This is a genomic window from Shewanella colwelliana ATCC 39565, from assembly GCF_000518705.1.
GTDB lineage: Bacteria > Pseudomonadota > Gammaproteobacteria > Enterobacterales > Shewanellaceae > Shewanella > Shewanella colwelliana.
Map to the genome: position 1 here is coordinate 1 of NZ_JAEC01000026.1, position 57,671 is coordinate 57,671.

At 46.3% G+C, this 57,671-nt stretch carries 41 protein-coding genes, 1 rRNA gene and 2 pseudogenes (1 of these 44 running past the window's edge); 24 read left to right on the top strand and 20 right to left on the bottom strand.

Going from position 1 to position 57,671, the window contains the following annotated elements; translation table 11 throughout:
- Positions 1 to 120 precede the first annotated feature (120 nt).
- Positions 121 to 236, top strand: a 5S ribosomal RNA gene (rrf, locus tag L876_RS0112275).
- A 669-nt stretch (positions 237 to 905) separates the two neighbouring features.
- Here rrf and mutT read toward each other — a convergent pair.
- From mutT to nadC, 9 genes are all read right to left on the bottom strand, one after another.
- Entirely contained in the window at positions 906 to 1,295 is a 390-nt protein-coding gene (gene mutT, locus L876_RS0112280) for an 8-oxo-dGTP diphosphatase MutT (protein WP_028764080.1), read from the bottom strand.
- Between the two features lie 3 nt (positions 1,296 to 1,298).
- The gene (gene yacG, locus L876_RS0112285) at positions 1,299 to 1,511 is read right to left on the bottom strand and encodes a DNA gyrase inhibitor YacG (RefSeq protein WP_028764081.1); all 213 of its coding nucleotides are present in this window, start codon (positions 1,509 to 1,511) and stop codon (positions 1,299 to 1,301) included.
- A gap of 46 nt (positions 1,512 to 1,557) precedes the next feature.
- Positions 1,558 to 2,292, bottom strand: coding sequence for a cell division protein ZapD (gene zapD, locus L876_RS0112290; RefSeq protein ID WP_028764082.1), 735 nt, complete (start codon positions 2,290 to 2,292; stop codon positions 1,558 to 1,560).
- Between the two features lie 7 nt (positions 2,293 to 2,299).
- Complete coding sequence (gene coaE / locus L876_RS0112295) at positions 2,300 to 2,905, bottom strand: dephospho-CoA kinase (protein WP_028764083.1); 606 nt, start codon at positions 2,903 to 2,905, stop codon at positions 2,300 to 2,302.
- Between the two features lie 44 nt (positions 2,906 to 2,949).
- On the bottom strand, positions 2,950 to 3,861 hold the full coding sequence (locus L876_RS0112300; protein ID WP_028764084.1) for a prepilin peptidase: 912 nt from the start codon (positions 3,859 to 3,861) through the stop codon (positions 2,950 to 2,952).
- Positions 3,862 to 4,097: 236 nt separating this feature from the next.
- Positions 4,098 to 5,369 (bottom strand): type II secretion system F family protein, encoded by a 1,272-nt coding sequence (locus L876_RS0112305; RefSeq protein WP_028764085.1) that lies wholly within the window; start codon positions 5,367 to 5,369, stop codon positions 4,098 to 4,100.
- Between the two features lie 63 nt (positions 5,370 to 5,432).
- Positions 5,433 to 7,142 carry a type IV-A pilus assembly ATPase PilB gene (pilB, locus tag L876_RS0112310; RefSeq protein WP_028764086.1) on the bottom strand — a complete coding sequence of 570 codons (1,710 nt, stop codon included), beginning with the start codon at positions 7,140 to 7,142 and terminating at the stop codon, positions 5,433 to 5,435.
- Positions 7,143 to 7,199: 57 nt separating this feature from the next.
- Positions 7,200 to 7,628: a pilin gene (locus L876_RS0112315; protein ID WP_028764087.1), complete on the bottom strand. Its 429-nt coding sequence runs from the start codon at positions 7,626 to 7,628 to the stop codon at positions 7,200 to 7,202.
- Positions 7,629 to 8,661: 1,033 nt separating this feature from the next.
- Positions 8,662 to 9,561: a carboxylating nicotinate-nucleotide diphosphorylase gene (gene nadC, locus L876_RS0112320; protein ID WP_028764088.1), complete on the bottom strand. Its 900-nt coding sequence runs from the start codon at positions 9,559 to 9,561 to the stop codon at positions 8,662 to 8,664.
- Between the two features lie 48 nt (positions 9,562 to 9,609).
- On the opposite strand from nadC, the gene L876_RS0112325 reads away from it, so the two are divergent.
- The 10 genes and pseudogenes from L876_RS0112325 to L876_RS0112375 all read left to right on the top strand — a co-directional run bounded on the left by L876_RS0112325 (position 9,610) and on the right by L876_RS0112375 (position 27,848).
- A complete protein-coding gene (locus L876_RS0112325; RefSeq protein ID WP_028764089.1) occupies positions 9,610 to 9,813 on the top strand; it encodes a hypothetical protein in 204 nt (67 codons plus the stop codon).
- Positions 9,814 to 9,871: 58 nt separating this feature from the next.
- On the top strand, positions 9,872 to 10,432 hold the full coding sequence (gene ampD / locus L876_RS0112330) for a 1,6-anhydro-N-acetylmuramyl-L-alanine amidase AmpD (protein WP_028764090.1): 561 nt from the start codon (positions 9,872 to 9,874) through the stop codon (positions 10,430 to 10,432).
- A gap of 49 nt (positions 10,433 to 10,481) precedes the next feature.
- The gene (ampE, locus tag L876_RS0112335) at positions 10,482 to 11,333 is read left to right on the top strand and encodes a beta-lactamase regulator AmpE (RefSeq protein WP_028764091.1); all 852 of its coding nucleotides are present in this window, start codon (positions 10,482 to 10,484) and stop codon (positions 11,331 to 11,333) included.
- A gap of 190 nt (positions 11,334 to 11,523) precedes the next feature.
- The gene (gene pdhR / locus L876_RS0112340) at positions 11,524 to 12,276 is read left to right on the top strand and encodes a pyruvate dehydrogenase complex transcriptional repressor PdhR (protein ID WP_028764092.1); all 753 of its coding nucleotides are present in this window, start codon (positions 11,524 to 11,526) and stop codon (positions 12,274 to 12,276) included.
- Between the two features lie 69 nt (positions 12,277 to 12,345).
- The gene (aceE, locus tag L876_RS0112345; RefSeq protein ID WP_028764093.1) at positions 12,346 to 15,012 is read left to right on the top strand and encodes a pyruvate dehydrogenase (acetyl-transferring), homodimeric type; all 2,667 of its coding nucleotides are present in this window, start codon (positions 12,346 to 12,348) and stop codon (positions 15,010 to 15,012) included.
- Positions 15,013 to 15,024: 12 nt separating this feature from the next.
- Positions 15,025 to 16,965: a pyruvate dehydrogenase complex dihydrolipoyllysine-residue acetyltransferase gene (gene aceF / locus L876_RS0112350; RefSeq protein ID WP_028764094.1), complete on the top strand. Its 1,941-nt coding sequence runs from the start codon at positions 15,025 to 15,027 to the stop codon at positions 16,963 to 16,965.
- A gap of 153 nt (positions 16,966 to 17,118) precedes the next feature.
- Positions 17,119 to 18,546 (top strand): dihydrolipoyl dehydrogenase, encoded by a 1,428-nt coding sequence (gene lpdA, locus L876_RS0112355; protein ID WP_028764095.1) that lies wholly within the window; start codon positions 17,119 to 17,121, stop codon positions 18,544 to 18,546.
- A gap of 126 nt (positions 18,547 to 18,672) precedes the next feature.
- On the top strand, positions 18,673 to 23,121 hold the full coding sequence (locus L876_RS0112360; RefSeq protein ID WP_028764096.1) for an EAL domain-containing protein: 4,449 nt from the start codon (positions 18,673 to 18,675) through the stop codon (positions 23,119 to 23,121).
- Between the two features lie 342 nt (positions 23,122 to 23,463).
- Positions 23,464 to 25,676 (top strand): annotated as a pseudogene (locus tag L876_RS21685) (patatin-like phospholipase family protein).
- Positions 25,677 to 25,793: 117 nt separating this feature from the next.
- The gene (locus L876_RS0112375; RefSeq protein WP_028764097.1) at positions 25,794 to 27,848 is read left to right on the top strand and encodes a M13 family metallopeptidase; all 2,055 of its coding nucleotides are present in this window, start codon (positions 25,794 to 25,796) and stop codon (positions 27,846 to 27,848) included.
- A 56-nt stretch (positions 27,849 to 27,904) separates the two neighbouring features.
- Here the strand turns inward: L876_RS0112375 and hxpB are convergent, their stop codons facing one another.
- Positions 27,905 to 28,573, bottom strand: a complete 669-nt coding sequence (hxpB, locus tag L876_RS0112380) for a hexitol phosphatase HxpB (protein WP_028764098.1) — start codon at positions 28,571 to 28,573, stop codon at positions 27,905 to 27,907.
- 413 nt (positions 28,574 to 28,986) lie between these two features.
- Between hxpB and acnB the strand changes: the two genes are divergently transcribed.
- The gene (gene acnB / locus L876_RS0112385; RefSeq protein ID WP_028764099.1) at positions 28,987 to 31,584 is read left to right on the top strand and encodes a bifunctional aconitate hydratase 2/2-methylisocitrate dehydratase; all 2,598 of its coding nucleotides are present in this window, start codon (positions 28,987 to 28,989) and stop codon (positions 31,582 to 31,584) included.
- A 112-nt stretch (positions 31,585 to 31,696) separates the two neighbouring features.
- Here the strand turns inward: acnB and L876_RS0112390 are convergent, their stop codons facing one another.
- Positions 31,697 to 32,164: an Rsd/AlgQ family anti-sigma factor gene (locus L876_RS0112390; protein WP_028764100.1), complete on the bottom strand. Its 468-nt coding sequence runs from the start codon at positions 32,162 to 32,164 to the stop codon at positions 31,697 to 31,699.
- A gap of 480 nt (positions 32,165 to 32,644) precedes the next feature.
- Between L876_RS0112390 and hemE the strand changes: the two genes are divergently transcribed.
- The gene (gene hemE, locus L876_RS0112395) at positions 32,645 to 33,709 is read left to right on the top strand and encodes a uroporphyrinogen decarboxylase (protein WP_028764101.1); all 1,065 of its coding nucleotides are present in this window, start codon (positions 32,645 to 32,647) and stop codon (positions 33,707 to 33,709) included.
- 66 nt (positions 33,710 to 33,775) lie between these two features.
- Here the strand turns inward: hemE and L876_RS0112400 are convergent, their stop codons facing one another.
- From L876_RS0112400 to L876_RS0112415, 4 genes are all read right to left on the bottom strand, one after another.
- Complete coding sequence (locus tag L876_RS0112400; RefSeq protein WP_028764102.1) at positions 33,776 to 35,254, bottom strand: sensor histidine kinase; 1,479 nt, start codon at positions 35,252 to 35,254, stop codon at positions 33,776 to 33,778.
- Positions 35,255 to 35,261: 7 nt separating this feature from the next.
- Positions 35,262 to 35,975 (bottom strand): response regulator transcription factor, encoded by a 714-nt coding sequence (locus tag L876_RS0112405; RefSeq protein ID WP_028764103.1) that lies wholly within the window; start codon positions 35,973 to 35,975, stop codon positions 35,262 to 35,264.
- An 87-nt stretch (positions 35,976 to 36,062) separates the two neighbouring features.
- Positions 36,063 to 36,791 (bottom strand): spondin domain-containing protein, encoded by a 729-nt coding sequence (locus L876_RS0112410; protein ID WP_028764104.1) that lies wholly within the window; start codon positions 36,789 to 36,791, stop codon positions 36,063 to 36,065.
- A 10-nt stretch (positions 36,792 to 36,801) separates the two neighbouring features.
- Positions 36,802 to 37,503, bottom strand: a complete 702-nt coding sequence (locus L876_RS0112415; RefSeq protein WP_028764105.1) for a spondin domain-containing protein — start codon at positions 37,501 to 37,503, stop codon at positions 36,802 to 36,804.
- A 326-nt stretch (positions 37,504 to 37,829) separates the two neighbouring features.
- On the opposite strand from L876_RS0112415, the gene L876_RS0112420 reads away from it, so the two are divergent.
- Both L876_RS0112420 and L876_RS0112425 read left to right on the top strand, forming a co-directional pair.
- Entirely contained in the window at positions 37,830 to 40,415 is a 2,586-nt protein-coding gene (locus L876_RS0112420) for a putative bifunctional diguanylate cyclase/phosphodiesterase (RefSeq protein WP_028764106.1), read from the top strand.
- Positions 40,416 to 40,485: 70 nt separating this feature from the next.
- Positions 40,486 to 41,292: an SDR family oxidoreductase gene (locus L876_RS0112425; protein WP_028764107.1), complete on the top strand. Its 807-nt coding sequence runs from the start codon at positions 40,486 to 40,488 to the stop codon at positions 41,290 to 41,292.
- 28 nt (positions 41,293 to 41,320) lie between these two features.
- Here L876_RS0112425 and L876_RS0112430 read toward each other — a convergent pair whose 3' ends face one another.
- The 3 genes from L876_RS0112430 to purH all read right to left on the bottom strand — a co-directional run bounded on the left by L876_RS0112430 (position 41,321) and on the right by purH (position 44,657).
- Entirely contained in the window at positions 41,321 to 41,545 is a 225-nt protein-coding gene (locus tag L876_RS0112430; RefSeq protein WP_028764108.1) for a hypothetical protein, read from the bottom strand.
- 175 nt (positions 41,546 to 41,720) lie between these two features.
- Positions 41,721 to 43,013 carry a phosphoribosylamine--glycine ligase gene (gene purD / locus L876_RS0112435; protein ID WP_028764109.1) on the bottom strand — a complete coding sequence of 431 codons (1,293 nt, stop codon included), beginning with the start codon at positions 43,011 to 43,013 and terminating at the stop codon, positions 41,721 to 41,723.
- A 54-nt stretch (positions 43,014 to 43,067) separates the two neighbouring features.
- Positions 43,068 to 44,657 (bottom strand): bifunctional phosphoribosylaminoimidazolecarboxamide formyltransferase/IMP cyclohydrolase, encoded by a 1,590-nt coding sequence (purH, locus tag L876_RS0112440; protein ID WP_028764110.1) that lies wholly within the window; start codon positions 44,655 to 44,657, stop codon positions 43,068 to 43,070.
- A 300-nt stretch (positions 44,658 to 44,957) separates the two neighbouring features.
- Here purH and zntR point away from each other — a divergent pair, with 300 nt between their 5' ends.
- Together zntR and L876_RS0112450 are read left to right on the top strand one after the other, a co-directional pair.
- On the top strand, positions 44,958 to 45,437 hold the full coding sequence (zntR, locus tag L876_RS0112445) for a Zn(2+)-responsive transcriptional regulator (RefSeq protein WP_028764111.1): 480 nt from the start codon (positions 44,958 to 44,960) through the stop codon (positions 45,435 to 45,437).
- Between the two features lie 2 nt (positions 45,438 to 45,439).
- The gene (locus L876_RS0112450) at positions 45,440 to 46,789 is read left to right on the top strand and encodes an SO_0444 family Cu/Zn efflux transporter (protein ID WP_028764112.1); all 1,350 of its coding nucleotides are present in this window, start codon (positions 45,440 to 45,442) and stop codon (positions 46,787 to 46,789) included.
- A 55-nt stretch (positions 46,790 to 46,844) separates the two neighbouring features.
- Here the strand turns inward: L876_RS0112450 and L876_RS0112455 are convergent, their stop codons facing one another.
- On the bottom strand, positions 46,845 to 47,897 hold the full coding sequence (locus L876_RS0112455) for a DUF4382 domain-containing protein (protein ID WP_028764113.1): 1,053 nt from the start codon (positions 47,895 to 47,897) through the stop codon (positions 46,845 to 46,847).
- A 332-nt stretch (positions 47,898 to 48,229) separates the two neighbouring features.
- Positions 48,230 to 48,959: pseudogene (locus L876_RS21690) on the bottom strand (YebC/PmpR family DNA-binding transcriptional regulator).
- A gap of 335 nt (positions 48,960 to 49,294) precedes the next feature.
- On the opposite strand from L876_RS21690, the gene L876_RS0112465 reads away from it, so the two are divergent.
- From L876_RS0112465 to mreC, 7 genes are all read left to right on the top strand, one after another.
- Positions 49,295 to 49,750: a pilus assembly FimT family protein gene (locus L876_RS0112465; protein WP_028764114.1), complete on the top strand. Its 456-nt coding sequence runs from the start codon at positions 49,295 to 49,297 to the stop codon at positions 49,748 to 49,750.
- Positions 49,740 to 50,279: a type IV pilus modification PilV family protein gene (locus L876_RS0112470; protein ID WP_037428629.1), complete on the top strand. Its 540-nt coding sequence runs from the start codon at positions 49,740 to 49,742 to the stop codon at positions 50,277 to 50,279. The genes L876_RS0112465 and L876_RS0112470 overlap by 11 nt, the downstream gene beginning before the upstream one ends.
- Complete coding sequence (locus tag L876_RS0112475; RefSeq protein ID WP_028764116.1) at positions 50,276 to 51,091, top strand: prepilin-type N-terminal cleavage/methylation domain-containing protein; 816 nt, start codon at positions 50,276 to 50,278, stop codon at positions 51,089 to 51,091. Before L876_RS0112470 ends, L876_RS0112475 begins: the two co-directional genes overlap by 4 nt.
- 28 nt (positions 51,092 to 51,119) lie before the next feature.
- On the top strand, positions 51,120 to 51,548 hold the full coding sequence (locus tag L876_RS0112480; RefSeq protein ID WP_248674592.1) for an MSHA biogenesis protein MshP: 429 nt from the start codon (positions 51,120 to 51,122) through the stop codon (positions 51,546 to 51,548).
- The gene (locus L876_RS0112485) at positions 51,541 to 55,983 is read left to right on the top strand and encodes a DUF6701 domain-containing protein (protein ID WP_248674594.1); all 4,443 of its coding nucleotides are present in this window, start codon (positions 51,541 to 51,543) and stop codon (positions 55,981 to 55,983) included. The genes L876_RS0112480 and L876_RS0112485 overlap by 8 nt, the downstream gene beginning before the upstream one ends.
- Before the next feature lie 211 nt (positions 55,984 to 56,194).
- The gene (locus L876_RS0112490) at positions 56,195 to 57,244 is read left to right on the top strand and encodes a rod shape-determining protein (protein WP_011864209.1); all 1,050 of its coding nucleotides are present in this window, start codon (positions 56,195 to 56,197) and stop codon (positions 57,242 to 57,244) included.
- Between the two features lie 135 nt (positions 57,245 to 57,379).
- Positions 57,380 to 57,671: the 5' end (the start) of a rod shape-determining protein MreC gene (mreC, locus tag L876_RS0112495; protein ID WP_028764119.1), read on the top strand. Its footprint extends 599 nt past the window's final position; 292 of the gene's 891 nt are visible here — the first part of the coding sequence; its start codon is at positions 57,380 to 57,382; the stop codon falls past the right edge of the window.

A 57,671-nucleotide genomic window follows, 5' to 3' on the forward strand; every position in this document is an offset into this window, starting at 1 on the left:
CAGTTAATGGTTAACTTTAGCGAAAGAATACAGACACTTGATTTAGTGTGATTCAATTTTAATATCTCTTGCTTCTTGAAATACAGAATTGAGAGCAGCTTTTCAAATTTACCAAATTTGTCTGGAAACCATAGCATTGTGGCACCACCTGATCCCATCCCGAACTCAGAAGTGAAACGCAATCGCGCCGATGGTAGTGTGGGGTCTCCCCATGTGAGAGTAGGTCATTTCCAGGCGCCTAATTAAGTAGAGAAGCCACCTTATTAAGGTGGCTTTTTTGCGTTTGGGCCTTTTAGAAAGTTACGAGCTAAAAGATTGCAATGTACTTCGTACATTTAGCACAACCTCTTCGCCCGCCATGTGTCCACTGCGTGGACTACGAGAGTAGGGCAAATATCGCATTAGCGATGTGCTTATGGCAGATAGTTACTCCAGATACTATCTGCATTCCACACATCCATGTGGGTCAGCGCGAAACTTTAGGGGAGCTGACCATGACTTGCGCCTTCGCTCTTTGTTACAAACAAGTTTGCTTTGCTTTTGTTAACGCTCCTTAATTATTTACCTTCGTTGGCTGAAGCATGCTGTTACATGGTCGATAGCATTGTTTGATTTGTGTAGGATCGGTTTTAGCTATTTCGTTGTACATGCTTCAAAGCTGATTATGGTAAGTGTCTGTTGATTTATCCTGGACTAATATCGACTAACTCACTTGCTTCATCTTGGTTATTTTATGAGATAACCCAAGTCCATTAACAAGCTTAAGCTCTATTATTTGTTATTAATTTAACTGGTTAATAAAATCTATCTTTGGATTTGAATGGTTTCGGATTGGCAATTGATAATTTGAGGTAGGTTGCTGCATGTAAGAGCCTAAGTCAGTTTAACATTCGGCTCTCAAGGGGTTATAGGGATAGTAGTCTATCGATAATTGGTGTGTTGGCCGCAGGGAAGTTATATCGTTTCAGATTGCTTAACTCTACCCACAATATTTCCTGTCCTTCCAGCCCCTCAGCATCTCCTGAAAAGCAGTTTACAGTATGGATACCTAAGAGGACTTCTTTATCCGGATAATCGTGGGAGATTGTCATTAGTGGCGTTGTATCACTAACAATGAGGTTTACTTCCTCTTTAAGCTCTCTGATTAACGCCTGTGAAGTGGTCTCATCTTGCTCGACCTTGCCACCAGGGAACTCCCATTTGCCACCTTGATGAAGGTTATCAGGCCTCTTGGCGAGCAGGACTTGGTTACTGGCGTTAAGTATTACACCAACGGCCACATGGACTCGTTTCATTGGTTAATTATCCTTAAAGAAGTCAGCTTCATCATAGCCGAGTGCATCTAATGATTCGGCATCGAATTCCGGCTTTACTGGAATAGCATGTTTCTCTGAGGCCCAATCACCTAAATCAATAAGTTTACAACGTTCACTGCAGAAGGGTTTGAATTTTGAATCGGCTGACCATTCTACTTGAGTTTGGCAGGTTGGGCAGTTTACTACTGTAGGCATATGCTATTCCGTGACGCTTTAATTCTAAAGCATTATGGTAATCAGTTTAGCCGCAGGTTGCCAACATAAAGTCGATGGTTTGGTCAGAATGTTTTTGCTGGTCAAATAGGACAAAATGGATGGCGTAACGATTACGGTTGCCACTAATTGTGGGGTAGCAACCTTGCTTTGCATCGAGTTTTACTCTGATGAGCGACAAGGCTTGGTTACTGCTACCTTGGTAGAAACCGGCAACTGCAGTAGCTGGATTGTAACTGGTGGTTTTGCGAGTAAGCTCTAGGAGAAGTTTGATTGGTGTCAGTAGGCACTGAAAGTTGGCTATCCAAGATTGATATTCTTGTTGGCGAATGGCCCAAGGTTTTGCTAGCCAGTAGTGCAACTGAGGTAGATCAAAATTACAACAAGCTCCTGGCATGCCGAACCGTTGACGCAGAGCTGATAAGAAGCGGTCTTGTTTCAGTTTTTGACCGGGTCGCTCGCAACCTACCAGTTGAGTCCTTGCCTGTTGTAGTCGCTCGATATACTCATTTACCTGGGCTTCATCAATGTGGGGAAGATCTTGCCACTTTTTTAAAGTGATCAGTTGCTTGTCTATATCTTTAATGATTTCGGTGCGGTAGTCGCAACGTTCGGTGAGTTCACACAGAGAAAACAGCGGGTAGAAACATCGATGTTGATGATCTTGATCTAGATTGCTCTGGAGTTGGTTAGCGAGATACTCAAGGCGCAGGTAACTGCGAGTCTTCTCGTTAAGTGGCTGTTCATAGATCAATTCATTCATGACATTATCAAGTGTGATCGGCTAATTTTAAGTATTTATTATGTAGTAAAGCTACCTTGCTCTGTAATGCTGATACCGTTCCATGATTGTCGATGACATCATCAGCTTTTGACAGTTTCTCAGCTCTGCTTGCCTGACTGCCTATTATATTTAGTACTTGCTTAGCGCTCACAGAGTCTCTCTCCATGGTACGCTGGGTTTGCAGCTCTGGCGAAATATCAACCACTAAGGTGCAATTGACTAACCTATCTAAACCGTTCTCAAATAGCAAGGGAACAACCAAAATAGCGTAGGGTGAGGTCGCTTTTTTCAGTTGCGCTAACATCTCTTGTCTAATCATGGGGTGAAGTAGATTGTTGAGCCACTCTCGCTCAGGCGGCGTGCTGAATATGCGCTCTCTTAATGCGGCGCGATTAAGCTCCCCATTTTCATGCAATATGCTTTGGCCGAAGTGCTCAGCTATGCGCGTCAGCCCAATAGTACCTGGAGCGACAACCTCACGGCTTACTATGTCAGCATCTACAAGGGTGATACCCAAGTCGGCAAAAAGATTGGCGACTGTGGTTTTACCACTGCCAATGCCACCAGTGAGGCCAACGATAAAATTAGACATAAATGTACTCTTGTGGCATTGCCCATGATTCAGCGGTATTGGCATTACAGCGTCGAAAGATACCAGTTAACTATTTGCTCGCCCCAGATCATAGCAATCCAGCCAGCAAGGGCAATATAGGGGCCAAAGGGGATTGGGTTGCCGGAGTTGATGCGTTTATTCACAATCAGCAATACGCCAACTACTGCGCCGACGACAGAAGAGAGCAGTATGATGAGTGGTAACAGCTGCCAGCCAAACCAAGCGCCAAATACAGCCAGTAGCTTAAAGTCACCATAACCCATGCCTTCCTTACCTGTGAGGAGTTTAAAGCCCCAAAAGACGCTCCATAAGCTCATATAGCCTGCAGCGGCACCTATAATCGCCTCAGTGGGTGAGGTAAATGTGCCATTAAGATTAATGAGTAACCCCAGCCAAAGTAGTGGCAGCGTCATTTGATCCGGCAGCAGCATCTCATCGAGGTCTATACCAGTAAGGGCTATTAAGCCAAAGGTTAACGCCGTGGCGAAGACGAACTGCCAAGTAGGGCCAAAATGGTAGGCTAAATAACCTACGGCTATGCCCGTTAGAGCCTCTACGATTGGATAGCGTGCTGAGATTGCAGTTTTACAGTTGGCACATTTCCCGCCGAGCATTAACCAACCTAATACAGGTAAATTATGCCAAGGCTTGATGTAGGCTTTACATTTGGGGCAGGCAGAGCCCGGCACCACAAGGTTATATTTTTCAGGGTAATCGTCGATAGGCTTGGCAAGTTTGCTGGCCAGCTCTTTTGGGAGTGGCTGGTGATACTCATCCAGGTACTGATTACATTCTTGCTGCCATTCACGTTTCATCATGACGGGCAAACGGTGGATAACCACATTTAAAAAGCTGCCAATGGTGGCAGCAAAGATAAAAGCGAGTGCGGCAAACAGAAAAGGGAACTGCGCCATTAATTGGATAAATTGGTTCATTATTATTTAATCGATAAATTTTGTTGTTATGGAAAGATTTTAACATTGCTTAGCTACGAGCTACGAGCTACGAGCTACGAGCTACGAGCTACGAGCTACGAGCTACGAGCTACGAGCTACGAGCTACGAGCTACGAGCTACGAGCTACGAGTTACGAGCTACGAGCTACGAGCTACGAGCTACGAGCTACGAGCTACGAGCTACGAGCTACGAGCTACGAGCTATGAGCTACCGCCTTAGCCTACCACATTACCCATCTCAAAGATTGGCAGGTACATACCGACAATGAGGCCACCAACAACCGTACCAATCACCACCATCATTACTGGTTCGATAAGGCTGGATAAACCATCGACCGCATCATCGACCTGCATCTCATAGATGTTGGCGACTTTGTTGAGCATCTCATCGAGGCCGCCCGATTCTTCACCAATCATCACTATCTGAATCAGCATGTCAGGGAATAGGCCTGTGGTGCGCATGGCGACATTCATCTGCATGCCGGACATCACCTCTTGACGGACTTTTATCAAGGCACTGCGATAGACATAATTACCCGAGGCACCGGCGGCTGATTCTAAACCATCAATCAAGGGGACACCTGCGGCAAAGGTTGTCGCTAAGGTTCGCGCAAAGCGTGCCATAGCTGCTTTATGAAGGATATCACCAATGGCAGGGATTTTTAGCACGAGCTCATCGACTCTATTTCTAAAAGCTTGGGAGTTTAAATGTGCTTTTTTAAAAGCCCAAATACCAACAATGATTGCAATAACGAAAAAGTACCATGAACCTTGCAGCCAGCGTGATATGCCGATAATTAATTGAGTAAATGCAGGCAGCTCTGCGCCAAAACCATTAAATATCTCTTCAAATTGGGGAACGACAAATAGTAAAAGTAACGATGTGACTAATATTGCTACCACCACAACAGCCGCAGGGTAAAACATCGCCTTTTTAATTTTTGACTTTAGCGCTTCCGCTTTCTCTCGATAGGTGGCGATGCGATCGAATACCGCATCCAGTGAGCCAGAGTGTTCACCCGCACCCACTAAGTCAACATACAAGTCGTCGAAGTATTTTCGGTGGGGTTTTAATGAGTCAGATAGTGGAATCCCCGATTGCACATCACCAACGATAGTGGCCAGTAGTTCACGCATTTTGGGTTTTTCATGGCCACGGCCGAGCATCTCAAGAGTTGTGACAATGGGCACGCCCGCTGCCAGCATGGTGGCAATCTGGCGAGTCATCATGGCGATATCCATCGCAGTGATTTTGGGATCGCGCTTAAACAGGGATTCTGGTTTTTTTCTGACGACTTTAGGGTTGACCCCTTGAGATTTTAATTGGGCTTTGATCTCATTGGTCGAGGTTCCACGTAGCTCGCCCGAGGTTTTTTTACCATCGCGGTTGGTGCCTTTCCACTCGAAGGTGACCACTTTAGGTTGCGCTTTGGCTGCTTTTTGCTTTTTAGTTTGCGTTTTCGTTTTAGCCAGTGATGCGGTAGCCATGATGGATCCTTTATTTTCTAGTTACTTAAGCGCAAGGTAATAAGTGGTTGATATTAGCTTAGTCTAAAAACTGGTGACGCGGTTAATTTCGGCGATACTGGTGACCCCAGCAACCACCTTGCGAAGGCCTGAATCACGCAGGTCCCGCATGCCTTGCTCTTTGGCTTGGGTGGCAATTTGCAGTGAATTGCCTCCCTCCATAATCGTTCGGGCTATCTCATCTGACATCTTCATCACCTCATAGATACCGACTCGGCCTTTATACCCGCCAGAGCAGAGGTCGCAACCTATGGGTTTATAGACAGTAAAACCGTCATCGATTTGTGTTTGGGTAAAGCCCAAACGTAACAGTTCATGCTCGGGCACATCCTCTGGTTGCTTACATTCAGGGCAAAGGCGATGAGATAGACGCTGCGCGATAATCAAGTTGACTGAGCTGGCAATGTTATACCCTGGTACGCCCATGTTGATCAAACGGGTTAAGGTTTCCGCGGCTGAGTTGGTATGTAAGGTTGACAGTACCAAGTGACCTGTTTGCGCTGCCTTAATGGCGATTTCGGCGGTCTCTAAATCACGTATCTCCCCCACCATGACGACATCGGGGTCTTGACGCAGGAATGAGCGCAGGGCAGAGGCGAAGGTGAGGCCAGCTTTTAAGTTAATATGGACCTGATTAACGCCTTCTAAGTTAATTTCAACCGGATCTTCGGCGGTGGAGATGTTGCGCTCTTCGGTGTTGAGAATATTGAGCCCTGTATAAAGGGAGACGGTTTTACCTGAACCTGTGGGGCCAGTGACCAAGATCATGCCTTGGGGCTTAGCTAGCATCTGCTCATAAAGCTCACGTTGGTCATCCTCATACCCCAGTTTTTCAATGCCAAGTTGCGCTGATGAGGAGTCCAAGATACGCATTACAATCTTTTCGCCCCAGATGGTGGGCAAGGTACTGACACGAAAGTCGATGGACTTGGTGCGCGACAGCTTCATCTTGATGCGGCCATCTTGGGGGACGCGGCGTTCGGCAATGTCTAGCTTTGACATCACCTTTAAGCGAGCCGAAATTCGTCCAGATAGGTTGACTGGTGGCTCTGAGACTTCATGCAAGATACCATCGATGCGAAAACGGATGCGGTAGCGTTTCTCGTAGGGTTCAAAATGTAAGTCCGATGCGCCTTTACGAATGGCATCGGTTAAAATTTTGTTGATATAGATAACAATGGGGGCATCATCACTGGCTTCCCCTTGTGGTTCATCATGACGCTTGTCTGTATCAGTGACTTCAATTCCAGCTAAAGAATCTTCATCTATTCCGTCAAGATCCAGTGCGGAAATATCCTCTTCGAGCACTTTTTCCAGGGCTACGGTAAGTTTATCATCCTCAACCAATATGGCTTCAGCATGCAGGCCGGCGCTAAATTGAAAATCCTCTAAGGCGGCAATATTGGTCGGGTCTGAGGTACCAATATAGAGACGATTACCACGTTTAAACAGCGGCAAACATTTATGTTTATCGATCAGTTTACGATTGAGGAAATCTTCGGGGATGCTGGAAATATCGAATTCATTGAGATCGAGTAGCGGGGTGCCATATTCTTCATAGCAGAGTTCGGCAATCTCTCTGGCAGAAATCAGTTTTTCTGAGACTATAGTAGAAACAAGGGATAGTTTAGCTTGACGAGATTTGGTAATTGCCGATGCGATCTGTTCTTCGCTAAGCAGTTGTTTGCGAATGAACAGAGTTGATAAACCTAAGTGTAAACCAGTAGTTGGCATGGTATTCCAAAAATAAGGAGGACCACTCGCAGTCCTCCTGATTATCAATAAATTAATTTAGCATAGTTCTGCAGGTGAACAAACTTTAGCCCATGTCAGAGTTGTACCCACAACAGTAGGGGTTAAATCGAATGTAGCTCCATCAAGCGCTGAGCCAGCAACTGTATCGGAAGGAGCTGTTACGTTAATAACCGCACCAGCAGCTACAGCTACGCCAGGGACGCCGGCTGCTGCAGTAATATCTGCTGGAATACCATTTGTCTCAGCAGTCTCGCACGCAGTTAAGTCTTGTTCTACTTGATAACATGCTTCAATAGCTGATTTATGTGAAGCACTAGCATTTACCCACGCGGTAAATTTAGCTTTATTTGTGTAATTTTGATAAGCAGGCAGTGCAATTGCAGCGAGAATACCGATAATTGCAACAACGATCATTAATTCAATTAGGGTGAAACCCTTAGCATTACTTTTTTTGAAACCTTTCATTTTACTCTCTCCGTTTGACAGAACGTGACTCGATTCACCTAACCTTTTTGCTTACAGCTGCTAGGCGTTAGCCTTTGAGCTTATAGCACTTGTAACTTTAAGTTTAGCTCTCTATTGGCGATTAACACACTTGCCTTAAACATTGGCAGGTGATTAACACAATATTGAACCTAAACGTTACGCTCCTGCGTGTGGTCGGCTGTTTCATCCTTGGTCAAATCGTTATTGCTATCAACTAATTTTTAGTGATTAAAGTTACGTGACTTTTAAGCGGCAACAGTTAAGCGTTAACTTCTAATAACCCTAGCTGCTGCGTTTAAGCATCATTTATTAACCATCGATATGATGTATGTCGTTTCGGCAAACTGCACCATTTGGTTGCTTGCTCGATTAAAGGGTCGCTAGGTTTATTCAAATAATGCGCATATACCCATCATTCAAGCCGCTCTGCTAATGAACATTTCAACACATCTCTCGTTAAGCACTTGTTAACAGTAATGTGTGAAAATTCTAAACTAGAGCTTAAAACCTAATTATTGATCACCTCAATTTTGCAATTTGGTCTACCTTCATGGTGAGCTGGCCGAAAGGGCCATCTCGCCTACTGTCAAAGTTAGTACAAAGTTAAGGAAAATGGAGCTGTAAATTACATCAAAGTACTAATTTGGCGATGAATTTGTCTAATAGAAGTAATATTTTGTAAAAAAGGTTATAGCATCTTTTTGTCGTTGACCGAAAAAATGGCACTTATTCTGATTTAGTCAAAAAAATAGCGATTCATAATTGTGTGAATAGTGAACGATAGTGTTTCGCGCCATTAGATTGTTGCAAGGCTGTTACGGCGAGGGGCAAAAAAGGGAAGTCTGGATAGCAGGGCGAGGTTAAGGGCAATAGGGCCTAGTCTTTGTGGCTCAGTTGCTATGGCCAGTTGCTATGGCTCAGCTTCTATCGCCATCTTCAACAGGTAGTTCTAGGAGTTAGCCCCTAGGAACTAATCCCTAGGCGCTAATCCCTATGAGCTAAAGTCTGCTAGTTAGTCTTTCAATCGCAATGAGAGGTCTAACGCTTTAACGTGTTTAGTCAGTGCGCCTACTGAGATGTAATCGACACCTGTTTTGGCAAAATCGGCAATGGTATCTATGGTGACGTTGCCTGACACTTCAAGTTTGACCCGTTGCGACTCAGGATAACCCTGCTCTTTATGAAAGGCTTGGTTGAGCTCTACCGCTTGTAGCATCATAGTCACATCGAAATTATCCAACATTACGATATCAGCTTGTGCCTCTAAGGCTAAGGTGAGTTCTTCGATACTTTCGACTTCGACCTCTACTGGCTTGTCACTGGCAAGTTTGCGGGCGGCTTGAATGGCGTTTGCAATAGAGCCACAGGCCATGATGTGGTTTTCTTTTATAAGGAAGGCGTCAAATAAACCTATGCGGTGGTTTTTGCCGCCGCCGCAGGTGACGGCATATTTTTGTGCCGTGCGAAGCCCTGGCACGGTTTTACGGGTATCGAGTAACTTGCAATGGGTGCCAGCCATTTTGTCGACATAGTGCTTAGTTAGTGTCGCGACACCGGACAGCGTTTGGATAAAGTTCATTGCTGTGCGCTCGCCTGTTAGAATCGCGCGGGCAGGACCAGACATTTCGCACAGTACTTGGTTGGGCACTAATAGATCGCCATCATCGACATGCCAATGCAGTGCCACTTCGCTGCCGAGTTGGTTAAAGACTTGTTCGGCCCAGGCTTTACCACAAAATACGCCCTCTTCACGGGTGATTAATGTCGCTTCGGCGTATTTGTCACTTGGAATTAACTGAGCGGTGATGTCGGCGCTTAATTTGTCGGCGGCGTTTAGGTTGCTGTCGGCTCGGTAGCCTAAGTCTTCTTCGAGTGCGACTTTGACTGATAGTCTAATATCGTTTTCCAGCATGTTTCTATCCTCGGTGGGCCGCGCCTGGCTGTTTGGGGTGAGCGCCCAATGCTCTTGCTTCAAGGCGCTGACATGGTGTTAGCGCAAACATACGCGGCAAGCACTTGTTCTTATTGCGTTGATAATAGCAAACTTAATCATGAAAAAGCAGCGCAAATTAGTGTTGAAATTAAATCAATTAACAAGCTGTTAAAAGGTATTGCTGACAGTTTAGGCTGGAACAAATCATCAGTAACCATGACTAGCACCTAAACTGAAAAATGGGTAAAGTGAATTTAGATTTATCTTTTATCATTTATAGATTTAGTCGATGCAAACAAAATCAATCAGCGATGGCTGGTTAACCTTAAGCCGTAAGTGTGAGTCTCCTCATTTTAACCAACGCCCTGAGGGCGCAGAGGGTGAGGTGAGCTTGTTGGTGATCCATAACATTAGCTTACCGGCGGGGCAGTTTGGTTTGCCCTATATCGACCAGCTTTTTCAGGGCTGTTTAGATGTGGAGGCCGATGCCAGTTTTTGTGAGCTTGAAGGGTTGACGGTGTTGGCGCACTTTTTAATACGTCGTGACGGTGAGATAGTGCAATATGTCAGCTGTGACGATAGAGCCTGGCATGCTGGTGTATCCCATTATGATGGTCGCGATGGCTGTAATGACTTTGCCATTGGTATCGAGCTTGAAGGTACGGATAACTGTAAATATACCGATGTGCAATATCAGCAATTACGGATGTTAACCTTGGCCTTGTTTGATGCGTATCCTATGCTGAATGTGAAAACGATTGTTGGGCATAGCGACATAGCACCAGGGCGCAAAACCGATCCGGGTGACTGTTTCGACTGGCAAAGATACCTGGCTAGCCTAGTGGGCTAATTTTTTAGCGATATTACTGTTTTTAGCGTGTGACAGAAGGGAAGTTTAGATGGCACTTTTTTCGTTATTAGTCGCAATTATCATAGAGCGCTTGAAGTTACTGCCTCAAGCCTGGCAGCTCGAAACGTTACTGGCGTTTTATACCAAGGTATTTTTTGGTCGTAAGCAGCTAAGCAACGATCTCATGATGGCAATAGCCATACTCTTACCCGCCATTGCTGTTCAAGTATTGGCATGGTTTGTGGCGGGACTATTTTGGGGACTGGTGAGTTTGTTGTTGTGGGTGGCGGTGGCCATTTTGTGTTTTAGCCATTTAAAGCAACGCCAGCTGTTTAAGCAATATATCCAAGCTGCTTGCCGTGGTGACTCGCAAGCTTGTTATCATTTTGCCGATTCGCTCGACCCTTACGTTTCGATTGATGCGGTATCGGAGCGAGATTTAGGGGCTAAGGTCGGTCAATCGGTTGCATGGCTTAACTATCGTTTTTATGGTGCGGTGGCGCTGTATTTGATTTTCTTCGGCCCAGCTGGCGCGGTGTTATATTGTACCGTGCGTTATTTCTCTGACGATGCTAAGTCACGTGAGGCATCCTTGCCGCTTGTCGATACAGCGTTGATGCTATTAGATTGGCTGCCTAGTCGCTTAATTGCTTTTGGTTATGTACTGAGTGGGCACTTTTCTGCGGCGTTTAGCTGCTGGCGTAAGCAGGCGTTTCAGTTGAAGCGGCCAGCACGTGAGATTATTTCAGAAGTTGCCTTGGCGGCCGAGACGATAGAGTCGGATTCTAATGCGCCTATTTGTGTGCAATCGACCATCTCTTTACTGCAATTGAGTAAACGAAACTTCATATTATTAGTGACGGGATTATCGCTGCTGACCATTTTTGGTGTGGTGGTTTAAACCATTATTTATTGGGGGCTGAGAAAATGTTGCAATGGTCAGACCCCTTTTCTATTTTTTTAAGCTATTCTCACAAATCGTGAGTAACCATGAAGCAGATCACGAACTAGACATCTGAAATGTGATTTGATAAAGTGCGCTCAGTCAATTAAATTGGTAAGACCAATTTACAATAGGAGCTGAGGGCCATATGGCTTATAGCAAAATCAACCAGCCAAAAATTTCTGATGTGATTATGGGTCAGTTAGAGCAGATGATCCTTGAAGGGAGTTTGCAGCCCGGTCAGAAATTACCACCAGAGCGTGAATTGGCACTGCAATTTGAAGTCTCTCGTCCATCTCTTCGTGAAGCAATTCAAAAGTTAGAAGCAAAAGGCTTGTTACTGCGTCGTCAAGGCGGTGGTACCTATGTCAAAGAGCAGCTTTGGCAGAGTCTTGCTGATCCTATTGTGGAGCTGATGCATAGCGATTCAGAGAGTCAATATGACCTACTCGAGTTTCGTCACGCCACTGAAGGCATGATGGCCTATTTTGCAGCGCTTCGGGGAACCGATGCGGATATGCAAAACATCAAACAGAAAATCCAAGCAGTAGAAGCGGCGTCAGAGATTGAGGCACAGGCGGAAGCCATTGTGTGCTTTTATCGCGCCGTTGCAGAGGCCTCACATAATGTGGCCATGCTGCACCTAGTATTAAGTTTATCTCCAGTGCTACATAAAAACGTGGCGCAAAACCTAGAGTTGCTAAAGCGCCGAGCTGATGCCTCTACAATGGCAAATGACCATCGGCGAGACCTACTCGCCGCTATCGTGCGCCGTGATCCCGATGCAGCAAGAGAAGCCTCGAACGAACATTTGAGTTATATCGAGGAAGTGATGTTGTCTGTGCGGGAAGAAGATAGCCGGTTGCAGCGTAGTCTGCGCCGTTTGAAGAGTGGTGGTTAGGGAAACGTCCTGCCATTATTTTTTATCAATTAATTCATACTATTAATGTATATAGGGAAGGACTGCGAAATGTCTGAACATATGCTACAAGATTTAGATCCGTTAGAGACTCAAGAGTGGGTTGATTCACTGCAAGCTGTACTAGAGCAGGAAGGCCCTGAGCGTGCACATTATCTGTTAGAAAAGCTGATTGATAAGGCACGTCGTAACGGTACTCATCTGCCATACAAAGCGACAACTGCGTATTTAAACACAATTCCAGCGGGTCAAGAGCCGCACATGCCTGGTAACCAAGAGATGGAGCGCCGTATTCGCGCTATCGTCCGTTGGAACGCATTGGCAATGGTACTGCGCGGATCGAAAAAAGACCTTGAGCTGGGTGGCCATATTTCAAGTTTTGCTTCTAGTGCGACCATTTATGACGTCTGTTTTAACCACTTCTTCCGTGCGCCAAACGAGAAAGACGGTGGCGACTTAGTCTATTTCCAAGGTCATATCGCACCAGGCATTTACTCGCGTTCGTTCCTAGAAGGTCGTATCACTGAAGATCAGATGAACAATTTCCGTCAAGAAGTTGATGGCAAGGGTCTTTCATCTTATCCGCATCCTAAGTTGATGCCTGACTACTGGCAGTTCCCTACGGTATCTATGGGTCTTGGTCCGATTCAAGCCATTTACCAAGCACGTTACCTTAAGTACCTGACTGACCGCGGTCTGAAAGACTGCTCTGAGCAGACGGTTTACTGTTTCTTAGGTGATGGTGAGTGTGACGAGCCAGAAGCTTTAGGTGCGATTGGCTTAGCTGCGCGTGAAGAACTCGACAACTTGGTGTTTATCGTTAACTGTAACCTGCAGCGTCTAGATGGCCCTGTTCGTGGTAACGGTAAGATTATCCAAGAGCTTGAAGGCGAATTCCGCGGCGCAGGCTGGGAAGCGGTTAAAGTGATTTGGGGTCGTTACTGGGATCCACTATTGGCCCGTGACACCAGCGGTAAGTTACTGCAGTTGATGGAAGAAACCGTTGACGGTGAATATCAAAACTGTAAAGCCAAAGGCGGCGCTTACACTCGTGAGCACTTCTTTGGTAAGTACCCTGAAACGGCCGAGATGGTGGCTAACATGTCAGACGATGACATTTGGCGTCTAAACCGTGGTGGTCATGATCCCGTTAAGATTTTTGCAGCGCTTCAGCATGCCAAAAACACCAAAGGCCGCCCTACCGTTATTCTAGCTAAAACCGTTAAAGGTTATGGTATGGGTGATGCGGGTGAAGGTAAAAACATCGCGCATAACGTGAAGAAGATGGGTGTTGATTCACTCAAGTACTTCCGCGATCGTTTCAATATCCCGATTAGTGATGATCAATTAGAAGATATTCCGTTCTACCATCCTGGTCCAGATTCTGAAGAGGTTAAGTACCTTAAAGCGCGTCGTGAAGCGTTGCACGGTGCCATGCCTGCCCGTCGTGAGCAGTTCTCTGAAGATCTTGAAGTGCCATCTTTGAAAATTTTCGACTCAGTGCTAAAAGGCTCTAACGGTCGTGAAATTTCAAGCACCATGGCGTTTGTACGTATTCTCACAGCGCTATTAAAAGATAAGAAGATTGGTAAGCGTATTGTACCAATCATTCCTGATGAAGCGCGTACCTTTGGTATGGAAGGCCTATTCCGTCAAGTGGGTATTTACGCTCACGAAGGCCAAAAATATGAGCCACAAGATTCTGATCAGGTTGCTTACTATCGTGAAGATAAGTCTGGTCAAGTATTGCAAGAAGGTATTAACGAGCTAGGTGCAATGTCATCTTGGGTCGCAGCAGCTACCAGTTACTCGGTTAACGACACACCAACGATTCCTTTCTATATCTACTACTCTATGTTTGGTTTCCAACGTATTGGCGATATGGCGTGGGCTGCTGGTGATATGCGTGCCCGTGGCTTTATGGTAGGTGGTACTTCTGGCCGTACAACGCTAAACGGTGAGGGTCTACAGCACCAAGATGGCCACAGCCATGTATTAGCCAACACGATTCCAAACTGCATCTCTTATGACCCAACTTACGGTTACGAGATTGCGGTAGTGGTTCAAGATGGTATTCGTCGTATGTATGGCGAAAACCAAGAAGATATCTTCTACTACTTGACCACCATGAACGAAAACTACGTGCAGCCAGAAATGCCAGAAGGCGCTGAAGAGGGTATCGTTAAAGGTATCTATAAGCTTGAATCTGTATCTGGCAGCGGTAAAGGTAAGGTCCAGCTTATGGGTTGTGGCACCATCCTTGAGCAAGTACGTAAAGCGGCGCAAGCCCTTGCCAAAGATTTCGGCATCTCGTCAGATGTATTCAGTGTAACCAGCTTCAACGAGTTGACCCGTGATGGTCAAGCCGCTGAGCGTTACAACATGCTGCACCCAACTGAAACACCTAAACAAGCCTATATCAGCCAAGTGATTTCAAGCGAGGCACCAGCAATTGTAGCCACTGATTACATGAAGATATATGGCGAGCAACTGCGTGCTTATATCCCAACGGACTACAAAGTACTTGGTACCGATGGTTTCGGCCGTAGTGATAGCCGCGAAAACTTACGTCATCACTTTGAAGTGGATGCTAAGTTTATCGTTATCGCTGCGCTGAAATCGCTTGTCGACCGTAACGAGTTACCAGTCGATGTGTTGACGAAAGCCATTGCCGAATATGGCATTGACGCTGACAAGATCAACCCACAGTACGCGTAAAGGGGACAGATAATGGCTGAATTAAAAGAAGTTTTAGTCCCTGATATCGGTGGGGATGAAGTACAGGTTATTGAGATCTGTGTAGCGGTTGGCGACAGCATTGAAGCTGAAGAGTCGATTATCACCGTTGAAAGCGACAAGGCGACCATGGATATACCTGCGCCGTTCGCAGGTACACTTGCAGAGCTAAAAGTCGCTGTGGGTGATACGGTATCTGAAGGTTCACTGATTGCTATGATGAGTGCAGGTGCTACCGCTGCCGCTGAGGTCCCTGTTGCTGAAGCACCTAGTGCACCAGCAGCGCCAGCTGCCTCTGAGTCTGCTCCTGTAGCAGCGCCAGCGCCTGCTGCAACGTCACAAATTATTGAAGTGGCCGTGCCTGATATTGGCGATGCCGCCGATGTCGATGTGATTGAAGTGCTAGTGGCCGTTGGCGACAGCATTGATGTGGATACGGGTCTTATTACCCTTGAAACCGATAAAGCGACCATGGAAGTGCCAGCCCCTGCGGCGGGTGTTATCACCGAGATGAAAGTCTCTGTGGGCGACAAGGTTTCTCAAGGCTCGCTAGTATTGATGCTACAAGTGAGTGGTGGCGAAGCAGCGGCTCCAGCGCCAGTTGCAGAGACGGCTCCTGTTGCAGCACCTGTTGCAACCACGGTTGAAGTGAAAGAGATTGCAGTGCCTGATATTGGTGATGCTGCTGATGTCGATGTTATCGAAGTGCTTGTGGCTGTGGGCGATATGATTGAAGCTGATCAAGGCCTCATCACGCTTGAAACCGACAAAGCAACCATGGAAGTGCCTGCGCCGTTTGCGGGTAAACTTGTTTCGTTAACCATCAAGGTGGGTGATAAGGTTTCTCAGGGTAGCGTTATCGCAACGGTTGAGACCCAATCAAGTGCCCCTACACCTGTAGCGGCTCCAGTACAAGCGGCTGCGCCGGCTCCTGTTGCGGCAGCACCTGCTGCGAGCAAGCCACCTGTGCCGCATCATCCAAGTGCAGGCAGCACACCTAAGACAGGTGCTGTGCATGCCTCACCAGCTGTGCGCCGTTTAGCGCGTGAGTTTGGTGCAGACTTGACGCTGGTTACCGGTACGGGTCGCAAGGGACGTATTCTTAAAGAGGATGTTCAGGCATTCATTAAGTATGAGCTAAGCCGTCCTAAAGCGACTGCAGCGACTGCGGTTGCTGGCGGTGCTGGTGGACTAAACGTGATTGCTGCGCCTAAAGTCGATTTTGCTAAATTTGGTGAAGTTGAAGAGGTACCGCTAACTCGTATTCAGAAGATCTCTGGGCCAAACCTACATCGTAACTGGGTCACTATTCCCCATGTGACGCAATTTGATGAAGCAGATATTACTGAGCTTGAAGCCTTCCGTAAGCAGCAAAATGAGTTAGCTGCTAAGCAGAAGAGTGGTGTAAAAATCACGCCGCTTGTCTTTATGATGAAAGCAGTTGCTAAGGCGCTACAGCAGTTCCCTGTCTTTAACGCGAGCCTGAGTGCCGATGGCGAATCGTTGATCAAAAAGAAGTACTATCACATTGGTGTTGCAGTTGATACGCCAAATGGTTTGGTCGTGCCAGTGGTTCGCGATGTCGATAAGAAAGGCATTATTGAGCTGTCAGCTGAGCTGATGGAGATCTCTATTAAAGCGCGTGACGGCAAGCTTAAGTCAGCGGATATGCAAGGCAGTTGCTTTACTATCTCTAGTCTTGGCGGTATTGGTGGTACGGCGTTTACGCCTATCGTTAATTACCCTGACGTGGCAATTCTTGGTGTATCTAAGTCTGAGATTAAACCTAAGTGGAATGGTAAAGATTTCGAGCCTAAGCTAATGTTGCCGCTGTCTTTATCTTATGACCACCGTGTGATCGACGGCGCCATGGCGGCACGCTTTAGCGTGACACTGTCAAGTATGCTGTCCGACATACGTACACTTATTTTGTAATGATGAAGGCTACTCATGTTGAGTAGCCTTTTGTTTAACTCGATGACAGGTTAAAATGCGGCCACCTTACAAGAACACACGTTCAAAAAGCTGGCGTCATACAGCGTTGGGCCGGAGCTCCTCCCAACGGAATGAGAAAGAATAGAGGAAAACATGAGTAACGAAATCAAAACTCAGGTATTAGTATTGGGTGCAGGTCCTGCGGGTTATTCAGCGGCATTTCGTGCTGCTGATTTAGGTCTAGAAACTGTGATCGTTGAGCGTTTTAGCACCTTAGGTGGTGTTTGTCTTAACGTCGGTTGTATTCCGTCTAAAGCACTGCTTCACGTTGCGAAAGTAATTGAAGAAGCTAAAGCGGTTGCAAGCCACGGTGTGGTTTTTGGCGAGCCACAGATTGACCTAGATAAGCTACGCGACTTTAAACAAGGCGTGATCAGTCAGCTGACTGGTGGGCTAGGCGGCATGTCAAAAATGCGCAAAGTTAACGTAGTTAATGGCTTTGGTAAGTTTACTGGCCCTAACACGATTGAAGTGGCTGGTGAAGATGGCGTTAAAGTGGTTCACTTTGAAAAAGCCATTATCGCTGCGGGCTCACGTCCAATTCAATTGCCATTTATTCCTCATGAAGATCCACGCATTTGGGATTCTACCGATGCGCTAGAGCTTAAAGAAGTACCAGGTAAGCTGCTGGTTATGGGTGGCGGTATCATTGGTCTAGAGATGGGGACAGTTTACTCTTCACTAGGTAGTGATATTGACGTGGTTGAGATGTTCGACCAAGTTATTCCTGCTGCTGATAAAGATATCGTTCGCGTTTACACTAAGAAAATCAAGAAGAAGTTCAATCTTATCCTTGAAACTAAAGTGACAGCCGTTGAAGCAAAAGAAGATGGTATCTACGTTTCAATGGAAGGCAAAAAAGCCCCAGCTGAGCCTGTACGCTATGACGCAGTATTAGTTGCTATCGGTCGTACACCAAATGGTAAGTTGATTGATGCCGACAAAGCTGGCGTTAATATTGATGAGCGTGGTTTCATCAATGTGGATAAGCAGATGCGCACAAACGTTCCGCACATTTTCGCGATTGGCGATATTGTTGGTCAGCCAATGCTTGCACACAAAGGTGTGCATGAAGGCCACGTTGCTGCAGAAGTGATTGCTGGTATGAAGCACTACTTCGATCCAAAAGTGATCCCATCTATTGCCTATACTGACCCAGAAGTTGCTTGGGTTGGTCTAACAGAGAAAGAAGCAAAAGAGCAAGGTATTGCTTATGAAACAGCGACTTTCCCATGGGCTGCAAGCGGTCGTGCGATTGCATCTGATTGCGCTGATGGTATGACTAAGTTGATTTTCGATAAAGAGACTCACCGTGTAATAGGTGGTGCTATCGTGGGTGTTAACGGTGGCGAACTACTAGGTGAAATCGGTCTTGCGATTGAGATGGGTTGTGATGCAGAAGATCTAGCACTCACCGTTCATGCACATCCAACTTTACATGAGTCTGTTGGCCTAGCGGCTGAGATTTACGAAGGTTCAATCACTGATTTGCCAAACCCTAAGGCAAAGAAGAAAAAATAACTTAAGTTATTAATAAAAAAGCGCTCATTGAGCGCTTTTTTTTTGCTAGTCTTACTTATATTATAAATTTGTAACGAAATCGCATCGTCAATTTCTTCTACTCTACCAGACTGAGTTACGTAGCCTATGATCCTGAGCTATTTTCGTATTATTGTGTTTGGACTGCTGCTATCCAGTATCCTGTCGCCTGTCTATGCTGGGGATTTGGTACAGCGAGTCTTTACGGCTCGAGATGGGCTGAATAACGCAACTATTAACGATATAGCTTTCGATGCCCACGGCTTTACTTGGCTTGCAACAGAACAAGGGCTCTATCGCATTAGCGATACCACTGCCCGCCGCATCGACAGTCTCAATGATGAGCTACGCATTGCTGATGAATACATATACCTAGTCGAGCCTCTCAGCGACAAGCATCTGCTGATCAGTAGTTACACTAACACTTACCTTTATGACATCGTTGAAGATGAATTCGCTCAATTTGGCACCTCACAGCTGTTTCCCGCATTTAATCAGGGTGGTCTAAATACGTTAACGCGACGAGATGATGGCTCTCTCATCTTGCTCAATTATGTCGGTGAGTTGTACCGTTTAGACTATGACTCCATGTCACTGGAACTTGTCACCACTTTGGCTAATGATCCCGATACGCCTTGGTTTTTTTTAGCGCAACACACAGATGGTAATTTATTGGTGGCTAAGGCATCTGAATTGCAGCTGAGGGATAGCCTAGGGATGTTAAGAGCAATCTTTCCTTGGACAGAGGAACAGGGATTGATCAAAGCGCTATTCAAAGATGAGGTTGGCCGAATCTGGCTCAGTTCAAATAATGGGTTATATCGTGTTGATGTCGATAAGGTGAGTGTCAGTAAAGTTGACCAAGTCCCTTTTTACATTACTACCATGACCCAAGATTCCGGAGGGGCCTTATGGTTGGCGGGTCGAGATGGACTAGTTAAATGGCACCCTGATACCGGTGAGCTTAAAGTGTTTGCCGATGAGTTGAAACTGGCGGCAGATATTGATTATGTGTATGACATCGCTGTAGATAGTAACAATCTTATTTGGGTCGGCGGTTCTGGTGATGGACTTGCGATCGTTGCCGATACACCGGATTTTGTCCTCGATGATTTTAGCACTAAAGCCCCTTACCACTTAGATAATGAGATGGTTTGGTCGATTTTTGCCGAAGAAAATTGGGTCTGGCTGGGGACGGATTTAGGCTTAATTGAGGTCAACAGAGTTACTCAGCAGAGTTTTACTTATATACCTGACGGCTTTGACGTTAATGACAGTGTTTTTCATATTCAAAAATTTGATAAACGCCACCTGCTGATGGCGACCACAAATGGCTTGTTTCTTTATGATCGGGAGGCTCGAGTCGCACAGCGATTTGCCAAATTAACTGGGGGGCGCTCCTCTTTAGAAAATAAGTATGTTTATGCCAGTTATAAAGACTCACTGATTCAAGGGCGTTGGTGGTTTCCCACCGCGACAGGACTATTTTATTGGGATGAAGGCACTTTAGAACCCAAAACTTACGCGATAAAAGGCGTTGATGGCACCTTGCACCAAGCGGCCCTGCGAAGTGCCCATCGTACGGCTGATGGCAAGTTATGGGTTGGTGGCGATAACTATTTTGGTTATATCGATAATCGAGGCATTTTCTATTCAAGGATCGATATTTTCGCCGACAGTAATCTAGCGATCGATGTGAGTTATATCAAAGAGGTTGACTCAGGCGTGTTATGGCTAGGTACATCACCAAAGGGGATTGTTGAGTATCATCCGAAAACAGGATTAACCTATCTTTTATCTAAGACGTGGTCGGTGCAGTGTTCTTCGGTTTTCTTCATTGAGCAGATACCAAGGTATAAGGTCATCGGATGCACTAACTCTATTATTCGACAAGATCTGCAAACCGGGGAGATTCTTGTTATTGAAAAGCAAGATGGGCTAGTGAGTCATGAGCTCAATGATGGCGCATCCTATTTTGCACCAGGGATGGGTCTGTTTGTGGGTAGCCCTGATGGTGCAGCATTAATCGATGTGTCTAAGTTAAGTAATCGTCTATTGCAAGATGGTATCCAGTTGGAGTCGGTGTCGGTGTTTTATGAGCAATCGACCGATATTGACCTTATTCCTAAGCCGAACAAATTAATAGCGCCAGGTTCTAAAATGATCAGTTTTCAACTGACCAGTTTAGATTATCTAACTGATAAACCGCTGGAGCTCAAATACCGCTTACGTCGAGACAGTGACGATGAACAAGCGAATTATTTACAGCTCTCTGGGCAGTCATTAATTAACCTTTCCGGTTTGAGTCAAGGTAACTATACCTTAGAGATATTGAGTCGAAATAATGGGATATGGTTAGATAAGCCCTATAGGTACTCATTTAGCGTTAGGGATTACTGGTGGAATAATACTTGGTTCAAAGCCAGTATTATTATGGCGCTGGTCTTTTCTGCCCTCTATGTACTGTACATACGTCATCGTCAGTTGAGTGCTTTTAGGCGAGTAAATAGGGCGCTAAAAGAGAGTGAAGAGCGTTTGCGCCAATCCTTAAAGGGCAGTGACTCTGAACTTTGGGAGTGGCGTAGTAGTACGCAACTGTTCAATTTAGAGAATCGTGGTGGCAGCTTTATTGGTCAGCCTGAGACGATGCAATTGAAGATGGAGGAGTTCCCCGTTCATGATGAGGACCGCCAAGATGTGCGGGAAGCATGGGGAAGGTTACTGGCAAAAGAGGACGATAGGCTCGATGTAGAGTATCGTTACCTTCGTCCTGACGACTCTTGGGGGTGGACACGGGTGAGGGGCCGTCCACTCGAGTTTGAACCTGTGACGGGCAAAGTGAAAAAGGTGGCGGGTATCTATACTGATATAACCGCTCAACGGCAGTTAGAAGATGATGTCAAACTGTTAGCGCAGGCGTTTGGTAACACATCTGAAGGGGTGTTAATTTTAGATTCGCAAGAGTGTGTCAAAGTGTCCAATAAGGCGGCCCAGAACATACTTGGTATGCCAGCCTCGGAGCTAAATGGTCGTTATTTCTCGCAGCTAGTGCATTCGAGTGATGAGCGTAGTGATGAAATCAATATTTTGTTGGAGCAAGGGATCACCTGGACCGGCGAGCATGAGTTTAGGGGGGGGGCTGGGCATACTAGTCCTGTTTGGTTGAATCTATCCACCATGGAAAACAGTCGCGGTGTGATAACACACTACGTTGCTGTTTTTTCTGATATTACTGAGCGTAAGCAAACCGAAGCGGATCTCAGGCGTCTAGCCAACTACGATGTGTTAACTGGTCTACCCAATCGGTCGCTGTTTTCATCGCGCTTAGCAAGCTGTATCCATAGAGCTCTCGTCACAGAGGAAAAACTTGCACTTATTTTTCTCGACTTAGATAGATTTAAAAATGTCAATGACTCCTACGGTCATGGTATGGGGGATGCATTGCTAGTGGAGGCGGCTAACCGTTTACAGCAATGTGTGACCGACAATCATACGCTGTGCCGTTTTGGTGGTGATGAGTTTGTTATTTTACTGCGCGATATGGATGATATTGATGAGATCAATCATCTTTGTGAGGAGTTAATTAGGCAGATAGAGAGACCCTTTGAGCTTTATGGACGAGAGTTTTTCATCTCGACCAGTATTGGTGTGAGTTTATGGCCCGATGATGCACAGCAGCCTGAGACGCTGATTAAAAACGCCGATCAGGCGATGTACCACGCCAAAGAAGAGGGTCGCGGTAACTTCCAGTACTTTTCTGCCGAGCGTAACACAGAGGCGCTGTACCACCTTAAGTTAGAGGCGGAATTAAGGAAGGCAATAGAGCGCCAGGAGTTTGAACTGCATTATCAACCACAGATCGATATTTTGCATGATGATAGTGTGGTGGGGATGGAGGCATTGTTGCGTTGGCACCATCCTAAAGAGGGCTATGTCAGGCCTGATATTTTCATCAAGATTGCAGAGTCTTGTGGCTTGATTATCGATATTGATCGTTGGGTTTTAAATCAAGCCTGTCGGCAGGGCGCTTTGTGGGCAAAGACTTATGATAAAAGATATAAGCTTTCCATCAATATCTCAGCGGTGCATTTCAGACAGCCTGATTTTATTCAGGGAATAGAAAAGGCACTCTCTGATTCGGGGATGCCAGCGAGTATGCTTGGACTTGAGATCACAGAAGGTGTGTTAATGAAAGAGTTACACATCGCTAAAGATCACCTCAAAGCGCTGCGAAGGTTAGGTATTGATGTGGCCATCGATGATTTTGGTACTGGTTACTCATCACTCGCGTATTTGCGCAGTTTCGATGTTAGTACTTTAAAAATTGATCGCTCTTTTTTGATTGATATCGCCAATAACGAAGCGGATCAGGCTATCGCCAGTAGTATCATTGAATTAGCACGAAACTTAAAGCTGAAGGTGGTAGCCGAAGGCATTGAAACCAAGGCACAGCTTGAGCAAGTATTTAGCCGTGGTTGTTATGTTATTCAAGGTTACTATTTTGCTAAACCTATGGCGGTTGAGGAGTTTGAAGCGTTTCTCGTTAAAAAGCATTGAGATTAGTCGGCATACCTTTTGATGATTTGGCCACAAAGCGTGGCCATTTTTATTTTGAAAACAAGCACTATGGTGGTTGAGGCTTATGGTTCAAGCCGTTGGTACTCGATTGGATGGTTTTATCTGACTGATATGGTTGGCATTTGTCTATTGCCATAATCAAGGTTGTAGAGGCTCATGAACCCTTTATATGGAGATACTGCGATAAAGCATTTGCACTCGCACTTTCAATTGGCTGGCCGTTGATCGTATTTAAATTTGTTGACGTGCAGCACACTTTCTCGTTTTGCCACATGTTTGCTAGAATGTGTCATCTTTGTGTCTATCAGTTTGAAAAATAATATGATACGTGTTCTGTTTTTTGCCCTGCTGTTTTGCATGTGTTCAGCTGTTGTATCGGCGGAAGTTCGTCCTAAGGTAGGTTTGGTACTGAGCGGTGGCGGCGCGAAAGGGGCGGCACATATCGCTGTATTAAAGACGTTAGAAGCGAACCGCATTCCGGTGGATTATATCGCGGGCACCAGTATTGGAGCCTATGTCGGTGGCATGTATGCCTTGGGGTACAGTGCCGCTGAAATAGAAGCGATTATGATGGGGGAGAACTGGAATGATGGTTTCTCAGATACGATTCCGCGAGCAGATCTTAGCTATCGAGATAAACAACACAGAGATAGATTTAACATACCCATTAACGTAGGTTTTAGCGATCAAGAGGTAAAGGTTCCTAATGGCTTGCTTCGCGGGCAAACAATGTCAGTACTCTTGCAACGTTCGACCGATTTAGTGCATAAGTTTGAGCATTTCGACCAGCTTGCCATCCCCTACCGTGCTGTGGCGACGGATCTGGAAACCAGTCAACCGGTTGTGATGAGTCGGGGCAGTTTAGTCGATGCAATGCAAGCATCTGCTTCTGTGCCTGGGGCTCTGCAGGCTTCTGAATACCAAGGTAAAATGGTGGTTGATGGTGGTATCGCCAATAACATGCCCGTTGATGTGGTGAAAAGCATGGGTGCCGATATTATTATTGCCGTAGATATTGGTTCTTCATTAGTCAAACGCGACCAATTGCAGAGCACGGTTGCCGTGCTTAATCAGTTATCGACAATGTTGACCAACGCCAGTACTGAGCGTCAAAAACAGCTGCTATCAGATAATGATATTTTGATCCGACCCGACGTAGGTGAACTCAGCACAACAGACTTTAGCATTATGCCGCTAGCCTACCGTCTCGGTGAGGAAGCAGCCTTAGCTAAGCTAGAGCAGTTGCGAGCCTTGTCGATCAGTGAAGCGTCCTACACGGCTTATCAAGGTCACAAAGCCACCGTTAGCTTAGCGTGGGAGGACAACTTACAAAAGCCAGTGGTCGCGATTCAAGTTGACAATAATTCTAAAGTTAGCGAAAGCCTATTGCGGGAGACCTTAGGGATTGAAGTTGGTCAAGTGGTGGACAAGCAAACTCTCGAAGCCGGAATTAATCAAGTCTACGCCTTAGATAAGTTTGAGCGTGTGAATGCGGAGTTTATTGATACAGAGGATGGACGGGTCTTAGTACTAAAAACGACAGCTAAATCGTGGGGCCCCAACTATTTTCAACTTGGATTTAGCTGGGAAGATGATTTCTCTCTCGACTCGGTCGTGGCACTCGATGTGGCTTACACCATGAAGGATTTGACCGTTAATGGCGGGGAGTGGCGTAATGAGCTGCGTTTAGGGTTTGAAAAGTTGTTGTCGAGTGAATTCTATCAACCCTTGGATGCTGATCAAACCTATTTTGCCCGCAGCCAACTCTCCATGGAGCGTAAAGACTGGGATTTTTATGAAGATAATAACCGTGTAGTGCAACTTGAACAGACGAACTATCGCGCCGATTTAGGTATTGGTTATAACTATACAAAAGCGGGGGCTTTAGAGTTGGGGTGACTGGTGAATGGGGCTATTTAGAAAATGCAGCGTTTTTCGGTGATCTCGATTACTCATCTTATGGCGGTTACTTTAAGTTTGCTTATGATGACTTAGACAGTATCAACTTTCCCACGTCTGGTAATCGTTTTACTGTTGACCTCTATTATCGTAGAGATGAGAGCCCGCAAATTTCCAGCATTGAGCCATCAGATACATCAGTACAACTTGAAGCTGAATGGCGAGGGGCCTTGAGTGTTAACAATCATGCCTTTGTGGGAATGGCGTCAGTGGCGACCGTAGATAAAGACGCTGGTTTTAGTGTGCATGTATCTGAGTTAGGTGGTTTCCTTAACCTTTCTGGTTACCATAAAAATGCCTTGGTGGGCCCACATAAAGTGTTTGGTGCTTTTGTGTATCAATATGATTTAGGCCGAGATGTGCTTGGGATGACAGACTATCCACTCTATTTAGGCGCGAGCCTCGAAGCGGGTAACGTTTGGACGCTAAGACAAAGTGTTAGTCTCGATGATTTGATTTACGGTGGCAGTGTCTACTTCGGTACCGATACATCTGTTGGACCCGCTGCACTGGGTTTTGGTTGGACGGATGATGGTGAGAGATCTGTCTTTCTATTCTTAGGGAAAAACTGGTAGCACACTATTACAGATGGTTACAAAAACAGCCTACATCGAGTGAGTTGACGGTGGTAATGTTTGACCGGCAGAGCCTTATTGAGGCTAAAAGATCACAAAGGATATCGGGGATAAGCAATGAAAAAAGTCAGTGTAATCGCGTTCGCTGTAGCGCTGGGTTTAGGTGTTACGGCTTGTAGCAGCAATGAACCCACAACGAGTGAAAATGTGCAGCCCGCTAAAGTTTCCGGGGTTGAAAAAGCCAACTTTGATACTCAGGTTCGTCATCAAGATGATTTCTATTACAGTGTTAATGGCCACTGGTTAGCAAATACGCCTATTCCGGCAGACAAATCTAATTATGGTGCCTTTTCTGTGCTGTATGAGCAGAGCCAAAATGCCCTTAAAGTTATCATAGATGAAGCCGCCGCTAAGCCTAATAAAGTCGCTGGTTCTAGCGAGCAAAAGGTGGGTGACTTCTATGCTAGCTATATGAATACAGAGCTGGTTGAACAACTTGGTGTAACGCCACTAAAGGAGCCTTTAGCTGAGATTGGATTGGCTAAAGATCACAATGATGTTGCCACGTTAATGGGCAAATTACTGGTCAGTGGTGTCGCGGTCCCATTTGGTTTTTATGTTAATAATGACGCTAAAAACTCCACAGAATATGCGGTTTACCTGTACCAATCTGGTTTAACGCTACCCGATCGTGATTACTATTTAAAAGATGATGAAAAGTTTGTCGCCAATCGTGCGGCGATGAAAGCTTATGTACAAGACCTGTTGACTCAGGCTGGTTACAGCCATGCCGCGCGTGCGGCGAAGAATGTAGCTGAGATTGAGCATTTTATCGCCCAGAGCCAGTGGACGCGCACAGCATCTCGCGATGCGAATAAGAGCTATAACAAGATGGACAAGATGGCGTTGCAACAAGCCGTGAGTCATTTCGATTTTGTACAGTTTGCGGTGGGTGCTGATATTGAAAAAGTTAACGAGGTCATTGTCCGTCAGCCATCTTATTTCGAGAAGTTTGGTCAGCAATTTACTCAGTTTAGCGTCGAGCAATGGCAAGATTATTTAGCTTTCCACGCCGTGGATGCCTATGCTGAACTGCTCAGCAAAGAGATGGTCGATCTTCATTTTGCCTTCCACGGTAAAACCTTAATGGGTATCGAAGAACAGAAGCCCCGCTGGAAGAAAGCGGTTGATGCCGCCGATCAGGTGATTGGTGAGCTGGTGGGCAAAGAGTATGTTAAGGCTCACTTTAAGCCAGAAGCTAAAGCGAGAATGGAACAGCTTATTCAAAATCTGATCAAAGGGTTTGAGGTAAGCATTAACGAACTCGAGTGGATGACACCCGAAACCAAGGTGGCGGCGCAAGAGAAACTCTCTAAGTTTACTTATAAAATTGGTTATCCAGACAAGTGGAAAGATTATACCGATCTCGCCATTAAGCCTGATGATTTAGTCGGTAACTATCTGCGTTATGCTAAGTTTGAATATAAAGGCATGCTCGATAAGTTAGGCAAGCCTATTGATCGCACCGAATGGCATATGACGCCACAAACGGTTAACGCCTACTATAGCCCTGTGATGAACGAGATTGTTTTTCCCGCTGCGATCTTACAACCGCCATTTTTCAATATGGATGCCGATGATGCGATTAACTATGGTGGAATTGGCGCGGTAATTGGGCATGAGATCAGTCATGGTTTTGATGATCAAGGTGCCAAGTATGATGGTGATGGCAACTTACGCGATTGGTGGTCAGATAAAGACAGAGAAGAGTTTAACAAACGTGGTGCACAGCTCTCTGCTCAGTATTCAGCTTATGAGGCAATGCCGGGTAAATTTGTTAATGGTGACTTGACCTTAGGTGAAAACATTGGTGATCTTGGTGGGCTTACTGTCGCCGCTCGCTCTTATAAATTAAGTCTCAATGGAGCGGAAGGGCCAGTTATCGATGGATTAACGGCAGAGCAACGTCTCTTCGTTGGCTGGTCACAAGTCTGGCGTCGTAATTACCGCGATGAAGAGTTAGGCCGCCGTTTACTTACCGACTCTCATTCTCCTAGCCATTTCCGCGCGATGGGCACTCCGAGAAACATCCCTGCTTTCTATGAAGCATTTGATGTCAAAGAGGGCGATAAGATGTACTTAAGCGACGAGGAGCGAGTTAAGATCTGGTAAGTTGACGCTTAAGTTACAAAAAGCCCATCGTTAGATGGGCTTTTTTGTTTCTGAAATTAGTTGTCTATTCGATATAAGTAATCAGGGAGTTGGCTAAGATCTGCCAGTTGTTGGTGGGCTGCAGCCCATCTCGCTTGGTTGGCTTCATGGGGCGCTGGAATCGCTATGGTGAGCATATTGGCCGCTCTCGCTGCAATGAGGCCATTGAATGAGTCTTCGATAGCAAGGCACTTTGGTGGTGACACTCCCAGTGCGACCGCGCAGTTGAGATAAACCTCTGGGTGCGGTTTTCCAAGCGCTAAGGATTCGGCGCTGCAGATAGCATCAAAATATGGACGAATCGCCAGTTTCTGCATGACTGCATCAATAAGCTGTGATGAGGATGAGGTGGCCAAGCCTATTTTGAGTCCCTTATCTTTACAGGCGTTAAGTGCTTCGAAAACGCCTAACATGGCTTCGCCACTGCGCAGTATCTCTATCGATACTTGTTCAACAATAGTCGTTGCCGTTGCAGTGTTGTCATAGTTGTCCCAAGGATGACGCTGGTACCAATAACTCACGACTTGGTCGATACGAAGGCCGGTAGTTTGTAAGGTATCTTTAAGCGTAATGGGGATACCTAGTTGGCTAAGCACATTAAGTTCGGCAACTTGCCAACTGGGTTCAGAATCGATAAGTACGCCATCCATATCGAAGATCACGGCGGATAAATTATTGTGGCTCATTTCGGGCGTCCTAGTGGCTGTTAGCGCAATTAAAGTGGAATATTATGCGCAATCATTGGGTAATTACGACAAAATATTGTAAATTTTTTAGATTATTTTACTTAAGAATGGGTGGCTTTTAGCTCGTTTACAATAAATTATGATTAAGTGTTTATTCTGTTTTAAATCAATGCATTGGTAGGTGTTTCAAACTATTGTCTAATTTCATTTGTTTTATCCTTAAGATAATTTACTTAATGCCCTAGAGAATCCCCGTAATTTCTCACATCTAAGAGTGTGATCTGATTCATACTTTTACAAAGCTGTAGTATAATGCGGACCGGAAATACGGGTTGAGCCTGCTTGACTGTTAGCTTCAGAATTGAAGGCGTGCAGTTTCGCTGTTAGAACGCCAAACAAAGAGGAATGTTGCCGTGCTAGAAGCATATCGTAAACACGTCGCAGAACGTGCTGCAGAGGGCGTAGTCCCTAAGCCACTAGATGCCCATCAAGTGGCTGAATTAATCGAATTAGTAAAAAATCCGCCAGCGGGTGAGCAAGAGTTCATTCTTGACCTGCTAGAAAACAGAATTCCCCCAGGTGTTGATGAAGCGGCATACGTTAAAGTTGGCTTTTTAGACGCTTTAGCTAAAGGCGAAGTCACCTCTTCAATCTTATCTTCTGAGCGTGCCGTTGAACTGCTTGGCACCATGCAAGGTGGGTATAATATTGAGCCGCTTATTGCTCAATTAGACAATGAAGCTCAAGCCCCATTAGCTGCCAAAGCGTTATCTCACACCTTGCTGATGTTTGATGCGTACCACGATGTGGTTGAGAAGATGCAAGCGGGTAACGCTCATGCTAAGCAAGTCGTTGAGTCTTGGGCGAATGCGGATTGGTATTTAAACCGCCCTAAGCTTGCAGACAAGATCACGCTGACCGTATTTAAAGTGACTGGTGAAACCAATACCGATGATTTGTCACCGGCGCCAGATGCATGGTCTCGTCCAGATATCCCATTGCATGCGCTAGCTATGCTGAAAAATGCACGTGATGGCATTGTGCCTGATGAAGCGGGTGTTGTGGGTCCAATCAAAGAGATCGCCAGCCTAAAAGAGAAAGGTCATCCACTTGTTTATGTGGGTGACGTTGTGGGTACGGGGTCTTCACGTAAGTCTGCAACTAACTCAGTACTTTGGTTCATGGGCGATGATATCCCTAATGTGCCGAACAAACGTGCTGGTGGTTTCTGCCTAGGTGGAAAGATCGCACCTATCTTCTTCAACACTATGGAAGATGCGGGCGCACTGCCTATTGAGCTAGATGTTAGCAAGATGAACATGGGTGATGTGATTGATATTTACCCATATGAAGGCGTTGTTAAGTTGCATGGCACTGACGAAGTGATTTCAGAGTTCAGCCTAAAAACTGAAGTGCTGTTAGACGAAGTGCGTGCGGGTGGTCGTATCCCATTGATCATCGGTCGTGGTCTAACTGACCGTGCTCGTGAAACTCTAGGCCTGCCAGCTTCTGAAGTATTTGTACGTCCACAAGATGTGGCTGATTCAGGCAAAGGTTACACCCTTGCACAGAAGATGGTTGGTAAAGCATGTGGCGTAGCGGGTGTGCGTCCAGGTCAATACTGTGAGCCTAAGATGACCTCTGTGGGTTCACAAGATACGACCGGTCCAATGACCCGTGATGAGCTGAAAGATCTAGCATGTCTAGGCTTTAGTGCTGATTTAACCATGCAGTCATTCTGTCATACTGCGGCTTATCCAAAGCCAGTGGACGTGAACACTCACCACACACTACCTGATTTTATTATGAATCGTGGCGGTGTTTCATTGCGTCCGGGTGACGGGGTTATTCACTCTTGGTTAAACCGTATGCTACTGCCTGATACCGTTGGTACGGGTGGTGACTCACATACGCGTTTCCCTATTGGTATCTCATTTCCAGCCGGTTCAGGTCTTGTCGCTTTCGCTGCGGCGACTGGTGTGATGCCTCTGGATATGCCTGAATCAATTTTGGTTCGCTTTAAAGGTGAAATGCAGCCAGGTATCACATTGCGTGACTTGGTCCATGCAATTCCGTTAAAAGCGATTGAAATGGGTCTTTTGACTGTTGAGAAGAAAGGTAAGATTAACGCTTTCTCTGGCCGTGTGCTTGAGATTGAAGGTCTTGAAAAGCTGAAGGTTGAGCAAGCGTTTGAACTTTCTGATGCATCGGCTGAACGCAGTGCGGCAGGTTGTACCATCAAGCTAGATAAAGAGCCAATCATTGAATACCTAAACTCTAACATCGTCATGTTGAAGTGGATGATTGCTGAAGGTTATGGCGACCGTCGTACGATTGAGCGTCGTATCACTGCGATGCAAGAGTGGTTAGCTAACCCAGAGTTGATGGAAGCCGATAGCGATGCTGAATACGCAGAAATTATCGAAATCGATTTAAATGCGATCAAAGAACCAATTCTTTGTGCGCCGAACGATCCAGATGACGCCGTGCTACTTTCATCAGTTGTTGACACTAAAATTGACGAAGTGTTCGTTGGTTCATGTATGACTAACATCGGTCACTTCCGTGCAACCGGTAAGATGCTAGATAAGTTTGCGACGACTCTACCAACACGTTTGTGGATTGCGCCGCCAACTAAAATGGACAGAGATCAACTAACCGAAGAGGGTTACTACGCTATCTTTGGTCGTGTTGGTGCACGTATCGAGATCCCAGGTTGTTCGCTATGTATGGGTAATCAGGCACGTGTTGCTGAAGGTGCGACAGTGGTTTCAACGTCTACGCGTAACTTCCCTAACCGTCTTGGTACTGGTGCAAACGTATACTTGGCCTCTGCTGAGCTTGCTGCTGTTGCAGCGCTATTGGGTCGTCTCCCTAGCGTTGATGAGTATCAAAATTATGCCAAGGAGCTTGATGCGACGGCGGCAGATACCTATCGTTATCTGAACTTTGATCAGATTGATTCATACACCCAGAAAGCGGGTGAAGTGATTTTCCAATCGGCGGTTTAAGCGATATAACACAGTAACAAAAAGGCCAGCTAAGTTAGCTGGCCTTTTTATTGAGATCTATTTTTAGCGTGTAAGTAACTATTACTCTAAATAGTCTAATGATGCTTAAGACTTAAGAAGCGTTAGCGTGAAGCACTTCTAGTAATTTATCCTCAAGCTCAAAGCGTGTTTCCATGGCATGAGCCAGCGATGAGAGATCTTTGTCTAGCTGATACAGAATTTTATCGTCATCAGCCTCGGTATATTTATCGTTAAAATCTAAGGCAAGATCTGTGGTCTCGCTGATTTTTGGGACGATAGTCTGTGCGAGGTTTTGAGTTGATTCGCCATTTTTTTCACAGGCAGTGACCACACGGTCATAGACCTCAAAGTGCCCTTCGGATACATAGTCGACCAATAGATCGCAAAACTCTTTAACAGATTTAAATTCAGGGAGAGATTTGTCTAATGACTCGTAGGGAGGCAGCCCAGCTATCTGGCAGTAATTGACTAGCAGTTTGCGACGATGATTCAGCCACTGATCAATAAGTGTATTGGCGCCGCCCCATTTTTGTTCGGCTCTTTCCAATTGCTTTAGCATGACATTCCTCATCAAAAGTTGTTTTATGACTTCTAATGTAGGTGACAAATGCTGCTTAGATCAACTCTTTTTTACGTCAATGACAGAACATTATTTGTTAATAAGCGGCTTGTTTTGCATACAAAATGCTGGGAGGCTGGAAGTGACTGTCTTGTATAAAATAAAATGCCCAGCGATAGAATTCTATCGCTGGGCGAGTAAAGGTTTTGCAGGCTCGATGCGACGAGCTTCTTGATTGTTCTTGCTAGCGCAGACTTTTTATACCAAAGGCTTCGATAGCATGCAACTTTTTTCTGACGTTTTGGGAACCAGTCGCCCTATTTATTGTCTGGTTATTTCGAGCGAATAGTGTGCAATAAGATGATAAAAATATAATCGAGCGGGGTTTGTCACATAAATGTGCAGTTGCAGGTTACTTTACTCGCGTAAATGCTAAACTACTGACCCAGCAGAAATCAATAAGCGTAGGAATAGAGCCAAATGGCAGAACTAAAAAATGATCGTTATTTACGTGCCTTACTAAAACAACCTGTTGATAGAACTCCTGTCTGGATGATGCGTCAAGCTGGTCGTTATCTTCCAGAATACAAAGCGACTCGCGCTGAAGCGGGTGACTTTATGTCTCTTTGTAAGAACCAAGATTTGGCTTGTGAAGTGACATTGCAGCCTCTACGTCGTTATGACTTAGATGCGGCAATCTTGTTTTCTGATATTTTGACTGTACCCGATGCTATGGGTCTAGGTCTGTACTTTGAAACTGGCGAAGGTCCACGTTTCGAACGCCCTACCGATACTATTGATTCAATTAAAAAGCTCTGCATCCCAGATCCAGAAGATGAGCTTGGCTATGTCATGCGTGCAGTGAGCACCATTCGTCGTGAACTAAAAGGCGAAGTGCCACTGATTGGTTTCTCTGGTTCACCATGGACCCTGGCGACTTACATGGTCGAAGGCGGTTCAAGCAAAGCATTTGAAAAGATCAAGAAGATGGCTTACGAAGAGCCTGCAACGCTGCACATGCTATTAGATAAACTTGCTGATTCAGTGACCCTGTACCTAAATGCTCAAGTGGCAAACGGTGCACAATCTCTTATGATCTTTGACTCATGGGGTGGCGCATTGTCTCACCATGCTTATCGCGAGTTCTCACTGCGCTATATGCAGAAGATTGTCGATGGCCTAACACGTCATGCTGATGGTCGCCAAGTACCTGTGACTCTGTTCACTAAAGGTGGCGGGTTGTGGTTAGAATCTATGGCTGAAACAGGTTGTGATGCCTTAGGTCTCGATTGGACTGTTGATATTGGTGATGCACGTCGCCGTGTAGGTCATAAAGTTGCGCTGCAAGGCAACATGGACCCATCGGTACTTTACGCTTCTCCTGCGCGTATCCACCAAGAAGTAGATCAAATTTTAGCTTCTTACGGGGAAGGCACGGGCCACGTATTTAACCTAGGTCATGGTATTCATCAACATGTTGATCCTGAGCATGCTGGTTCATTTATCAACTCTGTTCATGAGTTGTCAGCGCAATACCACAAGTAATCAGTTGATTGCCTGATAATAAAAAAGCCCGCTTAGCGGGCTTTTTTTATATAAAGAGCATGGAATTTATAAAGAAATAGATTCGTTAATCTCTGGGCTGGCCAGTTCAATTTTAAAATGGCTGCCTTTACCTGGGGTGCTCTGCACCTGTAAGTTACAGTTGAGCAAGCCGAGTAATTGTCTAACGATCGACAGCCCAACGCCGAGCTGAGGTAACTGTTGATATTGTTGCGTGTTGGTACTCACTTGGGTGTGTTGCTTTAGTGCTTGCAGTTCATGCTTATGAATACCCGAACCATTATCTGACACTAGCAGCCAAACTCGGTCACCACTGTATTCGACATTGATGCTAATTTTACCGCCATTCGGGGTATACCTGATTGCATTGTCGACGAGGTTGCTCAATACGCGAAACAGCAGTAAGGGATCGCTGTAGATCGCTACGTTTTCATCTACCTCAAAGGCCAGTTCTACAACTTGGGCTTTGGCGCGAGGTAAGAAATACTGTCGCAACTCATCGAGTATAGGGGCCAGCGCAAAGTGCTGCATTGTGGCTGTAACCTGGCCATTCTCTAGGGCTTCTAGTTGCAACATTTGATTAAGGAGTTGCTGTAACTGGAGCCCAGCTCTCGCAGCGACTTCGATAAGGCTAGCATCTCGCTCATGTTCAGCAAGTAACAGCCAGGTATCGATGTAACCCTGCAAAGTTGTCAATGGTGTTTTGAGATCATGAGAAAGGTGCAGCATAAAGTCGTGGCGTTCAGCCTGCTGTTTAGCGATAGCGAGGTGCTGTTGATGCACTTGAGACAGCAGTTGATTGATATTGGTGGTTAAGCCAAGGATCTCTTTGCTGGCTTGAGGGCGAGTTTTCAGTAATGAATCTTGGGTGAGGGAATGGCCGCTTAGTTGGTTCATATCGTGGGCGAGCTGGGAAATTGGCGCGGTAAAGTATTTTAGCAGCACTACAAAGAGTGCTAGCGCAAACAAGATGGTCACACTTAATCCAGCTCCCCATTGATTGAGGTGTTGATGCTGGGCAACTATGGCTTGCCAGGCATCAAACTCTTGGCCGCCAATAATGACATACAAGTAACCTGTTTTAACGCCTCGTGGGTCAACAAGGTTTGCCGCGGAAAAGATTTTCTCCGTGGTGGGTGAGCGTGGGTCTTGCCCTAGTACAGGTAGCTTGGCCCCGTTTATAAACTGCTGCAAGGGAGCGATGTCGACTTGTTGGCGTTTGATTACCGATTTAGGGGCATCAAAAGCGATCAGTTTGCCCTGAAGGTCTAATGTGTAGATCTCAAAACTGGGCCCTAACAGCATGAAGTCGTGAAACGCCTCTTTGAGCGCTGCATCCGATGTGACCCCTTGGGAAAGTAACGGATTAATGTGGCCCATGTGGGTCGCAAGTTCGCGATGAAGAGATTGTTGGATCTGGTTTTGGTTATATTGATGGTTGGCACTAAACCATTGCCATAGCCCCATAAACAGCACGAATACGGCGATACTCGCCGATAGGACAATCCGGTTAAATAGACTATTCATCATCGGCTCAATGGCTTGGAGGTGAAAATTTGTAACCGACGCCCCAAACGGTTTTGACAAGGTCGCTGGTGGATGGCGTTTGTGCTAGCTTGGCGCGTAGTCGGTTGATATGGCTATTTACCGTGTGCTCATAGCCTGAATAGGAGTAACCCCATACTGCTTCGAGTAGCTGCATGCGGCTAAATACCTGTTTGGGATGTTGGGCGAGAAACAGTAACAGATCGAACTCCCGCGCTGTTAGCAGCAAGGCTTGATTGAAGGCGGTGACTTCACGAGTGTTACTATCAATGACGAGGTCATCAAACGTGAGGGTATCTGTCGCTGGTGTAAGTTGTTTGCCGCGTCTGAGCAGCGCTTTTACTCGGGCTCTAAGCTCCAACACACTAAATGGCTTAACTAAATAGTCATCGGCACCTGACTCTAATCCCAATACGATATCGGCTTCGCTGTCTCTGGCTGTGAGCATCATGCAGGGCAGTAGTTCCCCATTCTGTCTTAGTTGTTCACATAGCATCAGCCCATCTCCATCTGTCAGCATTCTATCGAGCAGCAATAAGTCGATTCTCTGGGTCGATAGCACCTGTTTTGCATGCTGCAATGTGGTGGCATGGATCACCTCAAAATTGAGGGATTTAAGATTGAGACTGATAAGATTGGCCAGATCTATCTCATCTTCAACCAATAAAATCCGTTGATGATCTCCCTGTTTCATCGCTTCCATTGTAACCTCCCAAGGTTGTCCTACCATGAGTAGACCAACCATTGAGGGGTTTTATTTCGTACTTAGAACCTTGTTGTAAGAGTTTGCTTATTGAGATCGTGTTAGCGTGATACGCAGTGCGGGATTATCAAAGCGATGCGAGGCATTAAGAACTGAGTCTGTAAGCCCATCATCATGACTGATCACACCTGGATGCAGATGCACTCTGTTCACATCATCTCGGGCTGCATTGAAGCCTTCTCCGCCATCTGCAGGTCCCGGAATCGTGCCTTTTAGCTCGCTGTTTGCTTCGGTTCCGGCATCATAAACAGCGGTCATGATTCGCTGGGTTTCGCCAACATTTATCCCATCAAGGTTGACATTATTAAGGCCGCTAAATGCATCATTGGTGTTGACCAACATGGTAAGCAAACTCATCGAGGCCACAGAGTCATCAGCTAAGGTCATGGTTAAGGTTTCACTGGCCCCTGGGGCAAGTATGCCAGCCCCTGCGGTGATTGATGAAATACTTCCCGCTTCAACTTGAAAACCTGCGCTATCACCCGATTCTGCAAGTTGCTCCAATGCGCTGCTAGCACTAGCACCTGTCTGCCATGGATGGTAATCCTTATCCACGGCTAATAACGCAATAGGTGACATAGGTTGATTAGCCGTAAGATTGGTAACGGTTACTGAAAAGACTCTATCAGGTGCTGGCGTTGGCGTGGGAGGCACAGAGGCATCATGATCGTTATCCGAGCAGCCTGCGAGCACTAAACTGGTGCTCACCAAAAGCAGTGGCAGAATCTTACCTGCCGATCTAGTTAGATTATTCATCATCACTCTCCTACTTTACAGTGACCACAACGCGGGCAACAGGGTTTAACCAACGATGTACGCGGCTGTCTAAATCACTCATTCCGCCGTTGACGTCAGTATCACCCAGCACACCAGGGTGGATATGGACTTTATCATTGCTACTCATGTCGCTAACGCCAGTTGCATTGGCACCACCATCACCTCCAGGTGCTGCTGGTATTCCTGGTGCCCCCGGCATACCACCGCCATTTACAACTTCATCGTTGGCTTCGGTACCAGCGTCGTAGCCATTGAGATTGATGGTATAAGTCCCTGGGGTGGTAGGGATCTCCCATGCATCTAAACCAATGAAAGCGTCATTGGTGGGCAAAATCATTGCAACGATTGATAGATGAGTTAGGGTTTGGCTATTGAGCATGATGCCTTCAACAGTTTGCCCTGGTGCCATTAAACCCGCTGCAGGATTAATTACCGTGACACCATTGGCACTTTCAACAAGCGTGACAAGATCGGCAATATCACCTCCTTCGGCCATCTTTTGTAGTGAGCTGCTTGCCATCTCTCCTACGTTAAATAGATGAGTGTCTCCATCGTGAGCGGCAAGTAACACTGGGGTGAAATGATTGCCATGGGTGAGGTTATTGATACGGATTTCGAGTTCGGCGGCCATTGTCGATGTGCTAATAAGGCTACCAAGCAGTAGGCTACGGGTAAGGGTATTAAGGTTCATGATCTCGCTCCATTGAGTGTTTTATTATTGACTGTTGATATTCATCATGGCGGAGGGAGATCACCTAAGTATCTCCGAATTATCACAAAAGTTTCACATTTACTTTTTTCGCCTGTTTGAGATCGCAAAAAACGTGGATTTATGGGCTTTTATTGGTAATTGCTGCGCTAAGTCAATGTGCAGTATTGATTGCTCATGCACCCTACTGGCTACTTTTACGTCGAGCGAATCCTTAGCTGTTTCACCATTGGTGTAAATACTGTATTTTGCTCGCGACATCGCTTTGTATGTCAAATTGATTAAAAATAGGGTGGCTTCAGCACAAGATGCGCATTAGCAAGAAATTAGTCGTGTTCGTTGTGGGTTTTTGCTTGCCTGCGGTATTTGCCGTCTCATCTTCATTAAGTCTCTGGTTTGAAAATCGTGTTAGCGAACTGAAACAGGCCTCAATCAATGCAGAGCTAGTCAATATACGTCGCCAGATAAATACCGACCTCCGTCAGTTGGAATTACTTGCGCGGGGTTATGGTGCGCCCATGTCCAGTTTAGAGGATGGCGCACGCAAGAACTTTAGCCTTGCATGGCAACAAACTGGGGTTGCAGATCACCTGAGTTTTTTCTATTTTGATCGCGGCCAGGTTATTCCATTCTCTCCGCATATCGGCACCATTCACCCATTTGAGTCATTATTATTACCTGCGTCATTATTTGCTTTTAAACAGAATAAAACGGGTTTTATCATCCTTGAGGGTCAAGGATATATGGTGAGCGTGGTGCCGACATCACAAAGCAGTGCTGTAGCCCTAGTGAGGCAAGTTGATAGTAAGCTGCTAAGCCATTACCAAGTACATGATATGTTACGGTCAATCACCTTGGAGGCTGGCATCGCGGCCTCAGACACCATCAATAAAGAGTCTGGTCAACTTATTGAGATTGCTGTTCCTGCACTCGTATATGGTGAAGCGTTACACCTTTCAGTGTTATTTTCTGATGGTATTTTCGCTGATATAGAACCGCAAACTTCAAGTGCAACTTACCTTGTATTAGGGTTAAGCCTGCTACTGCTTTTTATCGGCTATTTGTGGCTGAGAATAGGTTTAGTTAGACCTTTTAAACAGTTACTTGCTCAGCTATCGCGCATCGATCCCGCGGCTAAAAGCTATACACCATTAACGGGAAATGGTTGTTCAGAATTGGTGGTGGTGGCCGATCGGGTGAACGAATTGTTAGCGCGAATTTTTCAACAAAAAGAGCGTTCCAAAATCACCTTAGAGGCGATTGTTGAAGTTGTTATTCTTACCGATGCCAGCGCTAAGGTTGTCTACCTTAATCCACAAGCCGAGCGTTTACTTAACATCAGTTCAGAGCAAGCTATTGGTATGCCGGTGAGCGATCTGTTTAAGTCCGACTCTAGTTTTAACACTAAGCTATTACAGTTCATGCAAACGGCTTCGCTAGAGCCGCTACTGAGTAAAATTAAGTTCCAAAGTCAGCAAGTGCAGTTGATGGAGCGTAGTATTAGTAATTTACGCAATCCGCAAAACGAGGTAATTGGTACTGTTATCGTATTGCGTGATATTACCCAAGAGGAAGTGCTCAAGCATCAGCTAAGAAGACGAGCCAATTATGACAGTGTGACCTCATTGCTTAATCGAAGTGCATTTGAGGAGCGCTTGCCTGAGTTTTCTAAAGGGGGCCAGACGCTAGCGATCTGCTATTTCGATTTAGAACAATTTAAGTTAATCAATGACTCCTGCGGCCATAGCGCAGGCGATCTTATGCTTAAAATGGTAGCCAAAGCGATTCAATCTAGCCTTGACGATCAAGTGCTGCTGGCAAGGCTCGGCGGCGATGAGTTTGGTTTGGCGATAAAAAACAGTGAAGTTCTTCAAGTTGCACAACAAGTGAAGCAGATTATTGATAGCGTTGCGTTGCAGGTATTGGAGCACCAAGGTTGTCACTATCGAGTCGGGATCAGTGCTGGCATTGCCATAGCGCGCGCACCTTATATCACTGCCACAGAACTACTTAAAGATGCAGATATCGCCTGTATAGCGGCAAAACGTAAGGGCAGTAATCAACTGCACTTCTATGATGATAAAGATAAGGAGCTGATCGACCAACGTAACGCGCCTAAGTGGGCGGTACGGATCGCGCAAGCTATCGAACATAATGAGTTACTCCTCTATTATCAGCCGATTAAAGGGATCAGTGGTAACGCGCATAAAAAGCGCATGGAGATTTTATTGCGGATCCAAGAGCCGTGTGGGCGTATCTTGTCACCAGCACAATTTATCGCGGCTGCTGAACGCTTTAAGCTAATGCCTGAAGTGGACAAAGAGGTGATTCGAAAAGCATTTTTGTGGCTATCTATGCATGAAGAACTTTGGCATGACCACTGTTTATCTATCAATCTTTCAGGTAACAGTCTTGGGGCCGAAGGTATGGTCGATTATATTGAGGCGCAATTGCGACGTTTTGCTATCCCGAGCAAGTGTATCTGTTTTGAAATTACTGAAACCAGTGCAATTCAAAACCGCAATCGTGCTATGGAGATGTTGAATTTACTGCGTCAACAGGGCTTCTCCTTTGCGCTAGATGATTTTGGTAGTGGTTTTGCCTCCTATGGCTATTTACGTGAGCTACCCGTTAACTACGTTAAAATAGATGGCTGTTTCGTCAAGACCTTAGCCAGTAATGCTAAAGATTACGCCATTGTTAAGTCGATACATGATGTTTGTCGTGTCATGGGAATTGAAACTGTCGCTGAGTTTGTTGAAAACCAAGACATTATCGACAGGCTCGAATCTATTGGTATCAATTATGCTCAAGGTTATGCCATCGGTCGTCCTCAAAGCCTAGATACTTATACTCAACGCAACATTCAGCAGCCTGAGCGCCTTTTGGCTTGAGACTTGCGCTTTACGCCTTTGTGTGTGAATTTGAGTGATAACTTTATAATTGTTATCACTAAGGGCGTTCATGCAAGAGTTAAAGGATAAGGTTGTGATTGTAACCGGGGCCTCAGAAGGCATTGGCCGCGCCTTGGTTAAAGCCTTAGCACCAATTGGGTGTAAATTAGTGCTTACCGCCCGTAATCAGCAGCGACTCGACTCACTGGCGCAGGCGATCTCTAGCAATAGCTCTCATCAACCGTTAGTTTTTGCAGCAGACATTACCGATCCGCTTGCTTGCCAAGCATTAATCAGTGCCACGGTCGAGCACTTTGGTCAGCTAGATATTCTAATTAATAATGCGGGCATGACCATGTGGTCACGCTTTGATGAGCTGCATGATCTCTCTATTCTTAATAAAGTGATGCAAGTTAATTATCTCGCCCCCGCCTATTTAACCCATAGCGCACTGCCGCATTTAAAGGTGACACAAGGGCAGATAGTCGTGGTGGCCTCGGTGGCAGGGCTAACGGGCGTCCCTACACGCAGTGGTTATAGTGCATCGAAGCACGCTGTGATGGGGTTCTTTGATTCGCTACGGATTGAACTTAGCGATGATAATGTGGCGGTAACTATTTTATGTCCAGATTTTGTGGTGTCTGAAATCCATAAACGGGCACTCGATGGGCAGGGCAACCCGCTGGGGAAAAGCCCAATGCAAGAAAATAAAATTATTACCGCCGCGCAGTGTGCGCAAATGATGCTCCCCGCCATTGCAGGCCGTAAACGGTTAATGATCACTTCATGGCGAGGTCGGCTAGGACGATTTGTACGTTTAATTGCGCCAGGGTTGATCGATAAAATAGCCCGCAAGGCGATAGCTTCGGGCCATTGATAGCGATTATAGAAATTGAATGATGAGATTAAGACTGTTCGTCTAAATGCTTAAGAATTGTCTGTTCGGCGTCCTGCTGAGTCGGCTTTGGATTATCAGTGTTAATGGTGACCGCTGGGCGCATACCAGTCATGTCTTCGGCGATATGCAGCCAATCTGGATGCCAATAAAATGAGGTGCCAGCTAAGGTATTCCAGTTGTGGACTCCAGCTCTTTCGCCTTGATAAACAAGGTCTCCAAGTGAATGTTTCATGTTAACCCCTAATAGTTATATGTTGTTGAGGCTTTATATTGCTCCTCCAACAAGCAGTTTTGCGTGATGCGTGTCACGTTTTGTTGGTGGTGAACTATTTTTAATCAACGGAGACGGTGCAGGGAAAGCGGCATAAAAAAACCGGTCAAAGACCGGTTTTTTGTTGGACATTAGGTTAACTTTCGCGAGCGATAGCGCGGTAGGCGATATCGGTGCGGAAATACACATCATCCCAGTGAATTTGATCAACTAAGGCGTATGCCGATTGTTGTGCTTCGGTCACTGTGTTGCCTAATGCCGTTGCGCATAACACGCGGCCGCCGTTAGTGACTACATGACCCTCTTTCATACTGGTGCCCGCATGAAACACTTTGGCGTCATTGTTGCCCAGTGTTAGCCCATCAATGACATCGTGTTTACGATACGCATCTGGGTATCCGCCAGCGGCTAATACCACACCAACGGCAGCACGAGTGTCAAATTCGGCAGTCACTTGGTCTAGCTCACCACGGGTGGCGGCTAGGCAAAGCTCAACTAAATCAGATTTAAGGCGCATCATGATAGGTTGAGTTTCTGGGTCGCCAAAGCGGCAGTTGTACTCAAGTACCTTAGCGCTGCCATCAGGTGAAATCATCAAGCCTGCGTAGAGAAAGCCTGTATAGACATTGCCTTCAGCCGCCATGCCATCAACGGTTGGACGGATAACGTTAGCGATGGTCCAATCGTGCACCGCTTGGGTGACAACGGGTGCTGGAGAGTACGCACCCATACCGCCCGTGTTAGGGCCATGATCGCCATTGTCGCGTGCCTTATGATCTTGGCTGGTAGCCATGGCAAGAATGTTCTGCCCATCAACCATCACAATGAAACTGGCTTCTTCGCCTTTTAAAAACTCTTCGATAACGACTCGTGAGCCTGCTTCACCAAACAGATTACCCGCTAGCATATCTTCAATTGCCGCGTCTGCTTCGCTTTGGTCTTGGGCGATAATCACCCCTTTACCCGCCGCTAAGCCATCGGCCTTGATGACAATTGGGTAGCCAGTACGCGCGGTGACGTCAACAACGTAAGCTTTTGCTGGTTCAATCTCGGTAAAGTTTGAGTAAGCTGCGGTTGGGATGTTGTGACGAGCTAAGAAATCTTTAGTGAAGGCTTTAGAGGACTCTAGCTGTGCTGCGCCTTGAGTTGGGCCAAAAATAGGCAAACCCGCTTCATTGAACGCATTGACAACCCCAAGTGACAATGGCACTTCTGGTCCGACTATGGTCAGTTCAATCTTGTTTGCTTGGGCAAACGCCACTAAGTCGGTGATGGCTTCAACATCAATGGCAACATTTTCTAGTTTTGGCTCTAGAGACGTCCCCGCGTTGCCCGGTGCAACGAAGACTTTTTCGACTTGTGCTGATTGGGCTGCTTTCCACGCTAACGCATGTTCGCGACCGCCACCACCAATAACTAAGATATTCATTCAGTATCCTTAAATCGGCGCCCGAGTCTTGAGACCTAGGCGCTTACGGGTAAATTAATGACGGAAGTGACGCATGCCAGTAAATACCATGGCCATACCGTGCTCATCTGCAGCGGCAATGATCTCTTCATCACGAATCGACCCACCTGGCTGGATGATGCAGCTGATACCCGCAGCCGCTGCGGCATCGATGCCATCGCGGAATGGGAAGAAGGCATCGGATGCCATGACTGAACCAACCACTTCGAGGTTTTCGTCAGCAGCTTTAATGCCTGCGACTTTGGCGCTGTATACACGGCTCATTTGACCTGCGCCGACACCAATGATCATGCTGTTTTTTGCATAGACAATGGCGTTTGATTTGACAAACTTGGCCACTTTCCAGCAGAACATCAGATCTTTCATTTCGGCTTCGGTCGGTTGGCGTTTTGATACCACAGTGACATCGGCTTGATTCACCATACCTTGGTCACGGTCTTGCAGTAGCAGGCCACCGTTGACACGCTTGTAGTCTAGGCTGGTGGTCTTGCTGTTCCACTGACCACATTCGAGTAGGCGCACATTGGCTTTAGCTGCAACCACATCACGTGCGGCTTGGCTCACGCTTGGTGCGATAATGACTTCAACAAACTGGCGTTCAACAATCGCGCTTGCGGTTGCTGCGTCAAGCTCGCCATTAAAGGCGATGATGCCACCAAAGGCTGAGGTTGGGTCGGTTTGATAGGCACGGTTATAAGCGTCAAGCAGGTTGCTGCCAATGGCTACGCCACACGGATTAGCGTGCTTAACGATAACGCATGCTGGTTCATCAAACTCTTTAACGCACTCAAGGGCGGCGTCAGTATCGGCAATATTGTTATAAGAGAGTGCCTTACCTTGTAACTGAACAGCGCTTGCTACTGAAGCTTCGTCAATATTAAGATCAACATAGAACGCTGCGCTTTGATGGCTGTTTTCGCCATAGCGAAGATCTTGTTTCTTCACGAGCTGGGTATTGTAAGTGCGCGGGAACTTAGAATCGTCATGGCACTCATCTTTGCTATGCGCTGGGACCATAGTACCGAAGTAGTTGGCAATCATGCCATCATAGGCGGCGGTATGTTCAAAGGCGGCAATGGCTAGGTCAAAACGGGTTTCAAGCGTCGTGCTACCTTCATTGGCCTGCATTTCGGCAATGACGCGACCGTAATCGGCAGCGTTAACTATGATGGTCGTGTCTTTATGGTTTTTAGCGGTAGAGCGCACCATTGTTGGACCACCAATATCGATGTTCTCAACGGCATCGGCCAAGGTACAACCTGCTTTCGCAACAGTATCGGCAAATGGGTAAAGGTTAACGGCAACCAGATCGATAGGTTTAATGGCATTCTGTTCCATGACGATCTCATCAATACCGCGGCGCGCTAAAATGCCGCCGTGCACTTTAGGGTGCAGGGTCTTAACGCGACCATCCATGATCTCAGGGTGACCAGTGTAGTCAGAGACTTCAATGACAGGCACACCGTTGTCTGCCAATAGTGCAGCAGTGCCGCCAGTAGAGAGCAGTTCAACACCTTGAGCATGCAAGGCTTGTGCAAACTCTAGGATTCCGGTTTTATCTGAAACGCTTAACAGCGCGCGACGAATAGGTCTGGCATTATTCATTTTGGGTACAGGGTCCAGTAGTTATTTTTAAGGATCTTTCGGAAAGCAGAACAGTCTACCGTTAGTAACGGTTTGCTATGCTTTCCAAAAGTCCCTCAATTATTGTTACTGTCCATCGCGGCGCGCGTATTTTAACGTAAAATGATGTGCCATGCTGTTTTTTTCTGCGCGATTTCACAATACGCGCAAGCGAACAAGCAACCTCTGGTAAAACCCGCATAATAACCCTTGACCTTAGATTTAACTCCAAGGTTTATACTTGACCTATTCAACCACCATTAAAACCCAATTGGATGATTTATGTATCGCATTGGTGAGCTATCAAAAGCGTGTGATGTCAAAGCTGACACGCTCAGGTTCTACGAAAAGCATGGTTTGCTGTCGCCCTCAATGCGAACCGAGGCGGGGTATCGCATGTATACCGAGAGTGATGCTGAGCGACTGCGTTTTATCCTACGGGCGAAAGCCGTGGGTTTTACACTGGCCGAGATCACTGAGTTGTTGTCAATCGAGCTAGATAAGTCCAATTGGGCCTGCGCCGATGTCAAAGGCATGGTCGATATTAAGCTGGAACATGTCGAGGAGAAAATTGCCGAGCTCAATTACTTTAGAGAGTCATTGCAGCGTTTATCTGATGCATGCTGTGGTGGGCCAGAAAGTGCAGAGCACTGCTCAATTCTAGAGGCGCTAGAATCCAATTCAGCCGAGGTGAAGTGTGAGAACCATACACATCAACATACGCAAACAGAATACAAAGCAAGTTGTAAGGTGAAGGGTTAATTATGTTGTTAAGTAATTTTATTGATCTATTTTTAGATTCGGCGCCATGGCTGTTATTGGGCCTTGTGTTGGCCGGTATGCTCAAGATGTTTGTGCCTATGACGTGGATGCAGAAACAGCTCGGTGGTCACGGCTTTAAAACCACGGTCAAAGCGGCGATTCTCGGCGCGCCACTGCCACTGTGCTCCTGTGGCGTGATCCCAGCCGCTGTTGGGTTGCGTCGCTCTGGCGCCTCTAAAGCGGCAACGACCTCGTTTTTAGTCTCAACCCCTGAAACAGGTATCGACTCTGTCAGTGTTTCCTATGTGTTACTCGGTCCATTTATGGCCATTGTCAGGCCGATTGCTGCGGTGACCAGTGCTATCGTTGCCGGCTTATTAGTGGGGAGAGATGACGAAGATGAAATATCCGTTGTGGCAGCTAAAGGTGCAACAAATAAAGCCCCCGCGAGTAGTTGTTGTAGCAGTAAAAAAGTGGAACCTGTGGTTAAGAGCTGTTGCAGTAAAACAGTAACGGCAGAAAAAAGCTGTAGTGATACAACTCCAGAGGATAAACCACTCGCCATGCGTCCAGTAGCACAAAGCAATCGCATGATGGAGATGGCGGCTAAACCAGTCGTCAACCTAAAGCCTGCCACAGCGAGTGCTAGCTGTTGCAGCAGTAAGACTCCAGCGACAGAGAAACCCATCGCGAGTTGCTGCAGCACCGAAAATAGTGCCAATAAAGAAGAGAGCTGCTGCGAGTCGACTAAAGATATCGCTTCTGAATTGCAAGGAACCTCGGTTATTTCGAGGATGGGCAAAGGCCTGCATTACGCCGCCACCGATTTAGTGCGTGATACGACTATTTGGCTGTTGATCGGATTGTTTTTTGCTGCTTTAGTGCAAACTTATGTCCCTGGTGATTTTATGGCGAAGTGGGGGGATGGCATTCTGGCTATGTTAGTCATGGTACTTATCTCTGTGCCTATGTATATCTGTGCCACGGCATCAACGCCAATCGCGGCGGGTTTATTACTAGCGGGTGTATCGCCGGGCGCGGTATTAGTATTTATGTTAGCGGGGCCTGCAACCAATATTGCTACCTTAGGCGTTGTGACTAAAGAGTTAGGTAAACGCGCGCTGTATGGTTACTTAGGTGGGGTACTGGGCGTGGCGTTGGTCTCAGGAATTATCGTTAATTATCTGGTGGATACTTTCGGTTTTGTGGTGATGCCACAAATTGGCGAACAGCATAGTTTATTGCCAGCAACTGTCGTCTACACCTCGGGAGTAGTGTTAGCCATATTGATGCTCAAAGTCTTGTTAGATAAGTTGCCTAAAAACTGGTGGCGCAGAGATTGTTGTTCATAACGTCCCAATAAAAAGAGCGCTAATAGCGCTCTTTTTTATCTCAATATGTTGAGTGTTAACTTACAGGGACAAAAGCCATCGGGAAGTGACGTTCTGTGGTGGTGCCGTTTGTGACCTCGACAGTTTGCTCGTCGATGTGAATAAAGAAGGGCATCTCAGCATCATCAGGATTGTTGGCAGTTTCTGGATCGTCATTTTGAGCAACACAGGTATAACCCAAGCTATAGCTGCCAGCAGTTACAAAGCCAAATTCATATTCATAGCCCGTCACTTCATCATTTTGGTCTAGCATAGCGTTGACACGGGCTGATGCAATTGGGGCGACTTGTGGTGTTGTGATGTCGGCATCAGGACGGAAATCCACCATGTTAGTCAGTGTGGTGTCTGCAGGGTACAGGTAAACGGCTTGAGCAAACTCTGTTCCGCCGGCAGCCACTTCGCAGTCTGCTTTAACATTGTCTAATGTGTCACTATCGCTAGCGTTGATTTGGCCTTCAATCGCGCCGACTTCGGCATTGTTGACTAGCTGTACCGAGGTGGGTTTAAGGGTCCAATAGTCTTTGTTTCCGTGAGGCGCTTGCAAGCCTTTAGCAAGGTTAAACTCGGCGACAAAAACATTACTACCCGCCGCAATCGTGAAGGTTTTGTTGAAGAACAAGCGGCCAGTGTTCGGGTCTTCGGCACCCACACCTCCACAACTGCCGTTACTGTTAGTGGTTAAGCCTGCGATGCCATCTGCGGTTTTTACGTAAGAACTCTCTTCATTAGCGACTTCGCTCTTTTCCATGTAGATGCACATTTGGTATTCGCCAGTGGGAATGGATTGGCCACTGACCAAGGTTTCGACTTCTTGACCCTGAAACTGGAGTAGATCGACATGTTTTAGCTCACCACTGTCAGATACATCAAATGAGAGTGACTCACCATTGCCTTTAAGTACCACCTGCTTGAAAGCAATGTTGACGATTTCTGCATCGGCGGGGTTGTCAGAGACTCCTAAGTTAAAAGTGCCCATCGTTGGCTCTGGTGTGGTGGTGTTATCGCTACCACCACAGGCACTCAGTATGCTTATGAGAGAAATAGCAATAATCGATTTAGAATATTTCATAGGTTACCTGTCTTGTTGTAATGAAAACGGCCAATTTTTTTATTTTTAAGTTGAACGTATTGAAGAGATCATTCCTTGACGAGTTACAGCACCATCATGGGCACTGTTGTTAGCATTAAGAATAGGTTTTTTTGCGTGGATGTCTATCTAAAATCCGCTATTTCAGTGATGTTTGGCAGTTTTATTGTTTTGACGGACTTGATGTGACAACGGCTTGACGCTAGTCAAAATCTTGCAAGGGAATGGAGTTGGATTGAGATGTAAAAACCGACTTATTACATGCTAAATCGTGCAATAAGTCGGTAACTGAGGTATGCGAAAATGGTTAAGGTCTACGCCTCAAGCTCGGCATTGTGATAAACGTTCTGCACGTCGTCACAATCTTCAAGTGCAGCGAGAAACTTTTCAAATTGCTCTATCTCTTCTGCATCAGTTATCGCTGTCATGGTTTGTGGAACAAACGTTATCTCTTCCATGACATATTCAGTGTCTTCAGGCAGTTCAGCAGCAAGCGCGGTTTTCACCTTAAAGAACTCGGTATGGGGGGGCATAAACACTGATCATGCCATCTTCTAGTTCAACGTCAGTGACATCGACATCGGCCATCATGAGCATCTCAAGAATGGCATCTTCATCATCGCCAGCAAAGACGAACACGGCTTGATGGTCAAACATGTGGCCAACAGTACCTGGACCGCCAAGTTTGGCATTGTTCTTCACAAATGCTTGACGTACTTCGGTGAAGGTTCGCTTACCGTTATCGGTTAAGCAATCGGCAATGACCATACAGCCGCCTGGGCCAAAACCTTCATAACGTGCAGTTTCATAATCTTCACCGCCACCACCACGGGCTTTTTCAATAGCTCGTTCAATCACATGGGCCGGAACTTGATCTTTCTTGGCCTTGGTGATCATTTGACGTAGTGCTAGGTTACCATCTGGATCGAACCCCCCGTTTTTGGCACAAACGTAGATCTCTTTCCCGTATCTAGAATAGAGTCGCGTTTTTTGGCCAGCGGTTTTCGCCATGGATTCTTTGCGGTTTTGATATGCTCTGCCCATCTTGCTCTTTCTCACTAAGCTTCAAAAATTGGCAGCAATGTTAGCAGCTTTATTGGTGTTTTTGCAGTGGCGGTGATTGATATTGTCAAAAAGAGATCTACGTGGCAGTTCTGACCGGTTTAATACCCGTGCCAACGATACTTTGTAATGCGCCTCACACTGAGTGTATTTTCGATTGCGGCTAGTGGGGGCGAGCGTAGGTATTTCTCCCATACTTCACCCTAATTGTAATTTTTCATTGTGGCGCGACATCTTTATATATATAAAAATCCGATATTTTTTGTCATACTCATAACTACTATTGATTGATGCTTTTGGTTGCTGACCTAAATAAAATGCAGACGCGTACTGATACAGGTTTTACGCTCGTTGAGCTTGTTACTACCATAATGCTGATTGCCATTCTTTCAGTGGCGGTATTGCCACGTTTTCTCGGTAGCTCCAGTTACAGTGCTTTTACCTTACGGGATGAGTTTATTGCGGAGTTACGGCGGATTCAATTGATGGCGATCAACAATCAAGATCGCTGCTATGGTGTCAATGTGAGTCCAAGTCAGTATCGTATGATGGTATTTCAGACTAACTGCACTGATGTACTGATCACCGGCACGTCACAGTCATTGCCAAGTAACACCAGTTTAAGTCTTTCTGGCAACACCACCTTTGCGTTGCGATTTAATCAAGACGGTATCATTGCACCACAATGCGTAAACGCTTGTGTCGTCAAGGTCAGTGCCGATGAAACTTTAGATCTTACGATTGAAAGTCAGGGGTATATCCATGGGCGTTAATCACACCGCCGCCAAAGGGTTTACGTTAATCGAGCTGGTCGTTGGCATGATAGTGCTTGGCATTGCCTTAGTGATGCTGACGAGTCTGCTATTTCCGCAAGCCGATCGCGCAGCAGAGACCTTGCACCGGGTGCGTTCGGCCGAGCTGGCACACTCGATACTGAATGAGATTTGGGGCAAACGTTATGATCAAAATAGTAACCCTAACGGCGGTGTCCCAGCGTGTGGCGCCGCAGCGCGGCCAGATTTAGGGCTGCCAGCAGGGGATGCATGTACCGACGAGGCAGACTTCGGTCCTGGTGCTTTGGCGCGTAATGCATACCGTGACGTGGATGATTACCACGGGCTAAATCAAAACAGTTTGATCCTTAATTCCAGTCTTAAATATGCCGATGAGTACAGCAACTATCAACTGTTGGTGAAGGTCAGCTATCCTTTTGCAAATAAGCATAGCAAGTTGGTTGCTATCGATGTCACCACTCCCAGTGGCGAAGTGATCACCTATAATGCCTTGAGGAGTAACTATTGAGATCTTCTCTAGGACAGCGGCGTAACACGCTTGGTTTCACTTTGGTCGAAATGGTTACCGTCATTATTATTCTTGGTATCTTAGTGATTGGTGTCAGCAGTTTTGTCATTTTGGGTACACGGATTTTTGTTGAATCGACCTCGGTCGATCAAGTCTTGAGTCAAAGCCGCTTTGCCATGGAGCGAATGACCCGAGAGCTGAGAAATGCCTTACCTAATAGTGTGCGGGTGACTTCTTCGCCGACGACCTATCAGTGCATCGAATTTGTGCCAATATTAGCCAGTGCCTCTTATGTTAACCTTCCCGTTTTCCCCGCTAGCGCGGCGGCAAATGGAACCGTGATGTTACCTTCTCAGGGCATAGATACTGCTCACAAAATGGTGCTGTATTCGTTACTGCCCAGTCATGTCTATGGCGGTAATCCGGCAGGTAGTAACGGGCATATCTTTGATATCAAGAGTGTGACGGGCAATCAAGTTGAGTTTGACCGTGCAGTACAGTTTGCAGAGGCTTCCCCACAGCGACGTTATTTCATGGTCGACAAAGCGGTAAGTTATTGTTTCTTAGCGAATGGTGAAATACGCCGCTACAGTGGTTATGGTCTTGTTGGGACACAGCCAGCCCCAGCATCGATGGGTGCAGGGGCGTTAATGGCGGAAAAGGTGACTAACAACTTATCGACTCAATCGCCTATCCATTTCACCCCAGGCACCTTAATCAATAATGCAGTAGTGCAACTGACCCCCAGATTTGATGTAAATGGGCAGTCTTTTCAATATCAGCATCAAGTGCAGGTGGTCAATGTTCCCTAACACCAGTTCGCGAGCAAGTACCAGTCAAATGAATATAGGCTTAGCCAAGCAGCAGGGCAGTGCTTTGGTGATTGGTATCTTTGTTATCACAGTAATGTTTCTGATGGCGGCAGCGCTGGTGAATATTTTAAATGATGCCGATGAGCAGGTTAATTTAGAAGTATTGGGGACAAGGGCATTTGCCACGGCGAATAGCGGCGCAGATGCAGCGTTAGCACAACTGTTTCCGTTGAGTGGCTTACCGGCAGATCGCGTCTGTGCGGCTAACAGCAGTTGGACGCCACCAGATTTGGTGGGTTTTCATGGTTGCACGGTAGCGCTGACCTGTAAGGCGACAATATTTAGCGGCGTTACGCAATATTTGATCACCAGTGAAGCGACCTGTGCCGTCGGCAATTGTGATGGTGACAGCTGTATCAGAGTCAATCGCAAGGTGGAGGTAGAGGCCCGTGATTAAGCTAAAATGTCTACTTTGTAACTTTATTTCTATTAGCTTTTTATTCGCTTTATTATTGCCAGTCAACAGCATTTTTGCCGCGGATTGGACCCAGACCTTTGTTGAAGGGGTAAACTCTTATTCGACCAATGGTAGTATAGGTTTTTATGCACAAGGCAAGCTATATAATTCACCTCAAAATGGTAATTTGCCATCTTATTCTGTACGTGAAACGAATAAATCATGTGTGCCTGCTGGAACAAATAGAGCCAAGAAGTGTAAGAGCGGTGGCTATCTGGCTGTTCTGCCAAGTGATCGTCTTCCTTTTGCACAATGTCAGTCATCGAGTAATAGCAGAATTGGTCCACCTTCATCATCAACTCCCGAAATCGTTGTTCCAGAAGGGGAGTATGGTGATGTTCAATTAAGTGGGGGTTCAGATAAAAAACTTACTTTTAGCACAGTAGATGGTGTTTATAAGTTGAAATCATTGAACGCAATCAGCGGGACATTGGAGTTGGCTGCTGGGCAATATTGGATAGGCTCTTTAAGCATTGCTCGTGATGTTACAGTAAGGTTCCCAACGACAGGTAGTGTGAGTTTTTTTGTTAGAGACTCCTATATCCACAGAAATAGCACATTGTCTTATCGTGCTGAGCGGTTTCTACTTTATGGGTATTCAAACGTAGACCTTGAAAATACCGGTTATTTGCGAGGTTATCTAGTCTCTGAAGGTCGGATAAGACTATTCGATACTGCGACGGTGGAAGGTGGTATAACCTCGAACAATATTGAAATTGATAATAATAGCCGGGTGATATTTGAAAATACGGCTGGATCAATAGACGTTGTTCCTGATTGTGATGTTGAAACGTTACTTCCCGCTATTCCTCTCCAATGTCCTGCAGAGCAAAATAGTATTGCTGGGATCACTTATCGCACTTACGATTCAACCACGTGGAAACCCGGACAATACACCAGCCCAGTAGACCATGATGATTTTAATGACTTGATCACGACAGTGAAAAAAACCACTCAGCAGCTAGGTGAATCGATTGAGCCACAAGTTGAGGGGTATGGCTCAAGTATTAACCCACATTCTAGTCAAGGCGATAATTATGTCGGCATTTTTGAGGGGTATATAACAGCACCAGAATCAGGACTTTATACCTTCGGCATTGATGGTGATGATGCGATCGAACTCCTTATTGATGACCAAGTGGTTGTGGGCTTTTATGGTTTGCATGGTCAGTGTGGGTGGCCTTGCGAAACGGGGCAAATTGGCTTGGCGGCCGGGACGCATAAAGTTGAGATGCGCTTTCATGAAGCGACAGGAGCAGAGGCTTATCATCTCTATTGGCAATTACCTTCAGCAAATAATTTAGTAAAAGTGCCAAGCAGCGCTTACTTAACCTGCCCCTTCCCGCAGTTTGAGTTTGGTCGAGCAACGCTCGATAGCAAGGGCCAAGCCTCGATTACTTTTAATAATAGCTATGCATCGCCGCCCGTGGTCATGCTGATGCCAACGATTAATGGTATTGATGGCAGTGAAGTAAGCTCTGATGGCCCGGCAACAGCCAGTGTTTCAAGCATAACCTCGGCAAATGCTATGGTGTATCAGCAGATACCGCCAGGTAACAGAGTATCAGCTAAGGCGATGACAGAAATTGATTATTTTGTCATGGAGCCTGGTTATCGCTTTTTGAACCGAGGGGTAGCGTTGCAAGCGGGTAAGTTAGATACTCGGCTATATCAAGGCAGTCAACTACCGAGCTCGGGGCGAGGCTATACCGGCGTTGATTTTAATCATAACTTTGGTACTAAGCCCGCCATGATAGGTCAGGCGCTATCGCGTAATAACAATCGTTTTATTACGACAGTGATTAATAATGTAGCCTCAGCAGGGACAGGTTTTGATATCGCCATTGAAGCCTCTGAAATTTCATTGGGTATTAATAGTGACGAAACCTTAGGTTATGTGGCGGGGTTAGGTCGTGGCAGCACATTGGTATCCGGAGCGCCGGTATTGTATGAATTTGGTTATGCGCTCAATCATGGGAATGGCAACAGTGTTCGTAGCCTTGCCCAACAATGTAGCTACACCAATAATTACCTCAATACTTATCCTGGACAACCTATCACGCTGGCCAATAAAAATACCCGTAAGGGTGGAGATGGTGGTTGGATTAGGCGTTGCTTAAAAGATAGTTACACTGGGGTGATGAGCTTTGGGTTAGATGAAGACCAATATCGTGATAACGACCGCGGCCACGTGGCTGAGGATATTGGTTATTTTGCGTTTGAGCGTCAGCCGGATCCGGTATTGATTGATCACTATCGTATCGAGTTTACCTCTGGAGCCCTGAGCTGTGCCGCTAAAGCGATCACACTGCGTGCTTGCGTAAACAATGATTGCTCGACAGAATCCAGCGTCCAGAGTTCGGTGGAACTCACCAAAAACAGCAGTAAGTATAGCGACGTGGTTTTTAGCAGTGCAACCCAAACTCAACTTTGGCATGCCGATGGCGGCTCGGTGTTGCTAGGACTGGGTGCAACAGCGCCAAGTGCAACTTATCGTTGTTTTATCGATGGTGCAGAGGTGGCCAATTCACAATGTCTATTGAATTTTGAGGACACGGGCTTTTACTTTGATGCTCCTAATACCTTGTCATGTAAAAACGGCGCGAGTTTTAACCTGTATGCGGTAACCAAAAACACCCAGACCCAGAAGTGTCAGCCGTTATTTGCCAACCAAACCAAGGCGATAAATTTCAGTTTCGATTACGAGCGGCCATCACCCGTTAACAATCCCGCTAAGCTCACCTTAAATAGCCTACTTGCCCCTACAGCAACCACAGAGATTGATGGTGGCAGCACCAACAGCATGGATGTTCACTTTAATGCGCTAGGGGTGGCGACATTGAGTGCCAATTATCCTGAGGCTGGCGTGGTGAGACTCACGGCAGAGCACCTGCATAGGATTGATTTACCAACAGGTGGGTCAGACACTTTAACATTGAGCCACAGTGATACCTTTACTGCTGCGCCAGCGGGTTTCCACTTCTTTAATGGCAGTGGTAATAAGCGCTGCGATGCGAGCGATCCCTATGATGCCAACTGTGGGGTATTGGCCGCGGCAGGTGGCAGCTTTAACATGCAGGTTAAAGCTGCCTGCTGGCAAAGTGACAGCGATAGTGATTTTAGTGATAACGGTGCCTTGCAAAATTTTGTTTATCCGGGATTTGGTTTGCGCTCGCAAGTGGTGGAGCCAAGTTCGGGTAGTGACGGCAGTTTAGGGCAAGCATCGATTGATTTTACGCTATCAGGCTCGGCAACGGCGCTATCGATTGAGGATCAGAGCTGGAACGAAGTGGGTACCATGAAGGTTGGCTTGTCATCTGCATTGAGTTATGAAGGTGTCACCATCGATATCAACAAGTCGAGCAGCGAGGTATTTGGTCGCTTTACCCCAGCTTACTTAGGGGTCACGGGTAATAGCCCAGAAATCACCCACAGTTGTGGCGCTTTCACCTATATGGACCAGCCGTTTACCTTTAAAACGGGCGTAGAGCCTAGAGTGCAAGTGGTGGGCTATAGCGCCAGCAATGGTGTGACCGCTAACTATCAAGAAGGGCTCTGGTGGCGCTATCAGCATAGAGATGCGAGTCAGCGTAATGGCTGGGGCGGACGCCAGTACCTCGACACCTCGACCAAGGCCGTAGTAGCAGATAGCCAAGCGCCAGCCTTGTCAGGTGCAGTGAACTACTTGAATACACCGAATGTGGCTGAACTGATTGGGGCGCGGATTAACTATCTTCGCACTCCGACGCCTGTTGCGCCATTTGATGCCAAGTTTGATCTGACCTTGTCGGTTACAGATGTGAGTGACGAGGACGGGATCTGTTATCAGGATGACGCTGCTGGCAATTGCCGAAGCTTTACTTTTACCGATATTGCCGATGGTGATGGGTTTGCGCTTAGATATGGGCGTTTAGTACTAGAAAATGGTTACGGGCCTGAGTCAGAAAGTTTACGTTTGCCGCTGCGCACTGAGTATGTCAGCAGTTTATCAGCCTCAGCCGAAGCTATCTGGGCAACCAATACTATGGATAACTGCTCTATCTATAATACCCAAACTTCAGCTGATGCAAGTGAAGCGCCAACCACTGGGTTATTTATGCTGCCACCATCAGGCTTTCCGGCCATCAATGCCTATAGCAACCCAAGTTTCACACTTCAGAGTGGTAGTCTTAGTTTGGGGAACGGCTACAGCTATTTCTCGGTACCAAATGCGGCGGGAGAGATGCCACTAAAACAGCATGTCGAACCTTGGTTAAAGTGGTACTGGAATTTTGATGGTATTACCCCGACAACGCTTTATGATCCGCGTGCTAATGCTTATTTCGGCACTTATCGCGGTCACGACAAGATCATTTACTGGCGAGAAGTTCGCTAGCGTATCTTTCGCTCACGGTTAAGCGCCGTGGGTGAATATCTAGGCAGAATTTTGCTAGTACTTACTACGGCTGAGTCACTTGTTCCGTAAACCATCGAAGATGAACAGATATTTATCAAGCGAAGCGCATAATGTCCTTGTGGAATAGGAGGGTCGTTGATAAAGTTACCTGATTTTTATTTTTCCGACTCCACTGAGACAGGCTGGTTACATGTTCAAGAAGCTGCGTGGCATTTTTTCTAACGATCTATCGATCGATTTGGGTACGGCTAACACCTTAATTTACGTTCGCGAAGAGGGCATTGTGTTAAATGAACCTTCTGTTGTGGCAATTCGTGGCGAACGCGGCAGCGGTGGGCAGAAATCTGTTGCGGCTGTTGGTACTGAAGCTAAGCAGATGCTAGGACGTACGCCTGGCAATATTCAAGCGATTCGTCCAATGAAAGATGGTGTGATTGCTGATTTCTATGTAACAGAGAAGATGTTGCAGCACTTTATTAAACAAGTACACAACAACAGCGTGTTCCGCCCAAGCCCTCGGGTGTTGGTGTGTGTACCGGTTGGGGCGACACAAGTTGAGCGTCGTGCTATTCGCGAGTCAGCCATGGGCGCTGGCGCACGTGAAGTGTATTTGATTGAAGAGCCAATGGCAGCGGCAATTGGTGCAGGTTTGCCTGTATCGGAAGCAACAGGTTCTATGGTGGTGGATATCGGTGGTGGTACGACAGAAGTCGCCATTATCTCGCTGAACGGCGTAGTGTATTCATCTTCTGTGCGCATTGGTGGTGATAAGTTTGATGATGCGATCATCAACTACGTACGCCGTAACTACGGCAGCCTAATTGGTGAAGCAACGGCTGAGCGTATCAAGCACACAATAGGTACTGCTTACCCTGGTGATGAAGTGCTTGAGATTGAAGTACGTGGTCGTAACTTAGCTGAAGGCGTGCCTCGTAGCTTTACGCTTAACAGCAACGAAATTTTAGAAGCCTTACAAGAGCCACTTTCTGGCATTGTAAGTGCCGTTATGGTTGCACTAGAACAGTCTCCACCAGAACTGGCATCAGATATCTCTGAGCGTGGCATGGTGTTAACGGGTGGTGGCGCACTATTACGTGACCTTGACCGCTTGCTGATGCAAGAAACAGGTATTCCGGTCATGGTGGCTGACGATCCGCTAACCTGTGTGGCACGTGGTGGCGGTAAAGCCCTAGAGATGATCGATATGCATGGCGGCGATCTGTTCTCCGACGAAAACTAATACGGTTTACTAACAGGCAGCAATCTGTTTTAACTGAACATAGTGCAAATATACCGAGTACATTTGCACTATGTTGTCCACATCTACTGAGGTAAATTGTGGTAAGTTAAAGCATCTAGCTGCCTTAAGTGTTTTATGAAACCCATTTTTGCGCGCGGTATTTCTAATCAATTCAGGCTAACATTGGCAATTATTTTGTCGGTGATTTTGCTGGTGGCCAATGACCGGCTAGAACCAGTACGCCAATCTATCTCATCACTACTCAGTCCATTGCAATATGTGGCAAACATTCCTGGTGCAGTACTCGACTGGTCAGCAGAAAGCTTTGCGACTCGCGATATGCTTAAAAAGCAGAATAAAGAGTTGCTACGTCAACAACTGTTGATGAGTGAACGCTTACAAAGATTTGAACACCTTCGCCAAGAAA

What these genes read in the sequence shown, in the direction of transcription:
- mutT (WP_028764080.1), bottom strand. Translation starts at nt 1,295, where the DNA reads ATGAAACGAGTCCATGTGGCCGTTGGTGTAATACTTAACGCCAGTAAC.
- yacG (WP_028764081.1), bottom strand. Translation starts at nt 1,511, where the DNA reads ATGCCTACAGTAGTAAACTGCCCAACCTGCCAAACTCAAGTAGAATGG.
- zapD (WP_028764082.1), bottom strand. Translation starts at nt 2,292, where the DNA reads ATGAATGAATTGATCTATGAACAGCCACTTAACGAGAAGACTCGCAGT.
- coaE (WP_028764083.1), bottom strand. Translation starts at nt 2,905, where the DNA reads ATGTCTAATTTTATCGTTGGCCTCACTGGTGGCATTGGCAGTGGTAAA.
- L876_RS0112300 (WP_028764084.1), bottom strand. Translation starts at nt 3,861, where the DNA reads ATGAACCAATTTATCCAATTAATGGCGCAGTTCCCTTTTCTGTTTGCC.
- L876_RS0112305 (WP_028764085.1), bottom strand. Translation starts at nt 5,369, where the DNA reads ATGGCTACCGCATCACTGGCTAAAACGAAAACGCAAACTAAAAAGCAA.
- pilB (WP_028764086.1), bottom strand. Translation starts at nt 7,142, where the DNA reads ATGCCAACTACTGGTTTACACTTAGGTTTATCAACTCTGTTCATTCGC.
- L876_RS0112315 (WP_028764087.1), bottom strand. Translation starts at nt 7,628, where the DNA reads ATGAAAGGTTTCAAAAAAAGTAATGCTAAGGGTTTCACCCTAATTGAA.
- nadC (WP_028764088.1), bottom strand. Translation starts at nt 9,561, where the DNA reads ATGCTGGAAAACGATATTAGACTATCAGTCAAAGTCGCACTCGAAGAA.
- L876_RS0112325 (WP_028764089.1), top strand. Translation starts at nt 9,610, where the DNA reads ATGCTCTTGCTTCAAGGCGCTGACATGGTGTTAGCGCAAACATACGCG.
- ampD (WP_028764090.1), top strand. Translation starts at nt 9,872, where the DNA reads ATGCAAACAAAATCAATCAGCGATGGCTGGTTAACCTTAAGCCGTAAG.
- ampE (WP_028764091.1), top strand. Translation starts at nt 10,482, where the DNA reads ATGGCACTTTTTTCGTTATTAGTCGCAATTATCATAGAGCGCTTGAAG.
- pdhR (WP_028764092.1), top strand. Translation starts at nt 11,524, where the DNA reads ATGGCTTATAGCAAAATCAACCAGCCAAAAATTTCTGATGTGATTATG.
- aceE (WP_028764093.1), top strand. Translation starts at nt 12,346, where the DNA reads ATGTCTGAACATATGCTACAAGATTTAGATCCGTTAGAGACTCAAGAG.
- aceF (WP_028764094.1), top strand. Translation starts at nt 15,025, where the DNA reads ATGGCTGAATTAAAAGAAGTTTTAGTCCCTGATATCGGTGGGGATGAA.
- lpdA (WP_028764095.1), top strand. Translation starts at nt 17,119, where the DNA reads ATGAGTAACGAAATCAAAACTCAGGTATTAGTATTGGGTGCAGGTCCT.
- L876_RS0112360 (WP_028764096.1), top strand. Translation starts at nt 18,673, where the DNA reads ATGATCCTGAGCTATTTTCGTATTATTGTGTTTGGACTGCTGCTATCC.
- L876_RS0112375 (WP_028764097.1), top strand. Translation starts at nt 25,794, where the DNA reads ATGAAAAAAGTCAGTGTAATCGCGTTCGCTGTAGCGCTGGGTTTAGGT.
- hxpB (WP_028764098.1), bottom strand. Translation starts at nt 28,573, where the DNA reads ATGAGCCACAATAATTTATCCGCCGTGATCTTCGATATGGATGGCGTA.
- L876_RS0112390 (WP_028764100.1), bottom strand. Translation starts at nt 32,164, where the DNA reads ATGCTAAAGCAATTGGAAAGAGCCGAACAAAAATGGGGCGGCGCCAAT.
- hemE (WP_028764101.1), top strand. Translation starts at nt 32,645, where the DNA reads ATGGCAGAACTAAAAAATGATCGTTATTTACGTGCCTTACTAAAACAA.
- L876_RS0112400 (WP_028764102.1), bottom strand. Translation starts at nt 35,254, where the DNA reads ATGAATAGTCTATTTAACCGGATTGTCCTATCGGCGAGTATCGCCGTA.
- L876_RS0112405 (WP_028764103.1), bottom strand. Translation starts at nt 35,975, where the DNA reads ATGGAAGCGATGAAACAGGGAGATCATCAACGGATTTTATTGGTTGAA.
- L876_RS0112410 (WP_028764104.1), bottom strand. Translation starts at nt 36,791, where the DNA reads ATGAATAATCTAACTAGATCGGCAGGTAAGATTCTGCCACTGCTTTTG.
- L876_RS0112415 (WP_028764105.1), bottom strand. Translation starts at nt 37,503, where the DNA reads ATGAACCTTAATACCCTTACCCGTAGCCTACTGCTTGGTAGCCTTATT.
- L876_RS0112420 (WP_028764106.1), top strand. Translation starts at nt 37,830, where the DNA reads ATGCGCATTAGCAAGAAATTAGTCGTGTTCGTTGTGGGTTTTTGCTTG.
- L876_RS0112425 (WP_028764107.1), top strand. Translation starts at nt 40,486, where the DNA reads ATGCAAGAGTTAAAGGATAAGGTTGTGATTGTAACCGGGGCCTCAGAA.
- L876_RS0112430 (WP_028764108.1), bottom strand. Translation starts at nt 41,545, where the DNA reads ATGAAACATTCACTTGGAGACCTTGTTTATCAAGGCGAAAGAGCTGGA.
- purD (WP_028764109.1), bottom strand. Translation starts at nt 43,013, where the DNA reads ATGAATATCTTAGTTATTGGTGGTGGCGGTCGCGAACATGCGTTAGCG.
- purH (WP_028764110.1), bottom strand. Translation starts at nt 44,657, where the DNA reads ATGAATAATGCCAGACCTATTCGTCGCGCGCTGTTAAGCGTTTCAGAT.
- zntR (WP_028764111.1), top strand. Translation starts at nt 44,958, where the DNA reads ATGTATCGCATTGGTGAGCTATCAAAAGCGTGTGATGTCAAAGCTGAC.
- L876_RS0112450 (WP_028764112.1), top strand. Translation starts at nt 45,440, where the DNA reads ATGTTGTTAAGTAATTTTATTGATCTATTTTTAGATTCGGCGCCATGG.
- L876_RS0112455 (WP_028764113.1), bottom strand. Translation starts at nt 47,897, where the DNA reads ATGAAATATTCTAAATCGATTATTGCTATTTCTCTCATAAGCATACTG.
- L876_RS0112465 (WP_028764114.1), top strand. Translation starts at nt 49,295, where the DNA reads ATGCAGACGCGTACTGATACAGGTTTTACGCTCGTTGAGCTTGTTACT.
- L876_RS0112470 (WP_037428629.1), top strand. Translation starts at nt 49,740, where the DNA reads ATGGGCGTTAATCACACCGCCGCCAAAGGGTTTACGTTAATCGAGCTG.
- L876_RS0112480 (WP_248674592.1), top strand. Translation starts at nt 51,120, where the DNA reads ATGAATATAGGCTTAGCCAAGCAGCAGGGCAGTGCTTTGGTGATTGGT.
- L876_RS0112490 (WP_011864209.1), top strand. Translation starts at nt 56,195, where the DNA reads ATGTTCAAGAAGCTGCGTGGCATTTTTTCTAACGATCTATCGATCGAT.